The sequence below is a fragment of the Pseudoalteromonas sp. MMG012 genome, assembly GCF_018100875.1.
GTDB classification, from domain to species: domain Bacteria; phylum Pseudomonadota; class Gammaproteobacteria; order Enterobacterales; family Alteromonadaceae; genus Pseudoalteromonas; species Pseudoalteromonas aurantia.
The window spans coordinates 57672-115342 of sequence record NZ_JAGJEF010000005.1 but is presented as its reverse complement, the minus strand read 5'-3'; the positions used below and the strand labels follow the sequence as shown (position 1 = coordinate 115342).

The 57671-nt window shown below is 40.2% G+C and carries 53 protein-coding genes and 1 tRNA gene (2 of these 54 cut by a window edge); 20 read left to right on the top strand and 34 right to left on the bottom strand.

The genetic code is table 11. The features are described from left to right. From J8L97_RS03195 to J8L97_RS03175, 5 genes are all read right to left on the bottom strand, one after another. A protein-coding gene (locus tag J8L97_RS03195; protein WP_192508513.1) for a PleD family two-component system response regulator crosses the window boundary here: on the bottom strand, positions 1-36 show its beginning. Its footprint begins 348 nt before the window's first position; only the first 36 of its 384 coding nucleotides appear in the window; the start codon lies at positions 34-36; the stop codon falls past the left edge of the window. Positions 37-125: 89 nt separating this feature from the next. Beyond that, positions 126-4010, bottom strand: a complete 3885-nt coding sequence (gene hrpA / locus J8L97_RS03190; protein ID WP_211047826.1) for an ATP-dependent RNA helicase HrpA — start codon at positions 4008-4010, stop codon at positions 126-128. A gap of 96 nt (positions 4011-4106) precedes the next feature. Continuing rightward, positions 4107-4535, bottom strand: coding sequence for a CBS domain-containing protein (locus tag J8L97_RS03185; RefSeq protein ID WP_192506926.1), 429 nt, complete (start codon positions 4533-4535; stop codon positions 4107-4109). Between the two features lie 70 nt (positions 4536-4605). Beyond that, on the bottom strand, positions 4606-5643 hold the full coding sequence (locus J8L97_RS03180) for an isoaspartyl peptidase/L-asparaginase (RefSeq protein WP_211047825.1): 1038 nt from the start codon (positions 5641-5643) through the stop codon (positions 4606-4608). A 127-nt stretch (positions 5644-5770) separates the two neighbouring features. After that, the gene (locus J8L97_RS03175) at positions 5771-6481 is read right to left on the bottom strand and encodes a SapC family protein (RefSeq protein ID WP_192508512.1); all 711 of its coding nucleotides are present in this window, start codon (positions 6479-6481) and stop codon (positions 5771-5773) included. 382 nt (positions 6482-6863) lie between these two features. Here J8L97_RS03175 and J8L97_RS03170 point away from each other — a divergent pair, with 382 nt between their 5' ends. Next, a complete protein-coding gene (locus J8L97_RS03170) occupies positions 6864-7538 on the top strand; it encodes a DUF6445 family protein (protein ID WP_211047824.1) in 675 nt (224 codons plus the stop codon). Here the strand turns inward: J8L97_RS03170 and J8L97_RS03165 are convergent. From J8L97_RS03165 to pgi, 5 genes are all read right to left on the bottom strand, one after another. Continuing rightward, positions 7535-9097, bottom strand: coding sequence for a tryptophan halogenase family protein (locus tag J8L97_RS03165; protein ID WP_211047823.1), 1563 nt, complete (start codon positions 9095-9097; stop codon positions 7535-7537). The genes J8L97_RS03170 and J8L97_RS03165 overlap by 4 nt on opposite strands. A gap of 204 nt (positions 9098-9301) precedes the next feature. Beyond that, positions 9302-11923 carry a TonB-dependent receptor gene (locus J8L97_RS03160; RefSeq protein ID WP_192506922.1) on the bottom strand — a complete coding sequence of 874 codons (2622 nt, stop codon included), beginning with the start codon at positions 11921-11923 and terminating at the stop codon, positions 9302-9304. Positions 11924-12707: 784 nt separating this feature from the next. Further along, the gene (pgl, locus tag J8L97_RS03155) at positions 12708-13415 is read right to left on the bottom strand and encodes a 6-phosphogluconolactonase (protein ID WP_211047822.1); all 708 of its coding nucleotides are present in this window, start codon (positions 13413-13415) and stop codon (positions 12708-12710) included. Next, a complete protein-coding gene (gene zwf / locus J8L97_RS03150; protein ID WP_211047821.1) occupies positions 13415-14887 on the bottom strand; it encodes a glucose-6-phosphate dehydrogenase in 1473 nt (490 codons plus the stop codon). Before zwf ends, pgl begins: the two co-directional genes overlap by 1 nt. Positions 14888-15206: 319 nt before the next feature. Then, positions 15207-16847, bottom strand: a complete 1641-nt coding sequence (pgi, locus tag J8L97_RS03145) for a glucose-6-phosphate isomerase (protein ID WP_211047820.1) — start codon at positions 16845-16847, stop codon at positions 15207-15209. 297 nt (positions 16848-17144) lie between these two features. Between pgi and J8L97_RS03140 the strand changes: the two genes are divergently transcribed. After that, positions 17145-18185: a LacI family DNA-binding transcriptional regulator gene (locus tag J8L97_RS03140; RefSeq protein WP_192506918.1), complete on the top strand. Its 1041-nt coding sequence runs from the start codon at positions 17145-17147 to the stop codon at positions 18183-18185. 202 nt (positions 18186-18387) lie between these two features. Here the strand turns inward: J8L97_RS03140 and J8L97_RS03135 are convergent, their stop codons facing one another. After that, entirely contained in the window at positions 18388-19470 is a 1083-nt protein-coding gene (locus tag J8L97_RS03135; protein WP_211047819.1) for an AI-2E family transporter, read from the bottom strand. Positions 19471-19841: 371 nt separating this feature from the next. Between J8L97_RS03135 and J8L97_RS03130 the strand changes: the two genes are divergently transcribed. From J8L97_RS03130 to J8L97_RS03110, 5 genes are read left to right on the top strand one after another with little or no spacing between them, the layout of a single operon-like run. Continuing rightward, on the top strand, positions 19842-20507 hold the full coding sequence (locus tag J8L97_RS03130) for a hypothetical protein (RefSeq protein ID WP_211047818.1): 666 nt from the start codon (positions 19842-19844) through the stop codon (positions 20505-20507). A 1-nt stretch (position 20508) separates the two neighbouring features. Continuing rightward, positions 20509-21960, top strand: a complete 1452-nt coding sequence (locus J8L97_RS03125) for a M48 family metalloprotease (protein WP_210996193.1) — start codon at positions 20509-20511, stop codon at positions 21958-21960. 48 nt (positions 21961-22008) lie between these two features. Beyond that, a complete protein-coding gene (gene arsC, locus J8L97_RS03120) occupies positions 22009-22356 on the top strand; it encodes an arsenate reductase (glutaredoxin) (RefSeq protein WP_192506913.1) in 348 nt (115 codons plus the stop codon). Then, positions 22357-22908 (top strand): NAD(P)H:quinone oxidoreductase, encoded by a 552-nt coding sequence (gene wrbA, locus J8L97_RS03115; RefSeq protein WP_192506912.1) that lies wholly within the window; start codon positions 22357-22359, stop codon positions 22906-22908. It begins immediately after the preceding gene. Continuing rightward, complete coding sequence (locus J8L97_RS03110) at positions 22905-23342, top strand: DUF2069 domain-containing protein (RefSeq protein WP_192506911.1); 438 nt, start codon at positions 22905-22907, stop codon at positions 23340-23342. The genes wrbA and J8L97_RS03110 overlap by 4 nt, the downstream gene beginning before the upstream one ends. 50 nt (positions 23343-23392) lie before the next feature. Here J8L97_RS03110 and J8L97_RS03105 read toward each other — a convergent pair whose 3' ends face one another. Beyond that, the gene (locus tag J8L97_RS03105) at positions 23393-24721 is read right to left on the bottom strand and encodes an ankyrin repeat domain-containing protein (protein ID WP_211047817.1); all 1329 of its coding nucleotides are present in this window, start codon (positions 24719-24721) and stop codon (positions 23393-23395) included. A gap of 216 nt (positions 24722-24937) precedes the next feature. Here J8L97_RS03105 and J8L97_RS03100 point away from each other — a divergent pair, with 216 nt between their 5' ends. Continuing rightward, positions 24938-25099 carry a DUF2897 family protein gene (locus J8L97_RS03100; protein WP_192506909.1) on the top strand — a complete coding sequence of 54 codons (162 nt, stop codon included), beginning with the start codon at positions 24938-24940 and terminating at the stop codon, positions 25097-25099. Positions 25100-25123: 24 nt separating this feature from the next. Here the strand turns inward: J8L97_RS03100 and J8L97_RS03095 are convergent, their stop codons facing one another. Next, entirely contained in the window at positions 25124-26497 is a 1374-nt protein-coding gene (locus J8L97_RS03095; protein ID WP_211047816.1) for a YjiH family protein, read from the bottom strand. 64 nt (positions 26498-26561) lie between these two features. Next, positions 26562-27623 carry an outer membrane protein assembly factor BamC gene (gene bamC, locus J8L97_RS03090; protein WP_211047815.1) on the bottom strand — a complete coding sequence of 354 codons (1062 nt, stop codon included), beginning with the start codon at positions 27621-27623 and terminating at the stop codon, positions 26562-26564. A 350-nt stretch (positions 27624-27973) separates the two neighbouring features. On the opposite strand from bamC, the gene J8L97_RS03085 reads away from it, so the two are divergent. Continuing rightward, positions 27974-28507, top strand: a complete 534-nt coding sequence (locus J8L97_RS03085) for a glycine cleavage system protein R (RefSeq protein WP_210996197.1) — start codon at positions 27974-27976, stop codon at positions 28505-28507. A gap of 11 nt (positions 28508-28518) precedes the next feature. Then, entirely contained in the window at positions 28519-28992 is a 474-nt protein-coding gene (gene bcp / locus J8L97_RS03080) for a thioredoxin-dependent thiol peroxidase (protein WP_211047814.1), read from the top strand. Between the two features lie 80 nt (positions 28993-29072). Here the strand turns inward: bcp and queE are convergent, their stop codons facing one another. After that, positions 29073-29738: a 7-carboxy-7-deazaguanine synthase QueE gene (gene queE / locus J8L97_RS03075; protein WP_211047813.1), complete on the bottom strand. Its 666-nt coding sequence runs from the start codon at positions 29736-29738 to the stop codon at positions 29073-29075. Positions 29739-29860: 122 nt separating this feature from the next. On the opposite strand from queE, the gene queC reads away from it, so the two are divergent. After that, positions 29861-30520, top strand: coding sequence for a 7-cyano-7-deazaguanine synthase QueC (queC, locus tag J8L97_RS03070; RefSeq protein WP_210996200.1), 660 nt, complete (start codon positions 29861-29863; stop codon positions 30518-30520). Between the two features lie 59 nt (positions 30521-30579). Here the strand turns inward: queC and J8L97_RS03065 are convergent, their stop codons facing one another. From J8L97_RS03065 to rlmE, 11 genes are all read right to left on the bottom strand, one after another. Continuing rightward, entirely contained in the window at positions 30580-30810 is a 231-nt protein-coding gene (locus J8L97_RS03065) for a hypothetical protein (protein WP_192506902.1), read from the bottom strand. Positions 30811-30912: 102 nt separating this feature from the next. After that, a complete protein-coding gene (locus J8L97_RS03060) occupies positions 30913-32811 on the bottom strand; it encodes a bifunctional diguanylate cyclase/phosphodiesterase (protein WP_211047812.1) in 1899 nt (632 codons plus the stop codon). Between the two features lies 1 nt (position 32812). After that, positions 32813-33931 carry an FIST signal transduction protein gene (locus J8L97_RS03055; RefSeq protein ID WP_211047811.1) on the bottom strand — a complete coding sequence of 373 codons (1119 nt, stop codon included), beginning with the start codon at positions 33929-33931 and terminating at the stop codon, positions 32813-32815. 97 nt (positions 33932-34028) lie between these two features. Continuing rightward, complete coding sequence (locus tag J8L97_RS03050; protein WP_211047810.1) at positions 34029-35942, bottom strand: UvrD-helicase domain-containing protein; 1914 nt, start codon at positions 35940-35942, stop codon at positions 34029-34031. Positions 35943-36187: 245 nt separating this feature from the next. After that, positions 36188-36272: transfer RNA gene (locus tag J8L97_RS03045), tRNA-Leu, on the bottom strand. Between the two features lie 68 nt (positions 36273-36340). Continuing rightward, on the bottom strand, positions 36341-36691 hold the full coding sequence (gene secG, locus J8L97_RS03040) for a preprotein translocase subunit SecG (protein WP_211047809.1): 351 nt from the start codon (positions 36689-36691) through the stop codon (positions 36341-36343). Position 36692: 1 nt separating this feature from the next. Further along, positions 36693-37442: a triose-phosphate isomerase gene (tpiA, locus tag J8L97_RS03035; RefSeq protein ID WP_211047808.1), complete on the bottom strand. Its 750-nt coding sequence runs from the start codon at positions 37440-37442 to the stop codon at positions 36693-36695. Positions 37443-37521: 79 nt separating this feature from the next. Continuing rightward, positions 37522-38862 carry a phosphoglucosamine mutase gene (glmM, locus tag J8L97_RS03030; RefSeq protein ID WP_211047807.1) on the bottom strand — a complete coding sequence of 447 codons (1341 nt, stop codon included), beginning with the start codon at positions 38860-38862 and terminating at the stop codon, positions 37522-37524. Next, a complete protein-coding gene (gene folP / locus J8L97_RS03025) occupies positions 38859-39704 on the bottom strand; it encodes a dihydropteroate synthase (RefSeq protein ID WP_210996206.1) in 846 nt (281 codons plus the stop codon). Before folP ends, glmM begins: the two co-directional genes overlap by 4 nt. 143 nt (positions 39705-39847) lie before the next feature. Next, positions 39848-41782, bottom strand: coding sequence for an ATP-dependent zinc metalloprotease FtsH (gene ftsH / locus J8L97_RS03020; protein WP_210996207.1), 1935 nt, complete (start codon positions 41780-41782; stop codon positions 39848-39850). Between the two features lie 67 nt (positions 41783-41849). Continuing rightward, on the bottom strand, positions 41850-42479 hold the full coding sequence (gene rlmE, locus J8L97_RS03015; protein ID WP_192506893.1) for a 23S rRNA (uridine(2552)-2'-O)-methyltransferase RlmE: 630 nt from the start codon (positions 42477-42479) through the stop codon (positions 41850-41852). 85 nt (positions 42480-42564) lie between these two features. Here rlmE and yhbY point away from each other — a divergent pair, with 85 nt between their 5' ends. Then, positions 42565-42861: a ribosome assembly RNA-binding protein YhbY gene (gene yhbY / locus J8L97_RS03010; protein WP_192506892.1), complete on the top strand. Its 297-nt coding sequence runs from the start codon at positions 42565-42567 to the stop codon at positions 42859-42861. A gap of 18 nt (positions 42862-42879) precedes the next feature. On the opposite strand, the gene J8L97_RS03005 is transcribed toward yhbY, so the two are convergent. Further along, a complete protein-coding gene (locus J8L97_RS03005) occupies positions 42880-44019 on the bottom strand; it encodes a serine hydrolase (protein WP_211047806.1) in 1140 nt (379 codons plus the stop codon). Between the two features lie 95 nt (positions 44020-44114). Between J8L97_RS03005 and J8L97_RS03000 the strand changes: the two genes are divergently transcribed. The 6 genes from J8L97_RS03000 to J8L97_RS02975 all read left to right on the top strand — a co-directional run bounded on the left by J8L97_RS03000 (position 44115) and on the right by J8L97_RS02975 (position 49787). Next, positions 44115-44918 carry a hypothetical protein gene (locus J8L97_RS03000; RefSeq protein ID WP_192506890.1) on the top strand — a complete coding sequence of 268 codons (804 nt, stop codon included), beginning with the start codon at positions 44115-44117 and terminating at the stop codon, positions 44916-44918. 74 nt (positions 44919-44992) lie between these two features. After that, positions 44993-45832 (top strand): MipA/OmpV family protein, encoded by an 840-nt coding sequence (locus tag J8L97_RS02995; RefSeq protein ID WP_192506889.1) that lies wholly within the window; start codon positions 44993-44995, stop codon positions 45830-45832. Continuing rightward, positions 45822-46202, top strand: coding sequence for a DUF3019 domain-containing protein (locus J8L97_RS02990; protein ID WP_211047805.1), 381 nt, complete (start codon positions 45822-45824; stop codon positions 46200-46202). The genes J8L97_RS02995 and J8L97_RS02990 overlap by 11 nt, the downstream gene beginning before the upstream one ends. Further along, entirely contained in the window at positions 46202-46909 is a 708-nt protein-coding gene (locus J8L97_RS02985) for a response regulator transcription factor (protein ID WP_210996209.1), read from the top strand. The genes J8L97_RS02990 and J8L97_RS02985 overlap by 1 nt, the downstream gene beginning before the upstream one ends. Before the next feature lie 9 nt (positions 46910-46918). After that, entirely contained in the window at positions 46919-48217 is a 1299-nt protein-coding gene (locus J8L97_RS02980) for an ATP-binding protein (RefSeq protein ID WP_211047804.1), read from the top strand. Between the two features lie 223 nt (positions 48218-48440). Next, positions 48441-49787: a sodium-dependent transporter gene (locus J8L97_RS02975; RefSeq protein WP_211047803.1), complete on the top strand. Its 1347-nt coding sequence runs from the start codon at positions 48441-48443 to the stop codon at positions 49785-49787. A gap of 67 nt (positions 49788-49854) precedes the next feature. On the opposite strand, the gene J8L97_RS02970 is transcribed toward J8L97_RS02975, so the two are convergent. Both J8L97_RS02970 and J8L97_RS02965 read right to left on the bottom strand, forming a co-directional pair. Continuing rightward, the gene (locus tag J8L97_RS02970) at positions 49855-50301 is read right to left on the bottom strand and encodes a GNAT family N-acetyltransferase (RefSeq protein WP_211047802.1); all 447 of its coding nucleotides are present in this window, start codon (positions 50299-50301) and stop codon (positions 49855-49857) included. A 65-nt stretch (positions 50302-50366) separates the two neighbouring features. After that, complete coding sequence (locus tag J8L97_RS02965) at positions 50367-51110, bottom strand: sporulation protein (protein ID WP_211047801.1); 744 nt, start codon at positions 51108-51110, stop codon at positions 50367-50369. 208 nt (positions 51111-51318) lie between these two features. Here J8L97_RS02965 and J8L97_RS02960 point away from each other — a divergent pair, with 208 nt between their 5' ends. After that, a complete protein-coding gene (locus J8L97_RS02960) occupies positions 51319-52890 on the top strand; it encodes a cation:proton antiporter family protein (protein ID WP_211047800.1) in 1572 nt (523 codons plus the stop codon). Positions 52891-53178: 288 nt separating this feature from the next. After that, the gene (locus tag J8L97_RS02955; RefSeq protein ID WP_192506881.1) at positions 53179-53463 is read left to right on the top strand and encodes a hypothetical protein; all 285 of its coding nucleotides are present in this window, start codon (positions 53179-53181) and stop codon (positions 53461-53463) included. 87 nt (positions 53464-53550) lie between these two features. Here the strand turns inward: J8L97_RS02955 and J8L97_RS02950 are convergent, their stop codons facing one another. The 5 genes in view from J8L97_RS02950 to J8L97_RS02930 are tightly spaced (at most 8 nt apart) and all read right to left on the bottom strand, a layout consistent with a single transcriptional unit that may run on beyond the window. Next, a complete protein-coding gene (locus J8L97_RS02950; RefSeq protein ID WP_192506880.1) occupies positions 53551-54285 on the bottom strand; it encodes a VacJ family lipoprotein in 735 nt (244 codons plus the stop codon). Then, positions 54286-55548, bottom strand: coding sequence for a c-type cytochrome biogenesis protein CcmI (gene ccmI / locus J8L97_RS02945; protein ID WP_211047839.1), 1263 nt, complete (start codon positions 55546-55548; stop codon positions 54286-54288). 8 nt (positions 55549-55556) lie between these two features. Further along, positions 55557-56018, bottom strand: a complete 462-nt coding sequence (locus J8L97_RS02940; RefSeq protein WP_211047799.1) for a cytochrome c-type biogenesis protein — start codon at positions 56016-56018, stop codon at positions 55557-55559. Then, positions 56015-56587 carry a redoxin family protein gene (locus J8L97_RS02935; protein ID WP_210996212.1) on the bottom strand — a complete coding sequence of 191 codons (573 nt, stop codon included), beginning with the start codon at positions 56585-56587 and terminating at the stop codon, positions 56015-56017. The genes J8L97_RS02940 and J8L97_RS02935 overlap by 4 nt, the downstream gene beginning before the upstream one ends. Further along, a protein-coding gene (locus tag J8L97_RS02930) for a heme lyase CcmF/NrfE family subunit (protein ID WP_211047798.1) crosses the window boundary here: on the bottom strand, positions 56584-57671 show its 3' portion. Its footprint extends 877 nt past the window's final position; 1088 of the gene's 1965 nt are visible here — the last part of the coding sequence; its start codon lies off the right edge, out of view; its stop codon occupies positions 56584-56586. The genes J8L97_RS02935 and J8L97_RS02930 overlap by 4 nt, the downstream gene beginning before the upstream one ends.

The following is a 57671-nucleotide window of genomic DNA, read 5'->3' as shown; positions in this document are numbered from 1 at the left end:
ATGAGGCGTGGTATTCCTTGTTTGCTCTGCGGACATGGTTAGTGTCACTTCCTTTTCAAGATCCAAAAATTGATTCCTCTTATTAAAATAATGGGCTTGACCCAAAAAGCAAGCTTCAAGTTAAATTATTCACACTCTTTGAGCGCATTCATAATCCTTTTGGCTGAAATTGGATAAGGTGTTCCTAATGTTTGAGCAAACAATGACACCCTTAGTTCCTCTTGCATCCAAAAAATATGTACTAATTCCTCGGGAATCGGTAGCCCTTTAGGTACCCTTGACTGCGCCTTATTATATACTTGCGCTACTTTTTCTAACTCCAATACACACAATCTATCGCGATTTGGATCTACAGGTAGCTTTTCCAATCGTTTTTCTATTGCTTTCATATAACGTAACAAATCATCGAGTTTCTCACTGCCATGACTGGTTACAAAGCCTTTAAATACTAATCTTTGCAATTGCGACTTAACGTCTCCATGAGCCGTTATCATCGTTAAATCAATAGACCCTTTCATGCGCTTATTAATTGCATGCGCAACACTTAATACTTGCTCAACTTGAGTCGCAATATGAACAACACAATCACCTAGTTCACCACGAATTGCCTCTTTTGCATGCTCAAACGCCTGCTCATTACGAATATCTCCATACTTAAGCAACAGTTTATCTACCCCAGCCGCGATGCAATCATCAATCAGGTCTTGTACTTTACCGAATGGATTAAAATACAAACCAAGTTTGGCTTTGTTTGGGAGCTTCTGTTGCAAATATTTTATTGGTGATGGTACATTTAACAAGACTAAACGACGTAAACCTTGTTGATGTGCTGATAGTGCTTTTATTTGACTATCAAACAACTCAATTGCTGCACTGCTTTTTTTATCCACAAGCGCTGGAAACGCTTTTATCTCATAACTACCCTGCTTTTTTGTATATTCACTGGGTAAATCTCCAAATTGCCACTCTATGATCTGTTGCTGCTCTATGCCTTTTTCAGCGACTTGAGACAGTGTATCTGCAACTTTTCCCTGCAACTGTGTTTTGATTGCATGCAAGTCAAACCCATGAGCAAGCACAACATCTTTATCACCAAGTACCTGAAATTGCATTTTGAGGTGTGCATCTAGAAGGGTTAAATCCCAAGCATCAGCGTCCACCTTGACACCTGTCATACGTAACAGCCTAGTACTCAATGCATCGATCAAATTACCTTGTAAAGGTTCAACCGTAGCCAAAACCGCGTCTGCATAATTAGGTGCAGGTACAAAGTTACGCCTAATCGCCTTTGGTAAACTTTTAATTAAACCACAGATCAGCTCATGCCTAAGAGCGGGAATATGCCAATCAAAACCACTCTCTGAGACTTGATTAAGCAGTGCCAATGGAATATTAACGGTGACACCATCCACGGCTTTCCCTGGCTCGAAGTGGTAACTCAACGGCAAAATAATATTACCTTGCTGCCAAGTGTCAGGATAGTCAAACTCCGTAACCTGCTCTGCACCGTGGCGCATCAACTGTGCTTTATTCATATGTAAATAGCGTTTATCTTGGTGCTTTTTATCTTTCCACCAATGTGAAAACGCTGCACGAGTATTTACTTCTTGAGGGATCTTTTGGTCATAAAACTCAAACAACTGTTGCTCATCAACTAAAATATCGCGACGTCGTGCCTTCTGCTCTAAGATCTGAATATCATCAATCAAATCTTGGTTGTATTGCAAGAACCCTTCATTCTGACCCAGCTGTTGACCTATTAAAGCTTCTTTTAAGAATAATTCACGGCATAACTTAGGGTCAATTTGACTATACACACTGCGCTTTCTGCCAACAATGATCAGTCCATAAAGTGTTTGTTGTTCATACGCAATCACACACCCAGGTTTCTTTTCCCAATGTGGCTCACTATAACTGCGCTTAACCAAGTGCTGAGCCATCGAAGGTACCCAAGCAATATCTATTTTTGCATTAACTCGTGCGTAAAGCTTACTGGTTTCAACCAATTCAGCCGACATCAACCATTTCGGGCTTTTCTTAAATAAAGTTGAACCTGGAAACACGTGAAACTGGCTATTCCTAGCCCCTTTATAATGCTGCTTTTCATCTTTACAACCAATATGGCTGAGCATCCCACTCAAAAGTGCCTGATGGACATTATCCAATTCAGCCTCGTTGTCTGTTAACTTCAAACCCATTTCTTCAACAACTGAGGTTAACTGATAAACAATATCTTGCCATTCACGAATACGCATATATGCCAAAAAGTCTTTCTGACATAATTTTCGAAATTGGCCTCGGGAAAGTTCTGCTTGCTGTTGCTCTAAATAATACCAAAGGTTTAAAAATGCAATGAAATCCGAATCTGGGTGCTCAAAGCGTGCATGTTTCTCATCTGCCGCTCCTCGACGTTCTGAAGGACGTTCCCGAGGGTCTTGAATCGATAAAGCAGCAACAATAACAATGACTTCTCGTAATGCCCCTAACTTATCCGCACTCAATACCATTTTAGCTAAACGCGGGTCAATAGGTAATCGGCTCAATAACCGTCCAGATTGTGTCAACTTGGTCGCTTGATGACGTTTACTAGGGTAAACTGCTTCAAGTTCTTCCAGTAACGATACACCATCATTGATATTACGATTGTCTGGTACCTGAACAAAAGGAAACTCACTGATATCACCGAGTCCGAGTCCGAGCATTTGTAAAATAACCGAGGCCAAATTAGTTCTTAATATTTCTGGATCCGTAAATTCAGGACGAGATAAAAAATCATCCTCAGAATACAGACGAATACATACTCCTGAAGCAACTCGTCCACAGCGACCTTTACGCTGATTCGCACTGGCTTGCGATACAGCTTCAATTGGTAAACGCTGTACCTTGGTTCTATAGCTATAACGACTGATCCGTGCTGTCCCTGGGTCAATAACATAGCGAATACCCGGCACTGTTAAAGACGTTTCAGCCACGTTCGTCGATAGTACTATACGTCGTTGGCTATGAGCGGCAAAAATTCGGTTCTGCTCTGCGTTAGATAATCGTGCATATAAAGGGAGGACTTCTACCCCTCGTAAATTACGCTTTGCCAATGCATCAGCGGTATCACGAATTTCACGTTCACCATTCATAAAGATTAGAATATCGCCAGGACCTTCATCACACAGCTCATCTACCGCATCAAAAATACCCTGTAATTGATCATTTTGTGCTTCGATATCATTATTTGCAGTTTCAGCCGCAGGTCTATAGCGTACTTCTACTGGATAAGTTCTTCCTGATACTTCAATGATTGGGGCATCATTAAAGTGCTTAGAAAAGCGCTGAGGGTCTATAGTTGCAGAGGTAATTATAACTTTTAAATCTGGCCGTTTAAGCAACAAGTTCTTCAAGTAACCTAATATAAAGTCAATATTTAGACTACGTTCATGGGCCTCATCAATAATAATTGTATCATATTGATTTAAAAAACGATCTTGTTGTATTTCTGCCAATAAAATACCGTCAGTCATCAATTTAACATAGGTGTTATCTGATACTTGATCGCTAAAACGAATTTTAAAGCCAACTTCATTGCCCAATTCACAGCCGACTTCTTCGGCAATACGATTTGCAACAGTACGTGCTGCAAGGCGTCTAGGCTGTGTATGTCCAATGTAGCCATCAATACCGCGTCCAAGCTCCAAACATATCTTTGGTAGCTGAGTGGTTTTTCCTGAACCTGTTTCACCCGCAACAATAACAACTTGATGTGCAGCTATCGCGGCCTTAATTTCATCTTTTTTCTGACTTACCGGAAGCTGCTCTGGATAAGTCACCTCTGGTAATTGCTCTATACGAGCTAGTTTCAATGCTTGGCTACGTGCAATCGCTTGGGCAATAGATTGAACTGCTTTAGTTTGCTTCATTTCATCTGTAATTTTTTTTGTGCCGTGAAGGCGTTTTTTTAAAATGAATTGATCTTTCTTTAGGCAAGATTTTAGTTCAGAAAACAGCGGTCCAACACTCACTTCGCGATACCTTTATATAATACAAATCGCGAAGTAGTGTATCAAAAACATCTAACTGAGCCCATAATTATGCCCAGTTATTATATAAAATGATGGTTACACGTATCGATTCCCCGACTCATATGTATCATGTAAGTGCTTATCAAGCGCCAAAAGTACATTCGCTCGACTAATTACTCCCTTTAACCGCCCATCCTCATCACAAACTGGATAAAGCTTAGGGGCATTTACTGTCATACGATCTGCCATCTGTACGATACTGTCAGTTGGGGCTACGCAGATAGGATCACTATTCATAACATCACTAACAACGCTATGGGACTCATTTTGGTAAGTCGCCTCTAGCATTTTCTTAAGACAGTCTTGTTCAGACAAGAACCCTAGGACGTGTTTGTTACTATCAATAACAGGGCCACCTGACTGGCCACTTTGTAATAATTTCTCAACTGCCGCTTCTATGCGCATATCGGCAGAAAAAGTGACAGGGCGATGATTTAAATAGTCTGCTACTTGAATTGATTGCATGGTATCGGCTCCATTAAAAAACGCCAGCATTCATAACTATAGCTGGCGTCAACCAATTTGCCTGTAATTTTTAGTCGTGTTTAAAAATACCGACCTTTGTTGGCTGGGTATTCGTTTTACTCGCTCGATACATTCCTCTGGTATTAAACGGCATACTTATGTTGCCTTGGGTATCAACAATTATCACCCCACCAGTCCCCCCCACTGGTAGCAATACGTCATGAATGACAGTTTTACCGGCTTCAGCTATAGTTTTCCCTTGATATTGTACTCGCGCGCAAATATCAGCAGCCACATTATAACGAATAAAATACTCTCCATGACCTGTTGCAGATACTGCACAAGACGCATTATCTGCAAATGTCCCAGCACCAATAACTGGCGAGTCGCCAATTCGGCCATAGCGCTTGTTGGTCATACCACCAGTGGATGTAGCTGCTGCAATATTACCACTTTTATCTAATGCCACAGCGCCTACTGTCCCTACTTTATACTCAACGTCTAACGATTGGTGTGCAGCTTGATACTCTTTATTCTGTTGTTTTGCTTTTTCCATTTTATCTTTAGCACGCTCTAGCGCTTTATATCTATGCGGTGTATCAAAAACCTTATTATCCACTAACTGAACACCCTGCTGTTGAGCAAACACTTCAGCCCCTTGGCCACTAAGCATGACATGCACAGATTCTTCCATTACTAACCGAGCAAGATGAATTGGGTTTTCGATATGCTTAACACCCGCAACCGCACCAGCTTCTCGTGTTTTACCAAACATAATTGAAGCATCAAGCTCATGCTCTTCATCATGAGTATACACTGCGCCTTTGCCTGCATTAAAATACGGTGAATTTTCAAGAATAGTCACTGCCTGGGTAATGGCATCCAAACTGCTTCCCCCCTTATCCAGTACAGTGTATCCAGCTTCCACTGCCTCTTGCAGCTTCGCTCTATATGCTTGTTCTTTTTCGGGTGTAAATTTGCTCTTTTCTATGGTACCAGCGCCGCCATGTATTGCGATTGCAATAGGCATCTCAGCTGCACTAGCGGATTTCCCAATAAACATAAGCGATGCAAATAAAGCACAAAAACTGAGTGACTTCTTATTCATATTATAAAACTCATTGCTAAAATATCGACCATGCGTCTTATCGGATCTTAATGCAAGCTATACACGACCAATTTTCTTAAGGCATAAAAAAAGCACCTTACGGTGCTTTTTAAATTCAATCGAATTTTTAATCAGCTTGTTGCTGTGCTTTTAAACGCGCTAAACGTGCAACCTGGTGTGTTGACGTTAAAAAAGCGAAAATTGGGGCTAAATAACCACGCTTGCGCAGCTCTAGGTGCTCTTCATCACTTAGTTCATTAAGCTTACGCTCATCAACTAAATAGATACCATTAATATCTTTCTTCTCACCTTTAATGTCTACTGTCAGCGTTTGCTGTACAAGAAGCTCTTTATCAGCAAGGTACTGTGTAAACGCTTCTGTAACACGTGAAAACTCAATGAAGTTAACCAATGCTTCTTTACGTGCTTTTAAATAATCCGTTTCCTCGCCGTCTTTAAACAACGCGTTACCTTGCTCTTCACCAACCAGTGAACTCGCTTCATCAATCACAATACCGTATTGATCTTCTTCTGGGTGCTTAACAAGCCCAAATGGGTAACGAGTTGCAGCTAACGGAGCGAAACCAGATGTCCACTTGCCATTTTCAACAAACAAATTTTCGCCCGGCTCCAAGCCAAACATAGCCACTGGCTGAAATTGACCTGATTCTGTATTTTTTACAAAGGCCATTGGAAATTCAGTGGCTACACGCGCAAACTCATGCGCAACAACTGGCATTAAGTGCTGAGATTTTAAGAAATCAACATTGATGCCATTTTGTACTTTCGTGTTGGCATGTTTTTCGTTGTGTAAAGGCTGCACTTGTTGCTCTGCCATAATATTACTCCATTCAATTTTCATATTTATTACTTTTTGTTGGCATAAGGCTAAAGGTTTTAAAAAGAAAAGGAAAGCCCTAACTTAGGGAATATCGTTAATTATTTATTATTAGCGATAACAACGAAAAGAGCATGAATCAACTTACCTTTCTATACTCGTCACAAACCCGATTAAAAACATAAAACTAGGTTTCACTTAAAGCAATTTAGTTATAAGTTTCTTACTGCTCCACTCGAAAAAATATCGTATACTGGGCGGCATAAATTCAACTATTCATTCCGCTTATTTAAAGTGATAACAGAGTTGTTTTGCATGGTATTTATACAAACTTGAACGATACCAACCTGCTAATAAACCGAACGATTAAAAGGAGCATATTTTGCAATATCAAAACAACTCAACGAGTCATACTTTGGTCAAAACAATAGATGCCTCAACTGACAGCAAAAAGTGGTTAAAAACAGCCTCAAATTATCGCCCTGATTGGGTGTTACCAACCAACAGTTACCCAGGGTTATGGGCTAAAGTGCACAATGACTATTTCGCCTTTATCAAAAACGTAATTGAAGCGTTTTCAACACCGTTTAACTATTCAGCAAATAATGTAAAACGCGTCAGTTGCAATTATGCATTGGTTACACAAGAGCCGAGTAGTTTACAACCATTTCAAACAATCCCACATTTCGATTCACCAAAGGATAATCAAATCGCACTCGTTCATTATCTGTGTGACGCGCAATTTGGTGGTACAGGGTTTTACAGTCATAAATCAACGGGGATCAATAGAGTCTCAAGACACAATCATGATGACTATATTCACTCCATTAAAAAAGAAATAGACCCACACACTGCACAATCCCCAGAATACATCACACACACTCATCCTTTATTCGTGCGCGAGCATTATGAAGCGGCACAATTTGGAAAGATAGTTGCTTACCCTGGTAACTTACTCCATTCTGCATGTATCCCACAGCAGCTTCCTAAAGCGAACGATTTACGCTCTGGGCGATTAACCATTACAACATTTGCCACCTTAGGAGAAGATATCTAACTCTTCGCCATACCATGGCGACAAATATGCTCTAATAAAGTGCGGTGTGGCTGCAAATGCTTTTTGCAAAACAATACGCCCTGATCTATTTCATATTTTAAATTGTTTAGCTTATCTACATCCGCATATTTACTTGCTTCATGAGATAAGTTCGTTGGAAAGTTCATTCCATAAAGTACATATAAAAAGTTGTCTAACCTAAATGAATCAATTGTATATCTGAAGTCGAATTGTGATGGTATTTTATACTTCCACACCTCTAGCTTTTCTTTTAATTCATCTGATAATGACGCACTATTTCTATTATCTTTCCAAAACTCTGAGTCGTCTCGCTTCGATAGGTAATAATGCAATTTAATAAAGTCACAGGTTGATTCCCACATTTGGCAAATGTCTCGATTGAATCGCTTTGCACTCAGTGCCATACTCTCAGTATGAGCTGGTAACATATTCGCGAACACCCTTGCAGTCACATCAAACATCAATAACCCGGTGGCTTCTAATGGCTCGACAAACCCTTGAGACAACCCCATCGCGACACAATTATTGATCCATGCACGCTTTTGATAGCCAACTTTCATCTTTATTTTACGTACATCAGAATACGTCAGCGGCCGCTTTAAATAATCTGACAACGTCTGTAATGCATCATCATCAGATTGGTGCTTACTTGAAAAAACATACCCTACCCCTCTGCGGCTTTGTAAACCAATATCCCAGATCCAGCCATTTTCTTGTGCTGTAGATATTGTAAACGGAGGAATTGTTTGTTCTGGGTGATCATAAGGTACTTGAATCGCAAAGGCGGTGTCTGTCAATAAAACCTCTTTTTTACTTAAAAACTCACCTCCCAATGCCTGTTCAATCAATAACGCCTTAAACCCGGTACAATCAACAAATATGTCAGCAGTCAATGTTGAAGGAAGATCCGTAGTGAGATGAGAAATAAAGTTCTGCTTATTTGTGTGAACATCCACAACATTTGCTTTAACATTCTTCACTCCCAGACTTTCTATCGCATGCTGTGACAACAGTTGTGTGAACTTTCCCGCGTCTAAGTGGTAGGCATAATTAAAAATCCCTGTGTACTCTTTATCATTAGGTCTCTTAGGACCAACTCCAAGCGCACATGCATGAGACTGCACCGATACAAGATCTGCAAAATGCGTTTGGCCCAACGTCTTATCTAACAACCAATAAGGTGTAACATCAACAGGTGTAAGCTTAGGAAAGTCAAAAATATGATGATAAAATGATGACTGACCTTTATTAGGCGCAACCTCCCAATCAACAAACTTAATACTTTGCTTAAAAGAAACATCGCATTTTTGCACAAACTCTGTTTCACTAATTCCAAAATAGCGCAGTGTATCTTTCATTACTGGCACTGTACCTTCACCTACACCAATGGTCGGTATATCTGGCGAGTCTACCAGAGTAATTGAAATTGTACTGTCTTTAAAAGGCTCTAACTTTTTTGCTAAGTGACAAGCCGCTAACCAACCGGCCGTCCCACCCCCAACAATTACAATGCGCTTAATGTTTTGTTTATCTGTCATCGTTATCACTACCTACTTCAAATAATACACTACCGTTTATAATATTGGCGCTCTAATACGCTAGCTGCATCAAGTAACCCTGACCAAGAACTCACCATATCATATTAAAATCAATCCCTGATACTGAAAGAAAATACCATTATTTTTCATCAGCTATAAAAAAACCCTGACCAAAGATCAGGGTTTTTATTATTAAGTTACGACCTAGAAACGGAAGTCAACAGCTACAGAGTAACGGGTATCTGCAGAATATGACCATGCTGCATAGCCATCACGTAAAGATGCTTTTGAACCAGCTGGAGATTGTGCATCACCAAACTGTACGCTATCTTCACCCGTTAAGTTTGTACCAGCAAAGCGAACAGTGATCATTTCTGATACTGTATAACTCGCTGTCAGGTCAAGTGAACCATAGTCATCATGACGACGGTTTCCGTAGAAGCCTGTTTCACGGATCATGTACTCTGAACGCCAGTTATAAGCTAGACGAAGTGATACGTCATCATTTTCATAATAACCAACAGCGTTGATCGTCGTCTTAGAGCTATCTGAAAACTCACCAATCGCATCAACAAAGTTTGACTCTTCTACAGAGCCATCAGCATATGTCAGGTTAAACATAGTACCAAACCCACCACCTAACTCATGTTGTGATTGGAATTCAACACCAAAGATATCGCCACCAGTACCATCAACACGCGTATTAACCTGCCAGTTGTCTTCACCTGTTACAGGGTCAACAATACCCACATTTTGATTCAATAATGTATCAGTTGTGGTGAAGTTACTAACGTCTTTATAGAATAAAGTCACGGCAATCATGTCTGCATCACCGTAATAATATTCAATACCTAAATCAGACTGTGTCGCTTTATATGGCTTAAGGTTAGGGTTACCCTTAGTTAACTCTTCATTACCACGTTGCGTATCACCGTAACCAGAGATAGCAGTAGCCGCAAACATATCATCATAGTTCGGACGAGAAATTACTTGTGCAATTGAGAAACGTGCAATCGTATCTTCATTCACGTCATAGGCTAAGTTGAAACTTGGTAAAAACTCACTGTAATCACCTTCGTCTTTAATGATGTTGGTGCCAAGACCATTATTCTGAGCAATTCCGTTTGGATCTTCACTGCCCGGTGTTGGTGCATAATAGCTTGAAGATGCATCGGTAGAAACATAACGTACACCAAAGTTACCACGGTAGTTTTCACCACTGTAGTTTGCCATTACATAAATTGCTAAGTTTTCTTCATCGACTGTCGAGAAACCTGAGCGGTCTTCATACCACTGGTCAAATGACGCAGTTGCATTTTGACGCATCGCATTGATATCTGGCGTAGGAATGCCAATATCTTGCGTACCTGCAGAGTCTGACCCTGTCCAATATTGAGTCGGGTCTATAATGTTGTGATCTTTATGCGTTGGACGGTAAGATTTTTTCTCTACTGAGTGGTCAGTCCAGCGAATACCTGCTTTCACACTTGATACATATTCGTGATCTAACTCAAACGTAGCATCAACTTGGAAATAGGTTTCTTCATCTTTATTAGGAGCACGTTGTGATGCCCAAGACTGTAAGCCTCGACCATCCCAGTCATCTGCATACTCAGAAATATTCCAGCCACCTTTTGGTAGGTTAACCGTTGAAGCTTTGCCCGAGTTATCTAACACTAACCCATTAACATCAGCACCAGTACCAATAAAAGTTGCATGGTTAATAGTAAGGTCTGTACCACCTTCAGCTGTTGTATTACCAATGCGAGTTTCTACTTTAAAGCCATCGCCTTCAAAGTTGTATGCTAAATCAATAACTTCTGATTCCATTGAAGCGAAACGAGCAAACGTTTGAAGGAATGTTCTACCTGCAGAGTCATCACGTGTATTTGAACGAACTGTACATACACCACTTGCTAATGTTTGTTGACAGTTTTCAGTATCAGAGAATAAGAACAAGCTGTTATTGTGGTTGTTCGCATCGAGCTCTAATGTCATATAATGTAATACAAGCTCAGATGTGTCATCAATTGCATATTGTGCAGTCAAATCAACAGCCGTTCTTTCGCGTGCTTGTTCGAAGTAGTTTACAGACTCAGCACCTGACCAACCGTATGACGCTTCATTACCGCGACGTGCATAGGTTGTATCTTCAAATGCAACAGCGGCTAAAATACCAAAATTCTCGTCCGCATTTTTCCAACTATAAAGCCCTGACACACCAGGATCTGTTTCGTCTGACTCAGATGAGTACTCAGCTTCTACTGATAAAAATGCAGTTCCTGAGTCTAAATCTAACGGTTTACGCGTCTCTACATTAACCGTACCACCCACACCGCCTTCAACAATGTCAGCTTGTGAAGATTTGTATACTTCGATACCCGAAATCATTTGAGGTGGTAAAAGAGAGTAGTTAAAACTTCTGTCAATCGCTTGCTGATCGTACCAACCCGTTGATGCAACTGCTTGGCCATTCAAAGTTGTTAATGTTAACTGGTTCGAAGCACCACGAATAGACACTTGTTGGCCTTGACCAAACTGTCTGTTTACTGCCACACCTGGGATGCGCCCTAGCGCTTCGCCAACATCACTGTCAGGGAACTTACCGATATCTTCAGCAGATACAGCGTCAACGACACCGTTCGCAAAACGTTTAGTATTAACAGACTCTTTTAAAGAACGTCGAATACCACGAACTTCAATTACTTCAACGTCTTCTTGAACTTTATTTTCATCAGCAGCATAAGCTATGCCTGATACGCCTGCACTAAGTACAAGACCGACATTAACTGCTAGTAAGCTTTTTTTAAAATTATTAGCTAACACAGGATTCCCCTTGAATCATATTGTTGGTTTTTTAAATCACTTCTGCCCAGTGATGATGACAACGCTGTCATCTAATAACAAACATACACCGTAAATTACAAATTCGCTACATCTTTTTTGTCATATTAGACAAAAAACAGTCACAAATGGCAATAAGCCTTTGATTTTTATGAAAACTGTAATTTTCGTATGATTTTTTGTTACAAAATATCGATGGGAATATAGCATAAAAAACCAATATGCAGTAATAAATTACTCAAATTGGGGACCTTTATAACCAAGAGTTATATGAAGGAGCTGCTTTATTGTGGTTTTTACTATCAATTGAGATGAGAATACTTTGGCAGAAGTGTTCAAGGGTGATAACCATTCTCAATGACAACGCTGTCATTATAGATTCTCATACTCTTTCTGTCTAGTCCTTTGCTGTAAAATACTCATAACTTTTTCAGCCTACCTCCTTTAATTACGGTACATACCAGCCAATTCATATTCAATGATCATTCATCAAAAGTGTCAAAATATAATAATAGACGATTCAAAGTAACAGCCATAATGATATCTTCGCTAACAAGGCAACTATAAATAATATTCGGATAATTTGCTTTTTTTGGATTAACGGGAGACCAAACGAAAAGTAAGATGTTGATTTAATGATTAAAGGTATGTAAGTACAACTACGTGGGATTGTATCGCTTCTAGTCCTTACAGCGTTTAAATTGGCGCTAAGTACATAACAAACGAAATGTGAGCACACAAAGTGTGTACTCACATAAAATCGTTACTACGGACACCAAAAAACACTGAGGTTTATATCAGGATGATTTAATACCGCGCGCAAAGGGATCTCAAGTTCGGAACCCTGCACTTTTGCCTGTTCATACATCGCTCGCTTTTCGTCACCACTAATTAACAGTACAACCTCTCGCGATCGCGCAATACCAAATAAGGTCAAACTCATCCGCTCGGTAATACTGCCTGTCACCTCACTTTCAATCGCGTCGATTGCACAAACAATCTCTGTCGTTTGCAGAGCATGCGGCAAACCTTGTGAATTCGGGAACAATGATGCCGTGTGACCATCTGGGCCCATACCTAAAATAGTAACATCTGGAACCTTTAATGCCTGATAAGCTTGCTCGCACTCTACTTGCCCGATACTCGCAGACTGAGCAGAGTTTTTCATAGTAATAAACGCCGCGCCTGAAGCTTTATTTTGCAGTAAAGTCTCATGAATGAAGGCTTCATTTGATTTGTCATGATTGGCATCAACCCAACGCTCGTCTACCATTGCAATTGAGATTTTTTGCCACTCTAATGGTAAGTTAGATAAATGCTTATAAGCAGGTGCTGGGGAAGACCCTCCTGAAACCATAACCAACGCATTGCCATCACGTTGAATACCACCATCAATACCATGTTCTAACAAAGCGGCTAATGCTTCTGTCATTTGTGCCTTAGAGTCAAATAAACGTTCGTTAATTATTGCCATTATATTTTCTCTCCAGCGTTAAACCACACATGACCATTCTCCTGTAATAACTCATCAGCACCTTCAGGGCCCCATGAACCTGCGCGATAAAGTGCCGGGGCACCTTTTTCTTGCCAACGAGCTACAATTGGGTCAATCCATTGCCACGCTTGCCTTACTTCATGACGGTGAATAAATAAAGCTGGGTTATTTGCTGCCGCATCCAACATTAGACGTTTATATGCATCTGAGTGGAAACCATTTTTGTATTGTTCGCTCAGCTCAATGTTTAATGTAACTGGCTCTAATTGCATATCCAAATTATCTAACCGCTTAGACATCAGAGTCAGTTGAATGCTTTCTTCGGGTTGTAGGCGGATCACAAGGCGATTTGGTTGAATTGGACCGACAGAGTCATCGTACACATTGTGGGAAACCGGCTTATATTCAACAACAATTTCCGCACAACGTTTATGCATTCGCTTGCCCGTTCTTAAATAAAACGGCACACCTGACCAACGCCAGTTATCAATATGAGCACGAATAGCCACAAAAGTTTCGGTAATACTAGACCCTTCACCGAGTTCCTCTAAATACCCAGGAACTAACTTCCCTTGTAAATCACCAGGGACGTATTGGCCACGGATGATGTTATCATCAACGTCTGTGCCAACAAGAGGACGCAACGCTTCTAATACCTTAAGCTTTTCGGTGCGAATACTATTTGCATTTAACTTATGCGGCGACTCCATCGCAACAAGGCACAACAACTGCAAAAGATGATTTTGCACCATATCTCGTAAAGCGCCGGCTTTATCATAAAACCCAGCTCGAGCTTCTAACCCAACGGTTTCAGAAATACTAATTTGAATATTATCTATAGACTTCGCATCCCAGAGGTTTTCAAATAATGCATTTGAAAAACGCAGCGCCATTAAGTTTTGTACAGTCTCTTTTCCCAGGTAATGGTCAATACGGAAAATTTGTTCTTCCGTAAAAAACTCCGCAATTTTACCATTAATCTCTTCCGCAGACTTTCCACAGTAACCAATTGGTTTTTCCACAACAACGCGAGACGTTTCAGTTATAAGAGACTTCAGTGATAAGATCTCACAGCATTTACCATAAACAGCGGGCGGTAACGATAAGTAAAAAACGCGAGATTTATCAGCTGCACCTTGATCTAAAATAGTTTTTAGCTTATCCCAGTTGTCATCAATGTCAGTAACATTAACCACAACGGGTACTAAAAATTCAGAGAACGCGAGCCAATCTTTCTCATTAAATTCATCAGCCCCCAAAAACGATTGAAGTGCTTGATGTGCCGTTTCGATGTATTCTTGTTGTTTACTTTCTTCTCGAACAGTCGGCAGAATACGAGAGCCTTCGGGCAGGTTCCCTTCTTGATATGCACGATACATCGCTGGTAATAATTTACGTAAGGCTAAATCACCCCCACCACCAAAAATTACGATATCAAAAGGATTAAACATAATTTACTCTCTACAGGTTAGGCGCGTCGAAACAAACCATGTTAAAAGGCGCGCAATATTTCATTATAATATTTGACAGTTAAGCTACCGCCCAGTCTACCAAAACCGCCGTTTTATACAGCATTGAATTCGATTGCAAAGTACTTTAACAGGAATAAGCTGGAGGTGGATATTTTGCGATAAATGAGTCTTAGGGGCCCTGTAATTCCTCTCACAAAAATACAGGCCCTAAGAACTCCAGCGCTACCCGTTCAAAGGTAATCTTTTCACATTGCGTGATTCAGTTGTCTCATATAGTGAGACCAATTTGTTACAATAGTTAGCGACGTTGCTTATAGTAAGCGATAAGACCACTTGTTGAGCTATCGTGTTCATGATGCACATTATCTTGGGTCAATTCAGCTTCAATGGCTGACGCTAACCCTTTTCCTAGCTCAACACCCCATTGATCAAATGAACAAATTTCTAACAGGATACCTTGGCAGAATATTTTATGTTCATATAACGCAATCAATCGCCCAACCGCCTTTGCATCAACCGTATCAAGTATCATAGAGGTTGTCGGCCTATTTCCTTGATGAATTTTATGTGCAATTAGCTGCTCTACTTTTTCTTGAGCGATGCCCTTCTCAGCCAAATCTTTGCGAACTTGTTGCTCATCTACACCTGCCATCATTGCCTCAGTTTGAGCAAAAAAGTTTGATAACAAAATATCATGATGCTTATCAACCACTTTTTGTGGTTTTACTGAAGCGATAAAATCTGCCGGTACAATATTATTGCCTTGGTGCAGATATTGATAAAATGCGTGTTGGCCATTGATCCCTGTCATTCCCCAAATTAATGGTACGGTTGTATATTCAACCGTTCGTCCATCAAATGCAACTGACTTGCCATTGCTCTCCATCTCACCCTGTTGTAAATAAGCCGGTAACATATGAAGTGCCTGATCATAAGGTAATATTGCTTGTGCCTTATACCCCAAAAAGCTGGTATTCCAAACACTCAAAAGTGCCATGATTATGGGTATATTTTGTGATGACGGTGCATTTTTAAAATGCTCGTCTATCTCATAGGCACCAGCTAATATATCAGAAAACACCTCAAAACCGAGATATAACGATATCGGTAAGCCAATGGCACTCCACAGAGAAAACCGACCACCGACCCAGTCCCACATAGTAAATACATTCTCATCAGCAATACCGAATGCACGGGTTTTTTGTAAGTTCGTACTGACAGCAACAAAGTGCTTTTCAATTGCAGCTTCGCTTTTTGCGCTATTTAAAAACCATTTAACCGCAGAATTTGCATTAGTCATTGTTTCTGATGTTGTGAACGTTTTTGAAGAAATCACAAACAAGCTTGTTTCTGGGTCAACTTTATTTAGTACATCCGCTAACTGTACACCATCTACATTCGAAACGTAGTGCACATTTAGCTTATCATCTGTATGCGCTTTAAGCGCCTCAGTTGCCATTTGCGGACCTAGGTTAGAACCTCCCACACCAATAGCGATAATGTCTTTTACTGCTTTACAGGTATATCCAGTCCACTCACCCGAGCGCACTTTCTCAGTAAAATGCTTAATTTTATCCAATTCTGTTTGAACCGCAGGCATAACATCTTCACCGTCAACCATGACCGATGAACCAGAACGATTACGCAATGCCGTGTGAAGAACCGCTCTATCTTCAGTAAAGTTTATTTTCTCACCACAGAACATTTTTTTACGCCAAGCATCTAGGTTTACTTCTTCAACTAAAGAAATTAAATGAGAAAAAGCATCTTCATCTATCAGTTGCTTGGAATAGTCAAAAAGTAAACCAGGGATTTGGCACGAAAATTTATTAAACCGCTGACCGTCCTGAGCAAACAGGCTTTTTAGTTTTTGTTGTTTTAAATTTGCTGCAGACTGCTCTAGCGCTTGCCAACTACTAAGGTTGCTTCGGCAACTCATACTATTCCCCTAAACACGAATAACTTATTGAAAAATGAAGTAATACAATATTTCAACGAGTAAAATAACACTTGTTCAGTTAACCTTAAGTTAAAATGACAACGCTGTCAATCATCTACTTTTTGATTTTACTACGGAGATAATAACTCAATTTTGATGTTTTGACACCGGTATCATTAATTTATTTATGATCTTTATGCTGCTATTTTATGTTTGGATTAGATAGACTAAGCTACAAATATTATCATTTAATGAATTTTGAGCTCGTTGCGCTCTCTCAAATAAAAGAACAACAAAATGAAAGTCACCATAAATGATGTCGCTAAGTTAGCCGGTGTTTCAATGAAAACCGTCTCTCGTGTGATCAATAAAGAACCGTCAGTTCGAAAGAAAACGTATGATATTGTAATGAATGCGGTTAAAGAGTTGAACTATCAGCCCAATATTGCAGCTAGAAACCTCGCAGGTACTTCATCATTTGCGGTTGGTTTAGTTTATGACAACCCCAATGCTTACTATGTAATTGATATGCAAAACGGGGTTTTGTCACGCTGTAAAGAAGAGGGATATGAACTGGTTATTCATCCTTGCAGCTACTCTGACGATAACATGCAAGAAGAATTTGTGACCATGATTAAACGTTCACGATTAGCTGGTTTAGTACTCACACCACCACTATCTGAGCAACAGGCGATCATTGATATGTTAGACGAAATTGGTATTCAATATGTCCGGCTTTTATCAGGTCGAGCACAAGAAACTGAGAATAGTAGCAATTGTATTTTTGTGGATGATTTCGCCGCATCTCATGAAATAACAGAGCACCTTATTTCATTAGGCCATAAAAAAATAGGCTTTGTATTAGGAGACAAAGAACATAAATCAACCTCAGAGCGCTTGGCTGGTTATCGTCAAGCACTACAAGATCACAATGTTGCGTATAATGAGCAACTAATTTATGAAGGAAGTTACTCGTTCGAATCGGGTGTACTTGGCGCACAAAGTTTACTCAAAGATAACAACCAAAATAATATTACGGCGATTCTTGGTGGGAATGACGAGGTTGCTGCAGGTGCATTGTTTGCCGCTCGATTAATGAATATAGACATACCTGCCCAACTTTCAATCACAGGGTTCGAAGATTCTCCCTTCTCTCGCCAAACATGGCCTAAATTAACCACTGCACATCAAGCTAATAATGTTATTTCAGAGCATGCAGCAAGGTTACTTTTCACAAAAACACGAGGTTCAAGGTCACAAGATAGAGATATCATAACGACTTTTACACCATCACTTGTTATTCGTCAAAGTACTGGTGCCGCAGCAGATAATAGTTAACTTTTGCTACAATGCTTATTAATAAGGCAACTTATATTAGCTGCCTTTATTAAATACTTTTCACAAAAACACGTCAGCTTAAGAAGCTTAATAGGAATATCAGAGCGGCTTTCATCCCAGTACTTGTTATTCTTCAAAGCATTGGGGAAAAAGCGCGTAATAGCTAATTTTTGCTACGATACTCACAAAAAAATAACTTATATTAGCTTTCTTTCAGTAAAGGCTTTTCCGGTTCTTGCCATTGAGTTGACCAAGCATTGAACAGTGCTTTAACTAAAGAAGCGAGAGGAATTGCAAAAAACACCCCCCAAAAACCCCATATCCCACCAAAAAATAGCACAGCAACAATAATGTATACTGGATTGAGGTCAACCGCTTCTGAAAACAAAAGTGGTACTAATACATTACCGTCTAACGCTTGAATTACACCATAGACAATGAGCACAGTCCAAAACTGCGTATCAACACCAAATTGAAATAAAGCAACCGCCGCAACTGGAATTGTGACAAGTGCCGCACCAATAAATGGAATTAATACTGATAAACCAACAAGCGCACCAAGCAATGCTGCATAACGTAAATCTAAAATATAAAAAGCAATAAATGTAGTACTACCAATAATGATGATCTCGAATACTTTCCCACGGATATAATTCATGATTTGGTGATCCATTTCATGCCAAACCTGAATGATCAAACGTCTATCTTTCGGGACCAAGCGAGCAATACCATCTGTTAACGTGACTTTATCTTTTAGCATGAAAAATACTAATAATGGTACAAGGACTAAATAAATTAGCCAGGCTACGACGTCCTTTAAAGATGTCAATGATGCAGAGACAACGACTTGCCCTAGTTCAAGCACTTTAGACTCAAATGTCGTTACAAACGACTGCACTTGTTGAGTTGTTATCAAGTTGGGGTAATCATCTGGCAAATGAAGTAAAAAATACTTGCCCTTTTCAATCATATGCGGGCTTTCTTGTAATAAATTGCTCAGTTGCTGCCACAGCACAGGAACAATACCCAGCAACAAAGCAAGTACCACACCAACAAACAATAACATGATTAAAGTTGTCGCCAGTACCCTATTATGAACTACTGCTTGAACATGCGCAGTCGGCCAATCTAGCAAATACGCGATCACTAAGGCTACGAGTACAGGTACAACAAACGGACCAAAGAAGTAAAGTAGCATTGCTAATGTAATAAGCATCAGTAACAGTGTTACTGAATGTGGATCTGAAAATTTGTTTTGATACCACTGTTTTACTATTTCAAACATGTTTAATACTCACCTCAATGAAAGGTTGGGAGGTAACCTGACTATAATAATGATAGTTATGTAGTGTTAAATATCGCACAATATCACTAATATCTTGTTCGCCTAAATGATGAAACCGGATTGTACCCTCGGCTTTGTCAGCCTGTAACAAGTGCCATTTAAATTGCACAAAAAACTGTGGACACTTAAACTCCGATAGGTCAATGTCTAACATATACGTGGACTCTCAGCAATTTTCTATGAAGCCTGTATCAAATAACAGACAATTAGTGTAACACTGTGATGTACAAACTAAAAAGGTTAGTTCTATAGCTTGGTACACCGCAATGGTTTATCCTTATAGATATAAGTAGAATTTGTAAGGTTTTTTTATGCCTAAACCCAGCGGTAAAGCCCAACTACCCGATAACCCAACGTTAAAAGAAATTAATTGGTATAAAAAACAAATTAATTGGGGCGAACTTCCTCCGTTTTACCACCTTGTCGCTTCATCAGTCAGCGAGAGTGAAGGAATTCTACAGCATGGCTTTGATAATGCTGTAAAACAACTATTAGACAAACGCAATTGGAACCTCGCGCTATTAGATGGCTATGAAGATGATAATGGGATCATACACACTCATGAAAAACCTCGGATTGCATTGCATCAAGCGTTTACTGACAGAGGATTTGAACTTTGGGCATACCCTTATGCGAAAGATATGAAAGTCGATAATTATATCAAAGACAACCGATTTATGGAGTTTCAGATTTGGGACCCCCATACAATGAAAAACCTTATTCGTATAAATCAACTCCATAAATTTATTGGATTTTACTTCGAGCGAGGTGATATAGCAGATAAAGCAATTATCTTACACGCTCATAAAGTAGTTCATAAGATAATTACTTTTTTAAAAAAAGAATTGAACGTCAAAACTGTTGACGGTGTCTCAATAAAAGATTTTTACCAGCTCTGCGAAAAAGACAGCCGAGCATGTAGTGATGAAATAGATCTGGCAAAACTGATGCTTGGTGACGATATAAAGAAGGACTAGTATGACATTTAACACGCTTCTAAGGTATATAATAGGCGCTGGGTTGTTGATATCGAGTTGCCAAGCAGCTGCACAAAGCCCATTTAAGCTGCCTGATTTAGGCACTTCAGCATTGCAAGCGTTGCCTATCGAAAAAGAACAAGCGCTTGGTAATGTAATGATGATGCAAATTCGTTCAGGTTCTCCATTATTGCAAGACCCTGTTTTAGACGAATACTTAACATCACTTGGAAATCGTTTAGTTGCGAATGCCAATGACGTACGATTCCCTTTTACTTTCTTCTGGATCAATAACCCAGCAATTAACGCCTTTGCATTTTACGGGGGGCACGTCGGTGTTCATTCTGGCCTGATTGCGCAATCAGACAATGAAAGCCAATTTGCATCCGTTTTAGGCCATGAAATTGCCCATGTAACACAACGCCATCTTGCACGAAGAATACAAAAAGCACAGGACAATAGCGCTTTAACAATTGCAGGTATGATTGCGGGAGTTTTAGCCACTGTCGTTGCGCCAGATGCAGGTATGGCTATTATCGCGGCAAACTCGACTCAAGCAGCACTTAGTCAACTGACGCATAGCCGAAAAGCCGAGCAAGAAGCAGATAGATTTGGTATGCAAACTCTTCATGCGGCTGGCTTTGATGCAACTCAATCGGCTGAGTTTTTAAGTAAACTTGCCGCGCAAACTCGTTTTAAAAACAAGCCTCCAGTGTTTTTGTTAACCCACCCACTACCAGATTCACGTATATCCGATGTCAGGCTAAGAGCACAGCAATACAGTCCAGTTAGGCTTATGGAAAGCACTAAGTTTCAGTTAGCAAAAAGCCGTGTACTTGCCAGAAATCAGTATAAAAGCGAGGACGCCCAAGCCTTTTTTGAACGTGAACTCAAGCTCTCCTCAAAGCTGGATAACCGAGCACTCCAGTATGGGCTAGCACTATCACTACTCGATCAGGACAAGTATCTTTTAGCCGAAAATATTATCTTAAAGCTACTCAGTAATGAACCTGATAACTTGTTCTACTTAGATGCTTATACAGATATATTAATAGGGCAAGAAAAAGCAGCTGAAGCCGTCAAATTACTCCAAGAAAAACATGAGTTCAGACCAAATAATCAAGTGATAACTCTTAACTTCGCGAATGCCGCTATTGAGGCAAAACAATACAACAAAGCGGCTCAATTGTTAAAGATATTCCTATTAGATAAGCCGGAACATTCTCTGGCAATTGACTTATTAAGTAAAGTTTACAAAGAGCAAGACAATAAATCAGCATATCACGAAACTAAAGCAAGTTTGCTGGCCCAGTACGGCGCGTATATTCAAGCAGCCGATGAAATACAACGTGCATTGAACAATGTTAAAAAGCAAGAAACAGTCAAAGCAAGTCGCCTCAAAGCTCTTTTAAGTCAATATAGGCAAATGCAAAAAGAGCTAGCAAAGCTTTAAGAATCCATATAGATACAGTAAAATATACAAAACTTATTCGGAGCTATTATGTCTGTCACCATCTACCATAACCCTCGTTGTTCAAAGTCTCGTGAGACATTGGCCCTTTTAGAAACGCAAGGCGTAACACCTACAATTGTCGAATATTTAAAAACACCAATCAACTTAGAACAATTAGAGACGCTACTTACACAACTCAGTTATCGTTCTGCACACCAGCTTGTGCGTAACAAAGAAGCGCTTTACAAAGAACTTGCATTAACGCCTGAAACGCCTGAAAGTACACTTAAAAATGCGATGATTGACAACCCAAAGCTGATTGAGCGCCCTATCGTTGTAAGTAATAATCAAGCCGCAATTGGTAGACCTCCTGAGTCTGTATTGGCAATACTATAAATGGTAAATATTGTTGTCTTGTATCATTCAAGTCACGGGTCAGTTGCAAACATGGCCCATGAAATTAGTGACACGCTTGAATATTTAGGCGCATCTGTGAAACTGAGGACTTTTGAGAAGAAGTTATCACACGATACTGTCGTAACGAAACAAGACCTTATAGAGTGTGATGCGCTCGCCTTTGGTACACCCACCCGGTTTGGGATGATGGCCGCTCAAGCGAAACTCTTTTGGGAAACCACCAGTGACATTTGGTTAAAGGGGCAATTGATAGATAAACCGGCCTGTGTATTCTCATCATCAAGTAGCATGCATGGTGGCAATGAAGCTACGCTTTTGAACTTATCATTACCTTTGCTTCATCATGGGATGATGTTATTAGGCGTACCCTATGACGTCCCTGAACTCATTGATACCACAACAGGAGGCACGCCATATGGTGCAACACATGTTGCTGGGGCAGATAACACAACAAAGTTATCAAATACGGAAATTAAAATATGCCAATCAGTCGGCAAACGATTATTTACTATAGCAAGTAAACTTAAATGAAGAAAATTGCAAAAAACCAAGTAACCCTCAATTATCAACGCTTAGCCTTAACTGGGTATATCGGCTTACTTTTATTAATGCCTATTTGGATGTTTGTACTTGTACCTAAAGAGAATTACAGTACAGGATTTATTTTTACCATCTATATACTCCCACTATTACTGCCTTTAAAAGGTATAATTCAAGATAAGCCTTACACATATGCTTGGGCAAATTTTATTGTTATGATCTACTTTATGCATAGTTTGACGATGATATGGATTGCACCAGAACAACGAATTATTGCATTACTTGAGCTATTACTGGCAACCGCAATGTTTGTTGGCTGCACATATTATGCAAGGCATAGAGGACAAGAGTTAGGCTTAAAGATCAGGAAGCTAAAAGAAGACTTAGCGGACGAGAAACAAGCCCACCAAGCACCCAAAGAGTAGTTAGAAACACTTATATTTTGTAGCACAAGTACCCTCGGTGTCTAATGTAGTTAGACACCGAGCAATGTGATCAGCACCAGCAATGAAAACATACCCTGTAAGCTAATGCTCAACCAACTTAATGCACTGAGCCCTTTAAGTGACCAAGGATGTACCCGAGAAGGATAAAGAGGCCCTCCCCTAATTCCCCTAGCTAAAACGAACACGCTTACCCCTAACAGGGCCAAGCCCCATACAAATTCTTGTTTTGTACTTAAATTGTCATGGAAGAAAAAGAATAACTGTAATGGTAATAGTAAAATAGCCAAAGCATATAAGGCATGAACTTGCTTAATTTTATTATACTGTGCTTGCTCTGACAGCTCGATAACACCAAACTCTTCAAGCACTTTTCTCGCAGCTAATGCACCATTTTTCATTGCTAATCGATACGCGGTAAGCTCTGACACATCCCTTTGATGTGGGTCACACCCTGCATTTAATATCACTTTAACCATGCTTGGTAAATTTGAGCGAACAGCATAATGCAAACACGTTTGCCCCATATCATCTATACATTTAATATCCTGATATGGTAACAATTGCTCCACCACATTCACAAAACCTTTTTCAATCGCCCACATAAATGCAGAGCAACCTAACTCATCTTTTGCGTGTCCTTGAGCACCTTGGCTAATAAATGCGATCAATACCGATTGCTTTGCTTGATCTTGCATCACATGTGCTAACAACGCCTGCTCTAATAAACTTGTTAACTCCTCATCGTCACATAACTCTTTAAGTAAAGAGTAATACTCATCTCCCTTTAATAAGTTCTGTGTCGCGCGCTTTGTGGTTGCAGGAATATCGATAATACAGTTAGGTAAAGCGTGAATAATTGCTTCTCGTAAATCTTCGTGCACCCATGCGTTACACACATCTACAGCTTCCATTTTTAAACCTTGCTTCACTCCCCATTTGATGACTTGAAAATAGCGGCGATGTAATAACAGTTCAAAAAAACTGGGGTTGGCCACACTATCAATCTGCAGCTGCAAGTCGCTATACTCTAACAACCTTCCTAATAAAGTCGCCGTAAGCGACTGCCTAGTCATACCAGTAGAATCAAGATGCTCGAATAATTGTTGAGAATATGCTTGCTGTTGCTCATCGTATTCGTCTATATGTTGAAAATAACATGATTCAAACGGTTCTAATGGCTTTAACCACAGCAGGTAAAATATAGGCGGTAATATGGTTGCTTCAACGCCCTGTTCATCGATTGACGTTTCGCAAGTTGGCCACGATTCCAAAGCGTCTAAAATAAAGGCCCCATTTTGCTCTGCTAGCCCTCTTAACAACAATGGATATTGTGCTGGCCAGATTAATACATGTTCCATTGATTGACTACTCACTCCATCCTAAAAAATAATACACCTTAGCCTAAAATAATAAGCCTGACCGAGATGTGAATAGTATCAAGTTAATATATAAATTGCTTCGTAAAAGCTACAATTTTCAGTACATTTTAAAAATATACTCAAGGTTACTGTGCTTAATTCCATTTTACTATTTTGAGCAGTACAATAAAGGTTGTTGACTATCTGGAGAGCACTATGGAACAGTTAGAAACTTGGCAAGTCACCTTAATTATTATCGGGGTACTGGGGATAATTTGGAGTAATATTGCTTTACTCAAATATGCAACTAAATTTGAAGTAAAACAGAAATTAGAAAAACAGACACATAAAGAGACAACAAAAAAAAGCGCTGATTAAGCGCTTTTTTCATATTTCAAAACGCTAACCCACCAGCCAATGTGCCATCACTGCAATAATGGGTAACGTCACAAGTGTCCTCAAAATAAAAATAGCAAATAGCTCAAAAATGTTCACTGGAATTTTACTACCCAACAACAATGCTCCCACCTCTGACATGTAGATAAGCTGTGTAACACTCATCGCTGCAACAATGAAGCGAGTCACATCACTTTCAATATTACTGGCGGCAAGAATTGATGGAATAAACATATCTGCAAAGCCTACGACTATTGTTTGCGCAGCCTGCGCTGCTTCAGGAACTTGTAGCAACTCTAAATAAGGTACAAACGGAGTACCTAATATCTGGAATATCGTCGTATGTTCAGCAATAATTAATGCCATTGTTCCCACCGCCATTACGACTGGTAAAACTGCAAACACCATATCCAAAGCATTACTCAGCCCTTCTTGAATCGTCCCTTTGACGCCAGGGACTTTCTTTGCTTTGGTTAAAGCGACATCTAATGCATGTGACAATAAAGTCTTCCCTTTTGGTACAGCTTCTGCATCCGTATCAACAGCACTGCCATCAATATATACATCTTGCTTGAAGCGAAGTGGAGGTAACCTAGGTACAATGATTGCCGCAACGAAGCCTGCTAAGCATACCGTTAGGTAAAATGGAGCAAATAGATGTTCTAATTTAACTTGCCCAATTACCACTAAACAAAACGTAATAGACACCGCTGAGAAGGTCGTGCCAATAATTGCGGCTTCTCTTTGCGTATAGTATTTGTCTTCATATTGTCGTGCTGTCATCAAAATACCAACACTGCCATCACCAAGCCAAGATGCAACGCAATTCACCGCGCTTCTTCCTGGAACCCCAAATAACGGACGCATTACACGTGTTAATAAAGTACCTACTAACTCCAATAAGCCAAAATTGAGCAATAAAGGTAAGAGTAAACCAGCGAGTACAAACACGGAGAATAAAACAGGGAGTAAGTCATTTAGCACCAGAGAACCGGTATGTTCGGAGTGAATGATGCTTGGCCCTACTTGAAAGAATGTCATGATGATAAAGGTCATACCAAGTAAACGCGTAATTAGCCAAATCCAACTGACATCAAATAGATGTTTTAAGATTGGTAACTTTTCCACCCACACAGGTTTAACCAGCTTCACCAATAAACTCATCACTCCGGTAACTGTGATAATGGCTAAAATAACCTCACTAATAAATGGTGCTACAAATGTTTGCAAAGCCTTGGCCATTACTGCAATGGGTATGGTCATTGCCTCACCAATTGCAACGGGTGTCATAAATAAGAAAACACCTATTAATGAAGGAACAATAAAAGCGAATAAAGTGCGTAAATCTATCGACTTTGCGCGGCTAGAGTGTGTTGTCATTATAATTTGCCTACAAAAACAAAGAAAAGAGCCTAAGCTCTTTTCTTTTTCAAAAATAAGGTGATTAAATTGTTAACCCTTTATCACGCAATACAGAAAGTAGTGTTTCCTGTAGCAACGTCATTGTACTAGCACCTAGTACTTCGTCGTTACTATCTCGCCATGTCAGCGATGTACTATTTTCTTTAGTTGCTGCCACAGTTATCACATAATCCCCGCTCTCAATTGGCAGCTCAAGTACATCATCTCCCCAAATTGAATCCCATACGCTGTCTTCTGGTTTCTCATAGCGTACTGAGACTGCACCTGTATCTCTATCAATACGGATCACAGTAAAATTCACGCGCTCTAGAAAGTTAGCAAACCGATCTATTATTTTTTCATGATTTTGCTCGGTGATAAATGCCGCATTACCGTCATCATCAAATCCGATTCTCAGTGACAAAATACCTTGCAGCTTCCTCAATTCAACTTCTAACAAACGATATAAGTAATCAAACTCAGCAACCACCTCGTTTAGGGCTCTCACTTCTAATTGTTGCTGTAACAGGTCAGTCAAAGGTCGAGTGTCACTGCGGTAATCTATCAATTCAGCTTTTAACGAAGCTGTTCGCTGATGCTCTTTACGTTCAATCACAAATTTAATACGTTGCTCTGAAACAGCCTCTGAATCTTCCCAAAACCAACCTTCTGTTGGCTTTATCAACGAGTACCAATCTAATTCAACAACACCATCATTGCGTTGGTCTGAGATAATACGGCTTTGGTGACTTGCTACGACGTTATCGACTGAACGCCAAATAAACTGATTTAAATCTTCAATTCCATCATTTTTATCAAAATAGACACGTGCAACAGTTTCATTTTCCTCTACCCAGCTTCCCGCAGCTAGCGTCAATACTTGCTGAGGAGGACGGAAACTCTTTGCCTCGGGATCATTTTTGAACTGAGCTACGTCCATTTTATACGTATCATCTTGAAACGGCTGCTCTAATTGCGCCGGAACTTTAACGGCCTCGCTAACACGATAATTTCGCTTATTGTGCGCGTCGTTTATAAATACACTACACCCAGATAAACCAAGAACCACGCCAACTGTCAACGCTTTTGGGATCCAATACTGCACTGATTATTCTCCTTAGCAAACCCTTTATTTTTTAATTCAATACTATGAGTGGGGAATGCTGATTTGGTTCACTGTAAAAATATAAAATTATGTCTTAATTAAACAGATAAAACATAAATAAAAGCGCTTCACTAGTTGCAAACGCAAAAACGACACTATGGTACTTTCCAAAGCTACTAAACACAAGAAAGCCGTTCATTTATTGCATATTTAACCTACTTATTACAAAATCAACCATGCCTTGATAGCGTATCTATGTTACTATTTTTGGTTAAATATCAATTATTCGTCGTATTACTGCAGCGTTTGAAGCTTCGTGAGTAATCCTGACCCAATTTTAGGCACCTTGAATGACTGCTTTTGAAAACCAACAATTGGTACTAACAGCCATCGGTGAAGATCGCTCCGGTATTGTCAGTGAACTGACGCAATTAGTCAGTGATTGTCATTGTAATATTACTGACAGCCGTATCGCCATTTTAGGCAATGAATTTACCTTCATAATGTTACTAAGTGGTGACATGTCGGCCATAAGTCGTGTTGAGCACACTTTGCCTGTCAAAGGTATGGAGCTAGGCTTACTTACCATGATGAAACGCACAAGTACGCATTACCACTCAGATTTCAGCGCCGGATATACACTGGAATATAACGGTATCGATACTCCGGGTACCCTAAGTAAAGTTACACGTTTCTTTGCTGAACAAAGCATTAATATATGCTCTTTAAAATCAGATACCTACCAAAAAAGCACCGATACACATATGCGCTGCGAACTAGAAATAAATATACCTACTAATGTTGACGTCGATACTTTTAAGATCAAATTTGAAGATCTTTCCAGTACTTTAGACGTAGATTATATACTAAGACGCATTCGCTAAGGATTACTTGAATGAATACACTCAAAGCGGGTGATAACGCCCCACTTTTTACCTTACATAATCAAAATGGTGAAGCCATAGAGCTTGCATCGCTATTAAACAGCACGCAAGTTCTGGTGTACTTTTACCCAAAAGCGCTCACTCCGGGTTGTACCGTACAAGCTGAGCAACTGAGGGATCACAAACAACAGTTAGCACAGTTAAATACGGTTGCTGTGGGCATAAGTCCCGATCCGGTCAAAAAGTTGAAAAATTTCGAAACTAAAAAAGAACTGAATTTTGATTTGCTCTCTGACGAAGATCATGCAATTGCTGATGCATTTGGTGTATGGGGACTCAAAAAATTTATGGGGAAAGAATATGATGGTATTCATAGACTAAGCTTTTTAGTCAGTCAAGACGGTACAATTAAGCATGTATTTAATAAGTTCAAAACAAAAGAACATCATCAAGTAGTTATTGATTACATTAGCGAAAATAGCTAATCTTTAAGGCACAGCCAAATACGTTGTGCCCGTCCCTTTCCATGATTTCGTAGCATTCACACACCAAATATCAACAGGCTTTAGTTTATGCCAATGTATTTATGGACCTGTATCGATAAACGCCAATTCTTCTTCATACATGTGTCTATCGCTAACTTTGTCGCTTTAGCCTTTTGGCTAATTGGCTGTAAATAGACCAATTTCGGTGTAACACCCGTTTCTATAAATAAAGCTTCTAGTTCTTCAACATGCTTTTGCATTGCAACTGGGTGTTTAATCTCATCGGCACGTTGCATCGCGTCAGCCAGAACTTTATAACCCCCTCGCATATTAATTTTGGGAGACACAGTGACCCAGGTACTCTTAGGTACTTTAATGTCAAACGTACCACTGGTTTCAATTTGCGTTGAAAACCCAGCGTCATGTAGTTGCTCACATAATGGCACTAAGTCATACATGCAAGGTTCGCCACCAGTGATCACAACATGCTTAGCTAAGTAACCTCTTTCTTTAAACAAACTGACAACTTGCTCTGCTGAAGCTTCGGCCCAAAGCTCTGAATCTGCTTTTTTCTCAACCGTTTTATCAAGTGATACCAAATATGTCGTGTTTATATCCCATGTTTGCTTAGTATCACACCATGAACAGCCTACTGGACAGCCCTGTAACCTCAAAAAGATAGATGGGACGCCCGTATAACTCGCTTCACCCTGAATAGTTTCAAAAACTTCGTTGATTTTGTACAAAACAGCTCCGATACAACTTTCTAAACTCAAAAAAATGCCGATGAAAATTGTTATTTTTTCGCCGGCCGTGTAGTATATCGCGCCCTGAAGTAAACCTCTATCAAAATCGAGGCAAAAGAGTTATGAGCGAAAAAGTTGTTGTGATTTATTCTGGCGGTATGGATTCATACACAGTTTTAAATAAAGCTGTCCGTTCAGGACATGAAGTGTATGCATTATCGTTTAATTATGGCCAACGCCACGTTAAAGAACTAGAAGTTGCGGCTGAGGTATGTGAGCAACTTAACATCGCTCATAAAATTGTTGATATTTCAGCTATCAACCAGCTTATTGGTGGTTCATCGCTGACTGATGATATTGAGGTACCTGAGGGCCACTATGAAGAAGAGAGTATGAAAAGTACCATTGTACCGAATCGAAATATGATCTTACTTTCTCTGGCAGTTGGTTACGCCGTATCAATCAAAGCCTGTAAGGTTTTCTACGGAGCACACTCGGGAGACCATGCAATTTACCCTGATTGTCGACCTGAGTTTGTAAAAAAAATGGACGATGTGTGTCGCATTGCCAATTATGATGCAGTCGAGATTGTTAGTCCGTATTTAAACAATACTAAAATCGATATACTAACTGACGGCTTAAAAATGGGTCTAGATTATAGCCATACATGGACATGCTATAATGGTCGAAAGCATGCCTGCGGAAAGTGTGGAGCGTGTCAAGAGCGCTTAGAAGCCTTTTCACTCAACAATGCTCAAGACCCCATTTCATACGAAGTGTAATGTAAATAAGTTAAGATAAGGGAGGCTTTGCGCCTTCCTACCGATTCTATTGTTATTAGTTATAATCGGTTAATATCTTTCGCGACCTGATAACCATCATCAGTCACTAACTTTTCAAGCACCTCGACTCGCTCTCGTAAAGTCGAAATTTCAGACTTTAGTTCATCAACATCTTTGCCACCTTTACTACTTTGCTTTTTTAACTCCAGTTTAGTCATATATATTTCTCTAAATGCGCCAAAACCTACAGATACAAGCACAATTAAAAATATCATTGTTGTTCCACTCATACTTCTCTCCTTCTGTGTTTTTATCAACAATAACAAAACAATCCTAAATACCAAAGTAACAAACGTCAGAAACCTCAAGTGCAGCTCGTTATGGTGCAAATACTAAGTGCACTTCCTCTGACCACTTATGAATTTAATCAGCTCTGACAGCGGTAATGGTCGACAAATATAATACCCTTGTGCTTGGTCGCAGCCCATTGCATCTAATCTTGCTAAATGATCTGCTTGCTCTACTCCCTCTGCAATTAATCCCAGTCCTAAGTTTTTCCCTACATCAATAATACTCTGTACAATGGCTTCCGCTTTAGGCTCTGTAAGTAACGCCGCCACAAATTGTCTATCTATTTTTAAGTAATGAATATCTAAAGCTTGCAAATATGCCAATGAAGAGTAACCGGTACCAAAGTCATCAATTGCCACCTTAATACCTAAATTTTTTAAATGCATCAGCGTATCTTTTACATTGGCTAGATTGCTAATCAATGCACTTTCTGTCAGCTCTAATTCTAGTAAACTAGGCTCAAATTTATACTTCTTGAGCAGCCCAGCCAGTTTTTCAAAGAAATTATCAACGCTAATATCTTTGCCTGAAATATTGATTGCGATAGATAGGTTTTTTAAATGCGCTAATCCGTGCCACTGGCTCAGCGTTTCGCAAGCCATCTCTAAAACACAGTCGGTTATTTTCCCAATCAACCCTTTGTCTTCCGCAATAGGTATGAACTCATCTGGAAATATCATGTGACCATTTACATTCCATCGTATAAGCGCCTCAAGTGATACAACTTCTCTCGAGGAAATATCTATTTTAGGCTGAAAATAGAGCTCAAATTGCTTTAATAAAATCGCTTGACGTAACCGTTCTTCGATGTAAATCGCTTTCTGAACGCGTTCCTCTAACGCAGCGTCAAATAATTTATACTGATTCTTACCCTGCTTTTTTGCTTGATACATTGCAATATCTGCTTTTCCAAGTATCTCAGATACTTGGTCGCCATGAGCAGGGTAAGTTGCAACACCAACACTCAGTGATAACTGGTAACAATTGCCTTCGATTTTAATAGGGTCATGAAAAGCGCTGAGAATATGCGCCAGACGCAAGTGGATCTCTTGTAAGTCTTGCGTGGTTAATACCACTAAAAACTCATCCCCTCCGAGTCGCGCGAGTAAATCTGGTTTAACGACTCTTCTTTCTAACCGCTTAGCGCTAATTTTAAGTGCATCATCACCGGCCAAATGGCCCAAACTATCATTAATTTTCTTAAAATCATCTAAGTCTATCAATACAAGTGCAAATGGTTGAGAGTTTTCTTTTTTTATCATCCGGTTGACGGTTTCTATAATATTAAACCTATTAGCAAGGCCTGTAAGCGAATCACGATTTGCTTGTTGTGATAACAAGACTTTTTGGGCCCTAAGGTCGCTAATATCTCGGCAGCACCATACTCGTCCGATATACTCCCCCTGAATCAATTCAGGGACACTATAATATTCATAAAATTGACCATGAATTGTTTCGAAATTACCAGTAAGTTGTGCTTTTTTAGATACAAACATCGCTTGAATTTGCTCAATAAAAATATCGGGAGCAGTCAGCAAGGATAGAATTGTGTGAAGTACTTGCGTTGCATCGAGCGCCAATGCTGTATGTTCGTCACAGCCGATAAATTTACACCCATTTTGATTTATATGTGTGATCTCACCACTAATGTTAAACTCTACAACAACCTCTGGACTTGCATCCAGTATGGCTTTTTGCCTTGTCAGTGCCAATTCTAAACTACGTTGATACTTATCAATATCAACCAGTCTTGTCCGTAACTCTAAATTGTTTTCAGTTAACTCTTTACTGGTTAAATTCAAGCTATGTTCGAGCATCCAGCGATCTTCATCTGCATGTTCAAATGCTTCTGACAATAAGCCAATAAGTCGCGCGTATTGCGGTGAATCTACACCAGAAAAGCCACTTTTTTTAAGTAATCTAGCCAATAAATGATGCATATTATTCAGAAATTAATGTGACAGTCATTGTTTGATTATGCAATAGGCACCGCCCACCCGGCTGAATTGGCGCAATTTCACCATAAGAGTAAAATCCCATTGTTTGAAACCCATCAGTTAATTGACTAAACACCACCTCTAACTCCTCTTCCACCCGCGGTCCCAACACTAACTTTCTCCCGACACAACTGATCAATAATGCTACACCGGTTGTATTGTGAGGTGTTTCTAAAGCCGAGGTCACGGCCCTATTCGCACCGTCAATAAGCCTATCAAAATTTGCTTTCATCAGCTGGGCCTGGCCACCTTGCGGCATATCTCCAGCAAACACCATACTATTGTCTTCATAATCAATACCCAGTATAGTTCTTATGACTGGTTGATTACTGGACGAGCTTCTAACTTGTAAAGGAAACCTTAAAGCTGATGCCGGTAAATCATTCGCATAAGGGCCCAAATAGTTACGATACAATGTAATTGCGGGCTCATTATCGAGCTGATACAAACGATTTCCTTCTGCCCGTGTTATTTCTCGACTTGGGCCAAAAGAATCCCACCCGCCAACACTGGCATAGCTTACATTCAGTGAGTCAGAATAAAAGCCGCATAAAATGATAGACCCTTCTGCTAACGGTTTCATATGCCACAAGGCTGTGTTTGAAAAGCGCTCTCCATCGCCAGCTAACCCTCCTGTAATTACCACATTATTACCAAACGCGGCTCCTAAGCACTCAGCCACTTCACTGCCATTAAGAACATGCCCGTCGCTCAACACCATCAACCACTTAAGGTTCGGCTCCTTTAACATCTCAACCGCTCTTTGGCACAAGTTAGGCAATGAACTATCGCTAATTGAACAATTAAATACTCGAATACAGGTTTTTGAAAATGTAAAGGTGGTTATAACAATCGCATCATCATATAACTGCGCTGCAGCGATATCTCCCGCACTGCTACAGCCCACAATCTCCGCGTTAGGATAGTATTTGGCTAAAGAACTCAATATCGTTGTCTTTCTATCATAAATACTAAAAAAAACTGTAACAAGCTGCACATTTTCATCAACAATTGGCGCAGATTCCCATTGCTGATTTTGGTAAATAAACTGTCTTGTTTCCATCTCTAGATTTCATAATATATAGGGAATGTTATAAATTTAGCAGTGGTTCACTAAATACGACAATATTTGCCCACCTAAATTACTAATTAATTAATAACTAACTATCTAGCTCTTGCACAAACTCACTACGGCTTCCTGGCGGTATGATCAGGTATATCTGTTGCTTAGCACGAGTTAATGCCACATAGAATAAACGTCGCTCTTCTGCGTAAGGAAACAGCTCTTTCTCCGGAAGTAATGCATCTAAAAATGCCACCGCTGTATCCTGTGCGGGGAACCCATTGGCACCACCGGCTAAACCAAGTATCACGGCATAATCAGCTTCCATACCTTTTGCAGCATGAAATGTCATCACCCGCAGGTGTAGGTGTTGATAACGATGATTCATCTCATCTATTTGCTGTTTACTTGGTAGCACCTTATGGTAGCGTGCCAACAACAGTACACTCACTGAACATTCTGCCTGCGCATTTAGATTTTCTAAAGTGAGCGACAATGACTGCTCCTCTGTAGGTTCTTCAACATATACAAGTGGCGTACAGTGTTGAACATTATGTGCTGTGATACGTTTCATAATTTGTGCTGGATTAGCACACACAAACCGACTCGTTACGTCTAAAAGCCCTTGAGGATATCTGAAGGTTTTATCTAGCTGAGTAACAGTGCCATCACCAAAGTGATGCGTAAAGTCCGTGGTAAGCCCAATATCAGCGCCACTGAATCTATATATTGATTGCCAATCATCACCAACTGCAAATAAATAATGCCGCTCTGATTGTTCAATTAAGGACTTTAGCAGTTTCGCCCGAATCGGAGAAATATCCTGAAACTCATCGACAAGTAAATGTGTCCAAGGAGACATAAACTTTTTACTTTGTACATAATCAATAGATTGAATGATCATATCTTCAAAATCAATGGCTCCTTCATTACTTAAATATAAAGTATACTCTGCTAAAATAGGTCTAACACAAGCCAATGATTCGTTGAACTGACTCTCTAGTTTTGCAAGACTAGTAGTAGCATGTCTACATTTAAGTAAACCAAGTGATGTACTAAAGTCACTAATGAGTCGCTTACCCTTCGAACTATCTAAATAATCATGAATATCAACGATATCAGCATGCTGAACTTGTTTAACATACCTTATTAAATGGAGCCTATATTGCTCCTCTTGACACAAGAGTAAAATGGTTTCCCTAACAAACGCCCGTTTACTTATCTCATCTTGAGCAAGCTCTGACACTTTAGGCATCACCCCTTCTACACTTTCAATAATATGTAAACCTAGTTTATGGAAAGTCATACAGTCAGGGAAGGTTGGATAATGACTTGCTCTGTTTAACATTTCTTGTGCTGCTTGCTTACCATAAGCCAATAATAATACTTGTTTTGCATATGCTTGTCGGGTGTAAAACAAATACTGAGCTTTAGCCACCATCACACTGGTTTTTCCGGTGCCAGCTCCGGCCAGTAATAATTGCCGCTCATCTTGAATTACGCAGGCACGTCGCTGAGCAGCGGTCAAAGGCTGGCTTTCAACTGTGTCAAAAAACGCCTCATGCTCAGATAATTTATAATTGACATATGCTTCTTTAAATTCACTCAGATCTTGCTCAGACCAAGAGTCCAATTCCGTTAAAGTCATAATCGCATCTGTTAAATTGTGGTCAAACGTTAACTGAGCCGCCCAAGGTAACCATTGCTCACTAAACGGCGCAACGGCTGATTTAACCATATTGTATAGACCGTGTGACAAATATCTGACTTTTAGTAGTGTTTCTAGTTTTCTGATCCGGTCACATAATTCACCTCGGTGTGCAACAGCCCAAGCTTTTTGTAGAAAACACTTAAGTTCATCTGGTTTTTCTATTTTTAAAGGAATTTTTGTTGTTGTCTGACCATGTCGGATCACTAAATAGTAAACAAGCCGCTTATATTCAATCATGGGAGGGGTGTTCAAACGAGCCCATTGGTATGATTCAGACTGACCTGTTTGGCTATCTAACACTATCCCTGTATCGCTAATGGTGGTACAGATGTAAGGCGTGAAATACTTAAATATTAATGGCGTTATAAATATCACGATCGGTAACAGCTAGAGGAATATTGCTATAGCATAATTGAAGTATATGAAATCATAAAGAAAAAACTGTGTTTCACCGGTAAAGTAAACAGTTATTACAAACTACTGAAAACAAAAAACCCGATAAGTATATCGGGTTTTTTGAATGAGTTGTTAAAAAACTCTAATTTTGGTGCGGATGGGGGGACTTGAACCCCCACGCCCGAAAGCACTACCCCCTCAAGGTAGCGTGTCTACCAATTCCACCACATCCGCATATTTTCCGGCTCTAATGTTTAACTGAGGAGTTAAACAACCGAGTAACTATAGGCTACCAATCTTTATTAATTCGGTACGTCCGAAGTATTATTACCTTCAGTAGATGTCGGTACATCTGACGCTGCTGGAGCTACAATAGCTTCTACAGGTGCTTCAAGATTTTCCCACTCATCCGTCTTTTTAATTTGACCCGCAGTCAAATTACCTAAAACAATACTCAGTACAAAAAACACAGTTGCAAGAGCTGTGGTTGTTTTTGTCATAAAGTTACCCGCACCAGATGATCCAAAAACAGTTGCTGACGCACCTGCTCCAAATGATGATCCCATGTCGGCACCTTTACCTTGCTGCACTAACACCATACCAATAAGTGCTAATGCCACAATTAAATAAATTACCAATAATATTTCGTACATGCTATACGTTCCCTAATGCACTATTGCAAATGCTCACAAATGCATCTGCTTTAAGACTTGCGCCGCCAATAAGGCCACCGTCTATATCTGGTTGTATAAATAAGCTTTTACTGTTTTTATCGTTAACACTGCCACCGTAAAGAATTTGCAGCGTATCTCCAACATGCTCACTTTGCTTGCTTAGCATATCGCGAATAAACTTGTGTACAGCCTGTGCTTGTTCTGGTGTCGCCGTTTTACCGGTTCCAATCGCCCAAACGGGTTCGTATGCTAGCACAGAATTTAAGAGCGCTGCTATACCTAATTTGGAAATTACTGCATTAATTTGCTCTGCAACAACCATTTCAGTTTCTTCAGCATCTCTTTGCTGTTCTGTTTCACCAACACACAGAATAGGAATTAGCCCATTCTCTTGTGCTTTAGCAAACTTATCAGCAACTGATTCATTGCTTTCGCCGAAAATAATGCGTCTTTCAGAATGACCAACCAACGTATGCGTAGCCCCAAGTTGTTTAGCTAGTTCTGCACTCAATTCGCCGGTAAAAGCGCCTGAGTTGAACTCAGAAACCGTTTGAGTGCCAACACTTATTCCTGACTCAACCACTTTCAATAATAAAGGTGCTGGTGGAAATATAATTATGTCAACTTGTTCGTTTTTGCATTCGTTTATTGCTGTGCTGATTTCAGATACAAGCTCTACTGAGCCGTTCATTTTCCAGTTACCAGCAACTATTGGCTTACGCTGCGCCATTCGATACTCCGCATTCTAAAGCGGGTGAGATACTAACTCGACTCACCCTAAGTTACAAGATATAAAATAAAATAATTGGTTAATTGCTCACAGTTTCAACAACTTCAGCAATTTTTTGAGCAAAATCGATTACTTGCTTCTCTTGCTCGGCTTCAACCATGACTCTTATGACAGGTTCTGTTCCTGACTTTCGTAATAAAACACGACCTTTACCTGCTAGTTCATTTTCGACACTTTCAACCACAGCCAATACTTTTGGGTCTAAGGTAGGGTCCGTCGCCACAGAATACCTAACATTAATCATTTTCATAGGGTATTTAACAAACCCCAGCCCTAAATCTTGTAATGTTTTATTTTGTGAAACCATCGCGGCCAAGACTTGCAGACTTGAGGCAATACCGTCGCCTGTACTGATTAAGTCGAGATTCAATACATGCCCAGAGCTTTCTCCGCCAATTTTCCAACCGTTTTTAACCAATAATTCCATCACATAGCGGTCACCAACCTTACTACGAGCAAAATCAATGCCTTTAGCCTTAAGCGCGTTCTCTAATCCCATATTAGACATAACAGTACCAACAACGCCCCCACCTAAGGTGCCCTGTTCAAAAGCTTGGCATGCGATAATATACACAATATCATCGCCGTCAAACACTCGACCATTATGGTCAACCATCATCACTCTATCGCCATCACCATCATAGGCAATACCGACATCAGCACCATGTTCAAGTACCTGACGCTTTAAACTATCAACATGTGTCGCACCACAATTGAGGTTTATATTAACACCATCAGGCTCGCATGCGTGGCAGATCACCGATGCACCTAATTCTCGCATAACAGCTGGTGCAATATGATAAGTCGCCCCATTTGCGCAGTCGAGTACTATTTTAATCCCTTCCAAAGACAAGTCATTTGGGAATTGACCTTTACAAAATTCAATATAACGTCCATCAGCATTATCTAGTCGGTGTGCTTTTCCGAGTTGCTCCGATGGCACACAAGTCATTTTATCATCCAACATTGCTTCAATTTCAAGCTCAACTGAATCCGCAAGTTTGAGTCCATTGCCACTAAAAAATTTAATCCCATTGTCATGATATGGATTATGCGACGCACTGATCACAATACCCGCTTCTGCACGAAAAGTTTGCGTTAAGTAAGCCACTGCAGGTGTAGGCATCGGCCCTAATAAAACCACATCTATTCCAGCTGCGATAAGCCCTGCTTCCAACGAAGTTTCTAATAAATAGCCCGAGATCCGCGTGTCTTTACCTATAATGACTTTTTTCGTTCCAGATTTAGATAATACTTTTCCTGCAGCCCAGCCCAATTTCAATGCAAATTCAGGCGTAATTGGATATTCACCGACTAAACCTCTTACACCATCAGTACCAAAATATTTTCTTGTTGTCATAAAGTTACTCCATTTCTAGCTGCATGCCATACATTTAAAACATCAGCGGTTTCCTGAACATCGTGAACCCTGATAATGTTCGCGCCTTGCTGTGCACAGAGTAAAGCACCAGCCAAACTCGCAGCAATACGCGCGTCAGTTTCTCGATTTAATAATTGACCAAACATAGACTTGCGTGATAAACCCGCCAGTAAGGGTAGTTTAAGCTGAGTAAATTGTTCAAATTCACCGAGCAAACTAAAATTATGTGCCAAACTTTTGCCAAAACCAAACCCTGGATCAAGGATCAACCGCTCCTTAGCTATTCCGACTTGCTCACAAGCCGCAATACGTTGCTCAAAAAACGCTTTTACTTCTCCAAATAAGTCAACGTAAGATGGATTTGCTTGCATGGTTCTTGGTTTACCCTGCATATGCATTAAACAAATGGGGACATCTGAATATTTTGCAGCTACCTGTAATGCATTTGGTTCCTGTAATGCACGTACATCATTGATAATATCTGCACCAGATTCAATTGCAGCTTCCATTACCTGCGCTTTACTCGTATCAATTGAAATCACGCAATCAGAAACATCTCTAATCGCAGTAATCACGGGGATAACCCTTTTTAATTCCTCTTCACAGGTAACATCTGGTGCGCCGGGCCGCGTAGATTCACCACCAATATCTAAAATAGTTGCACCTTGCTTTAGTAATACTTTGGCTTGTTCTACGGCATGTCCAGTAGTGAGGTAAGCACCGCCATCAGAAAATGAATCGGGTGTTACGTTAATTATCCCCATCACTTGAGGCACAGTCAGATGTAAGGCTCGATCCCGAGGTAAAGTTAACGTAGTCATGATGTACCCTAGCTTAATAACAACCCCACCAGTAAAGTAGTTAGTATAATAATCACTTTACTCGAAATTCAGGCTTCTATATTTATTTAATATTAAAAAGCCCCGAATATACGGGGCTTTTTCATTGCTGGGTATTTTAACCGTTATTCCGGACTATCATCAAGCTCTGTACTTGATTCAGAATCAGAAGTTGGCTTTTTTTCTGTATCTTTCGCATCACCATCAGATTTAGACGGTTTTGCTTTCGGCTTAATGTCATGTGCATCACGTGGAGGTCTCACCTCTATGCGAGCCATTAAGTCATCAATCTGAAGCGCATCAATTGTTTCATACTTCATAAGTGCGTCTTTCATGCTATGAAGCACATCCATATTATCTTTTAAAATCTGCTCTGCTCTATCATAGTTACGCGTCACAAAACCTTTAATCTCAGAGTCAATCAATTTGGCCGTCTCATCCGACATGCCAGACATACGTTGTGAGCCACCACCCATGTACATTTCATTCTGATCTTCCATGTACATTTGTGGACCAAGCTTGTTACTTAACCCCCACTGAGTGACCATTTTTTTCGCAATATCTGTTGCACGTTCAATATCATTACTTGCTCCAGTTGTTACTTTATCATCACCGTAGATAAGAGCTTCTGCGATACGACCACCATAGAGGCTAGATAGCATCGACTCCAAATGCTCTTTAGAATGACTCACTCTATCTTGTTCTGGTAAGTACATAGTGACACCTAATGCACGACCTCGGGGAATTATGGATACTTTATATACTGGGTCATGCTCAGGCACTAATCGACCAACAATTGCATGTCCAGCTTCATGGTAAGCGGTCATCTCTTTCTCATGCTCGCTCATTACCATGGACTTACGTTCAGCACCCATCATTATTTTATCTTTTGCAGCATCAAACTCCGCCATACTTACCTTGCGCTTATTTCCACGCGCTGCAAATAAAGCGGCTTCATTAACTAAATTAGCTAAGTCTGCACCAGAAAAACCTGGGGTACCACGTGCGATTACCGAAGACTCAACATTGTCATCTAACGGCACTTTACGCATATGAACATTCAAAATTTGCTCACGACCACGGATATCAGGTAATCCAACAACAACTTGTCTATCAAATCGGCCAGGTCTTAGCAACGCTGGGTCAAGTACATCTGGTCGGTTAGTCGCAGCAATAACAATTATGCCTTCATTGCCTTCAAAACCATCCATTTCCACCAGCATTTGGTTAAGTGTTTGTTCACGCTCATCGTGACCTCCACCCATACCAGCGCCACGTTTTCGGCCAACAGCATCAATCTCATCAATAAAGATAATACAAGGTGCTGCTTTTTTAGCTTGCTCGAACATATCTCTTACGCGAGACGCACCCACACCAACAAACATCTCAACAAAATCAGAGCCCGATATTGTAAAGAAAGGCACTTTAGCTTCTCCAGCAACAGCCTTTGCTAACAATGTTTTACCCGTTCCAGGAGGGCCAACCATCAGTACGCCTTTAGGAATACTGCCGCCTAATTTTTGGAACTTTGATGGATCTCGTAAAAAATCGACCAATTCAGTAACATCTTCTTTAGCTTCATCACATCCGGCAACATCTGCGAACGTCGTTTTCACTTGATCTTCGCTCATTAAGCGCGCTTTACTTTTACCAAAAGACATTGCGCCCTTGCCACCGCCACCTTGCATTTGACGCATAAAGAAAATCCATACGCCGATCAGCAATAACATCGGGAACCAAGAAATAAAGATGTTTGCCAAAAAAGATTGCTCTTCTGGCTTTACGCCTTTAACGTTCACATCATTTTTAAGTAAGTCATTAATGAGATCTGAATCTTGCATAGGTATAATCGTTTGAAAACGTTCGCCATTTCCCTTTATACCAGTAATAGTACCTGTATAACGGTCAACGTTAACATCTCGAATTGCACCGCTGCGCACTTCTTTCACAAATTGTGTATAACTCGTTTGACGATCAATTTGATCGCCGCCATTGAAGCCCTGAAACACGGTCATTAGCACCACTGCTATAACCAACCAGAGTATTAAATTCTTTGCCATATCGCTCAAGGGGTTAACCTCTTGTATTCAAAATTGTTTAAATTCAACTTAATGCTGTCCAACTGTACTACAGTTTGTAGCCTGTCGCCACTATATATACTTCTCTAGAACGGGGTCTAGACGCTTTTGGTTTACGTATCTTTACCACATTGAAGCATTTTCGTACTTCTTGAACAAACTGATCAAAACTCTCACCTTGAAACACTTTCACTGCAAATGCCCCATTTTTCCTTAAAACTTGATGACACATATCAAGTGCAAGTTCTACCAAATACATGCTACCTGCCTGATCCGTCGACATGTTACCACTCATATTAGGTGCCATGTCAGAGAATACCACATCAACATTTTTCCCGCCTATACGATTTAGTAAAGCGTCCAAAACTGCCTCTTCACGAAAATCACCTTGTAAAAAATCAACACCGGGTAATGAATCCATAGGCAAAATATCACATGCGATGACTTGCCCTTTGGACCCAACTTGCTCGGCTAGATATTGTGACCAACTCCCGGGAGCAGCTCCAAGGTCGACAACACTCATGCCAGGCTTTATTAATTTATCCCTTTGTTGCACTTCTTCTAACTTAAAGACGGCACGAGAACGAAAGCCTCGTTTTTGTGCCTCTTGAACATAAGGGTCATCAACATGCTCTTTTAACCAGCGCTGAGAACTCGCTGAGTGTTTTTTATTTGTCATTATTCGCTGCAACTCATTAGTAATATTGTCTAGATGGCGGTAGAATACCAATAATTCAAGCCTACATTTAGTAAATTGTACCAATATGACTTTATCAAATAAACAAAAGCAGTACTTAAAAGGACTAGCACACCCGTTAAAACCCGTTGTTTTACTTGGCGCAAACGGTTTAACTGAAGGTGTTGTCATGGAAATTGACCACTCACTAAGCATTCATGAACTAATCAAAGTAAAAGTACCAACTAACGATCGTGAAACGAAACAACTGATTTTCGACGCTATCGTAAGAGAAACTAAAGCTTATAAAGTGCAAACTATTGGTCATGTCATTATTTTGTATCGCCAAAGTGAAGAAAAAAAGATTCAGTTACCTCGCACATAATTCGGTAAACGCCACGGCTCATTCCTGTGGCGTAGTCTGCGCCACTTCAATGGCCTGCCTAATAAAACCGGTTGTAAGTTCGTTAATAACACCACTTTCAGCGTTTAACAGTAAACTAAATCCGATGTCATACTCAGGAATGACCACAACATCCGTTCTATAGCCTTGTACCCAACCACTGTGGTAATAAAGAGTAACGCCTTCAAATTCATAAATACGCCACCCTAACCCATAATATGCTTGCGTAATATAATCTCGCCAAATTCTTCGCCTTAACTCCCGCTTTGTACGTGTATACGGGCGACTTTGGATCATCAATGCATCTAAAGATAGAACATCAGGGTAATAACCAAGCTGTAGCTTAAGCCACTGAATCATATCAGCAGCACTGGCATTGATACCCGCAGCAGGTGTCACTTTGTAATAGTTTGTTTTTAACTTTGCGGTATGCCAACGCTTGCGCCCTAAAACATGAGGCAATGCGTAATTCTGGTCTTGAGTCATATTATCTAAACCAACCCCACCATCATTCATATTTAACGGTGCAAATATAAACTCTTCAAGCCATTGCTCGTAAGTGATCCCCGTCGCTCTATAAATGACGTCAGATATCACACTAAACATAACGTTCTGATATCCATAACATTGCCCCGGATTGCAAATTTTATCCACAGAGACTAAACGCTCGACAATTTTCTCATATCGCATTCTAGATTCAATTAAATTATCGTACGCATTGGGCACTAATCCACTTGAGTGGCTGAGCAAATGATACAGCTTTAGATGTTTATACTCAGACAACGCAAACAAAGGTAAATACTCACTTACTTTGTCATCTAGAGAAATTCGATTTTCACTGACCAATTTAGCACTTAAAGAACCAGCAAAGGTTTTTGACACTGAAGCCAATCTAAAGCGTGTGTGAATATTCACTTTCTGCCCGTTTTTTACTCTAGTACGGCCATACCCTTGTGCTTTACCACCAAATTTTCCGTGAACAATACTTAATGCAGCCCCAGGAATTGATTTTTCTTTGAGTTTACGCTCGACTTGCTTAGAATAGCTGTTCAAAAATTGGTTCCACTGTTTTTTTGCCACATCCGTTGCAAAGGAAGGCGCAGTGAATAGCCAAAGTATGGCAAGAACTAGAAACTTCATATTGACCCATTCTTTTTTTAGTGATGGGAGTGTACACGAAGTTCTACCTTGTTTGTAAGGCTGTATAACTATATTAACGCGATTGAGGTATTTGGATGCGGTTATTTTTCTGTTTTATTATTTTGTCTTTTACATTTGGCTGCGCGTCAACAAAAAAGCTGGCACCAAAGCTCAATATCCCAGCAAAACCATTACTGACAAAAGAGGTTTACCAACTAAGTTACACAACGGAGTTAGACTCCGCGCGTATTAAGTCAGTACAACTACCTGCTCATCCAATAGAAAAAAACAACACAGTTCGTATCGTCTCAGATAAGGTTGGCATGACTGATACTTTAAAAGCTCACCTCATAGCTGCACTCAATAAGAAAAATTTAAAAATAGTAACCACGAGTAAAGCTGATTACATACTAACAATTCACCAATTAGATTTAGAGTTTGGGTCAGAAAAAACCTACACACTTAACCAACCTCGCAAACCACACGCTTTTTTTACACAACTAGCCCAGCAAGTGCCCAGTTACCAATGTACAAACATCATCGCGTCAGTCAGCATGCGATTAACCCATCAGGCGTCGTCTGACGTTGTATGGTTCGCCAAATCATCCATTGATAGCGCAAGCTTCCAAGCGATACCACTGCAGCTTAATTATACTAAGACAGAAAAAATCACCAATGAACACGCCGTTATTGCATTCATTGTAAAACACAATACCGAAACCGCTCGTAAAGCCCGTTTTAACCAAAATATCACGCCTCCTGCTTATGATGTTAAAACGGTAATTAGCCAACCTACTAAAATTGCTGGCGCTTGCACTGAAACAGAAGTCAGTGCCCTTAGTAGTGCCATGCAAACATCATTGACCAACTTACTTATCGATAAAATAAACATTCAGTAATACATACAATTTCTTACAGTTAATACTCCTGAAAACATCCTATAATGGTGACCAACATTAGTTTGGTGACCATTATGCAGCTGTTTTTCAAAACTTTAATTAGTTTACTTATGTTTAGCGCCTGTACCGTGTCTGCGTCAAGTCGATTATATTCGGATAATACTCTGCTTCCCTCTGATGGATTTGCGTGGGATTGGACTTTTGGTGCAAGCGCCTACATTGAGGACCCGTACTTAATTGGTATGCCCAGTAACAATAAGGGCTTTGAACTCGAACTTACACTTTCCCTATCCTATGACAATCTGTTTGTTGATATAGATAACAGCCAGCTAAGTGGTGGGTTTATCATTGGCTATACGCTACCAAGCATTAACACATGGCAATTAGATATTATCGGTACGCAAATTCAAAAAGGATTTAATGAAACAGGGTTAGAGCTTTATAAACTCGATGTGCTGCCCGAATTAGCTGGTATTAATGCACGAGCATATGACTATAATGCAGGGTTACGTTTGAGCAAACGATTTTCCGACTCATTATTTTCAATCGAACTACTCAATGACATTTCCAATGCCCATAATGGCTGGATACTGTCTTCATTTTTCAGTCATATTACACCTTGGAGAAACTGGGAGTTTCGAGCAGCTGTTGGTCTAAATGCATATTCTCCAGAATTCACCGACTATTATTTTGGCATTACGCCTAATGAAGTGACCCCCTTTAGGCCGAGTTATAGTGCGAATACTTCTTTTAGTCTTGTCACCGAACTTCATGCTGAATATCCACTCAATGAACATTGGATTTTCCTTGCAGGGTGGATGTCAACTCTGTATTCCGAAGATATCTATAACAGCCCTATAATCAGACAATATTACCACCACAAAGCCAAGGTTGGCGTAAGATATGTATTTTAATAGCTTGTCTGTCTTGTTCTTGATGCAACTCACACCAGAGGCCGCAATCCCAATACTGCCGACTCTTTTGGTACAACCTGAGCGCTGTATAGCGCTTAGAAAAGGCCGAAACTGCTATGCCCAACTAACTTTTAGTTGGGACTTGCCCATTGCAGCGAACTACTGTTTAAAAAGTAGCAATAGCGAAAGTGTGCTTTATTGTTGGCAGGCTGCAAAAAGTGGGCATGTCGAGCACGAATTTAGTCAACAGAAAACACACGAATATCAATTAATAAATAGTGACACCGGCGCCATACTTGGGCAAACTCAAGTACATGTGCAATGGGTTTATAAGAACCGTCAGAAAAAAAGACGTTGGAGATTATTTTAATGGACAATTACGGCACAATTTTATTAGTAGAAGATGATGCATCCCTTGCACAATGGGTTGCCGACTACTTAAATAACCAAGGTTATACGACACATGTTTGTGAGCGAGGAGACAAAGTTGTTGCAATGGTTAAGTCTCTAACACCTGATATTGTGCTACTCGATGTCATGCTACCTGGTCAAGATGGTATTAGCGTTTGTAGAGAATTACGACAATTCTACCACCAACCTATCATTATGCTAACAGCACGAGATGAAGAAATGGATGAAGTTATTGGCCTTGAAGTTGGCGCCAGTGACTACGTTATAAAACCAGTAAGGCCTCGTGCCCTGCTTGCTCGTATCAAAGCCATGTTACGCGCAGCACAAGAAACTAAGGTAATAGAAAATAATGATTCCAACGTTATCAACGTCGGTAATTTAAGTATAGATACTCAAGCCCGTAAAGTTTCATTGCAAGGTATTGAAGTCAACATTTCAAGTGCCGAGTATTTGTTATTACATTTCCTTGCTTCAAATGCGGGTGAGGTAGTATCTAGAGACTCAGTCTTTAAAGCGACCAAAGGTCGAGAATACGACGGTCTCGACCGCAGTGTCGATGTTTTAATTTCAGCACTTCGCAAGAAGTTCAATGACGATCCACAGCAACCTGAAAAAATAAAAACCATTTGGGGAAAAGGTTATTTGATGGTGCCCAGTGCATGGTAATTTAATTCGGTGAAGAAACTCTACTTATATTTATTAACAAGCGCACTTGTATCCATTGTTGTGTTGGGTTGGCTTATTGATACGCTCAATCAACAAACAGCGCCAACTGAAGATAGTTTTGGTTGGCAAAGCACTTTAACGGGTGGCTTTGCATTGCAAATAGCCAGGCAACCGGAGCATCAACGAGCCTCGTTTGCCAAAGGCCTAAGTGCTGATTTTGACGTAACTCTAACGTATAAACAAGGTGACACGCTCGCCTTACCTCATGAGCTAAAGCAGCAAATGGCCCTGAAAAAAGAGCTTGTTCTTGAGGATGAATTGGGCTTTTATTTATTGAAAACCCATGATAATTTACTCCCTGATTACCTTGAATTAAGACTACAAAAACCAGAACTCGAACAAAGTAACGATGTGTTACTTACCTTGCTTTTTTATGCTGGGGTATGTGGATTTATGTGGTTTATTCTGTCTCCCCTAGCTAAAAGGCTATCCGTACTCACAGAAGCCGCTAAGCAATTTGCCAGTGGTGACTTAAGTGCTCGCATAAAAGTAAACCACTTCACATATATTAAAGATGTAGAGCTTACCTTTAACCGAATGGCGAACCAAATTGACAAGCTGCTTGCTGAAAATAAGCTCATGGCATCAAGTTTATCCCACGATATACGTACGCCTGTGGCGTGTTTGCGTTTTGGATTAGACGCCGCCATAGAGGAACCGGATTTAAATCAAGTTCGTTCTATTTTAGTACGTATGGAAAACGATCTAGATCAAATGGAAGACATGCTGGCAAGCTATTTGTCGTTTGCAACACTTGAGCAAAAAGCACATTTGCTGACTTTTGAATCGACACAGGCACAAACCTACATAGCTGCACTCATAGACCAAATACAACCAAAGCTTACTAAAGCTGACCTCATCGGAAGCTACGATGTTGACCCGCAAGTATACTTATATGCCGACTTACATTGGCTCGCGCGTGCCATTACCAACCTACTCAGTAATGCGTGTGAGTTTGCATCGCGTAATATTTTGGTCAGAGTACAACAACATGAGCAATTAATATTAATCGACGTAGAAGATGACGGGCCTGGTATAGCCCCAAATAATTGGCACAAAGTATTTAGTCCATTTTTCCAAGAACAAAACCACCGTAACCGTGATGAGAAAGGATACGGATTAGGCCTTGCAATCGTTGCGAAAGTGGTTGACTGGCATCACGGTAAAGCATCAGTATCGCAATCTGAGACACTTGGTGGCGCAAAGTTCACATTAAGTATCGACTGTAAACCAAATAAAGCAGTGTAAATATACTTCAACACCCACTTCTCAGCAACAGCTCAAATCAATGATAGATAAACATTTTTATGTATTTTAGAACACAGATTTTCGCAGCTTAAACATTACAGTATGCGCTGCTATCTACTTTCGTTCTAGATCATGGTAGTTTCAATGTAATTAGCACTTTTTATTTACTATTAATTACAGTAAATTGTGGGCGCCGTTATAAAAATAGAGAAGTATAAACAATATGAGCAGTGTACGCGGAGAGTTTAGCTCTCGCTTTGGTTTCATTATGGCCGCAGCAGGTTCAGCTGTCGGTCTTGGCAATATTTGGGGCTTTCCAACACAAACAGCGAGCAACGGTGGTGCCGCATTCGTGCTCGTCTACTTAATTCTGGCTTTTTGTCTCGCATATCCAGCCTTAATGGCTGAACTCGTTATTGGCCGACACGGCCAAGCTAATGCGGTATCTTCATTGCAAAAATTATCGGATAGGCCCATTCATAAACGCTTCGCGTTTTTCGTCGGGTTCGGCGGTATTATTTGTGCAGGTCTAATTCTCAGCTTCTACGCAATCGTTGCTGGATGGATGTTCAGCGCAACACTTGAACCCTTGACTAAGCTTACCGGTACAACCAATGTGACCAGCTGGTTAAACACACAGTCGTTAAACCGAGATCTCATTTTTACGTCACTCTTTATCATTTTGACAATTTCTATTATTAGTAAAGGAGTCGAAAACGGTATTGAAAAGTGGTCAAAAAGGCTAATGCCTGCGCTGCTTAGTATTCTATTTCTGCTTATCGTTTACGTACTAATGCAAGATGGCGCGAGTGATGGTCTTAAAGCCTATTTGATCCCTGATTTCTCATCCATTTTAAACCCTGATTTATTAGTGAGCGCATTAGGGCAGGCCTTCTTTTCTCTATCTCTTGGCACCAGTGTCATGATCATTTACGGCTCTTACATTAGTAAAAAAGAAAATTTAGTATCTTTAGGCGCCTATGTAACACTCATCGATGTTCTCATTGCTTTTGTCGCGGGATTACTTATTATTCCAGCGATGTATGTAGCTCAGGCGCAAGGGGTTGAAATATTCGCTGCCGATGGTTCCCTACTCTCTGAAGATACCTTGGTATTTCAAGTTTTACCTGCGTTATTTAGCAGTATGGGACAAATGGGCCTATTTGTTGGATTTGCATTCTTTGCATTGATGAGTATTGCAGCGTTGACTTCCTCTATTTCAATGCTTGAAGCACCAGTGTCATACGCCGTCGAAAAATTTGCACTAAAACGCATTCAAGCAACATGGATTATTGGTGTACTGATCACCATTGTCAGCTTTACCATCATTTTTAACTTCAATACCTTATTTGGTTTAGTGGTCAGTGCTACGACACAGTTTGGTCAACCACTACTAGGCATGTTTTGTTGTGTATTCGTAGGCTGGCTCTGGAGCCGCAGTGCGTTACTTAAAGAAATTGAATCTGGTAGCCCTGACATTGCAGCAAGTTGGTTTTGGAAAGTTTGGCCTTGGTACATTAAGTTCATTTGCCCATTGGCCATCGCCTTAGTGTTCATTCATTCCTTATAGATTTGACAAACATTATAATTAAGGTGCTGAGCACAGCATCTTAATTATGAAAGACATAAACCATATTTCATTTATGTTTGAGCACCATATCTTGGTGTGCAATACCATCTTCTAAATATGACTCACCTATCGCATGAAAGCCTAAGCCTTGATAAAAACTCAGCAATTGAGTTTGCGCAGATAAAAAAATGTCTCTTGCTTCTTTATATGTACTTGCTAACTCGATAGTTCGACTCATTAATTGGCTTGCAAGTCCCACCCCTCTATGCTTTTCATGGACTAAAACACGCCCTATTGCACATGTACGTATGTCCTTACGGTAGGTACGGGCATACGCGGTTATCACGCCATCCTGCTGAGCATAAATATGATACGTATCTAAATGGTGGTCAATGTCATCTAATTCAGGATAAGGGCATGCTTGTTCAACAACAAACACATCCACCCTTGCTTTCATTATCTGAAACAGCGTTATCGTATCAAGTTCACTAAATCGTTTAATATGCCACTGCATCGATCATTCCCTAAGAAAAAAGCCCAGCATATTAGCTGGGCTCAAATTTATTTTATTAGCCCATATTATGCAAACAATCGCTCTAACTGATCGCAAATTGTGCTGAGATTAACTTGATCATGTTCGATAGTTAAATCCACATAACCATCTGAGCGAAACGCTCTATCCAGTTCAATCAAAACATGTGTTTTATGTGTTTCTGGCACAAAAGAAAGCTCAATTTCTTGTATCCCAAATATAGATTGGTTGTTCGGTCTATACTCTAACTCTTGATAACAACCAGAAAGAGACTGAAAATCGGACGCTTTCAAGTAACCTTGTTCAACATCGGCTTTAATTAAAGAAAAACCCAACTTCTCCATTGCTGCCATGCAAGTTTTAACGGCTTCGTTAGGGTAAATATGTAAAGTGTCTTTATCCGACGGATCCAATGCTAAATCAATGTCCAGCCCGGTTTCTAACCATACAAAACTATAGTTATAGCCAGCGTTGATTTCTGTAATTGGGGTTTCAGAGTGCAAACGTGCTTCAAATGGGATCACAACTTGCTCTTCTGGGCCTATATTAAACCGTTCACCGATATGCCACTTTTCAATAACATGATTAGTAAAATACTCTCCATCATCACTTTCATGTTTTATCCGCGTCATTAAAGCTAATTCTAGCCCTGAGACTTCTTGTACAACATCACCGCCATTAACAATAATTTGAGCTTGGAATTTTTGTCCAGGATTCAAATGCTCAGTTTCTAAAACAGTATCGACTTTCGCGGCACCGATACCCACTGATGCAAGGATTTTTTTAAACATTAAGTCTCCTGTTCGAGATTGCTCCTTTATTGGCATCTTAACCATAAATATTCACTCTTGTCAGCGAAAATTTACCTCATTAGACAGAATATCTTATTCTTAACCCAGTTAACCGCAATTACGTTACCCCTAGTTTTAAAAAAATTAATTTATAAATCAGTGAGTTTTGATACACTTTAATTACTCATTATCGACTGTTAGTTACCAAATGGAATTACTGTTTTTCGCCATAGCGTTTGTTTGTGGTTTTGCTGTATATCAGTTGAAATTGCCGCCACTTATTGGCTTTTTAATGGCTGGTTTCGTGCTCAATTTACTTGGCTACCATACTACAGCGTTATTAACCTCCCTTGCTGATTTAGGCGTAACATTATTATTATTTTCGATAGGCCTGAAACTTAAGCTCTCAAACTTAATCAAACCACAAGTATGGGCCCCAGCAACATTACATATCGTCGTTTGTACTGCATTTTTCACTAGCCTTTTACTTTTATTAGCCTATGCATCACTGCCGCTCTTTACAGAATTATCGTTGACAAGTGCTATGCTGGTCGGCTTCGCATTCAGCTTTTCAAGTACTGTTTTTGCTGTCAAAGTATTAGAAGAGCGTGGAGAAATGGCGACACTTCACGGCAAGATTTCTATCGGTATTCTCGTTATGCAAGATATTTTTGCTGTGGCCTTTTTGGCTATAAGCACCGGTAAAATACCCAACATGTGGGCTTTGGTATTACTTGTCAGTCTATTCGTATTCAAACCTATTATGTTTTGGGTCTTAAATCGCTCTAAGCATGGTGAATTACTGCCCCTGTTTGGCTTTTTCTTTGCCCTCATCATTGGATATCATGCATTTGAGTTTGCTGGCCTTAAGGGTGACCTAGGAGCGCTTATTATCGGCATGATGTTTGCTCCACATAAGAAAGCAGGTGAACTATCCAAATCATTACTTAATTTAAAAGATATCATGCTTGTTGGGTTCTTTTTAAACATCGGATTAAATGCGAACATATCAGCCTATGCGCTGTTCATAGCCTTGCTACTTGTCATTGTTTTACCATTAAAGGTTGGGTTGTACTACGCTTTTACTAATCTCTTTAGATTACGCGCAAGAACGTCTCTACTCAGTGCATTTACACTCTCTAATTACAGCGAATTTGGCTTAATTGTTTGTGCTGTCGCGGCGTCTAGCGGTGCAATTACCTCTGATTGGTTAGCTGTTGTCGCTATTGCGGTCTCACTCACATTTGTTCTCGCATCGCCGCTAAACAAAAGAGCTAATGAAATATATGTCAAAATCGAGCCTTTATTACTCAAGTTCGAAAGCGCCACACGCTTAGAAGAAGAGCTTCCGGTGAATTTAACCAATACACAAATCGTCATTTTTGGCATGGGCAGAATAGGAACTGGTGCATATGAAACCATCGAAACCTCCAACTCAGGTGTTATCGCTGGGATAGATATAAAACCTGAAGTCGTTGAACGACATGTTAAGCGTGGCCGAAGAGTATTGCTCGCCGATGCAACAGACCCTGACTTTTGGCAACGAGTTAATCATTCTAATGTCGAAATGGTGATGCTTGCTATGCCTAAACATATGCAAAATATATATGCACTAGAGCAGCTCAATGCATCTGGCTTCAGCGGACAAGTAACTGCAATAGCAAACTACCCAGATCAGCAAAAAGAACTCGAAGATATGGGCGTAGATTACACCTATAACTTCTATTTAGAAGCCGGTAGTGGTTTCGCAGAACACGTAAAGCAAAAATTGTTTTCTTAAATTCATTTAGTTTTCTCAGTACTATAAAAGGTACTGAGAACTATTTTTATTTTCGCATCAATATCTTACTTCTAGACGTCTAGATTATCGATACAAATTCTCCCCGATTATCCCCCCTTGCGATTTACAAAACTTTACATCTAAGTTAGTAATCTCAGCATAAAACAGAGTACACTGGCTTTATTCGAAAATACGTAAGTATCTATTTTTAACACAAAAATTATTTAATTCTTGGAGTATCTATGAATATCTCCCACAGTGTTAAAGTATTCCTAAGAGGGTAAAAAAATGCTTAAAACCAAACCAGTAAATCAATTCTCTGCTGTTGTTGATGATATCAAAGCCGGCCCTTTTTCTGATTTGCAAAACCGTTTAGATGCGCTTCAAGACAACGGAATGACAGCGTTGACAATACGCAGTATTTTATTTCATAAAATGTTAGATCTACACTCAGTTCCCGCTGAACATTTCTTAAGGGAGCAAGCAACCCCACAGCGCCTTGACGACCCTGCCTTAATTGAGAAATTGAATGCGCTTGGGTTTTATCGGAAGCAGCGTTGCGTCATGCACTAGACAGAATTATGGGAGCCTACATACTCCCGTATAGGCTGGCAATGCCCGTCGCCAGCCTATTTTTTATTATCTAAAAAATGAAAACCATTAAAGGTTTTCTAAAAAGTCCTCATCAAAGTCAGTTGGTTCTTCATTAACAGGTGGGTTTCCATCATGCAGCTCGTATAATTGACGTTGAAAGTATATGTCTTTCATAAATACATATGGGTCTAAAGACTCCTTTAGTAAACTCTCTTGCGCCATAAGCGACGCTCTCGCCTCCACTGCGCGTAACGCAAAAATTAGGAGAGTTTGCGGTGTAGTTAATGCAATTTCAGGTAAAACGACTTTATCGACCACATCGCCAACGACATTTCTTACCGTTGAAGGCCCCATTGCAGGTAACATCACGTACGCACCATCACCAACTCCCCAAACCCCTAACGTTTGACCAAAGTCCTCGTCTTTATGCTCTAGTCCAAAGTTACTGGCAACATCAAATATACCAAGCACGCCAACTGTTGAATTAATTAAAAACCTCGCAACATTAACCCCCATATCACCGGGCTTACCTTGTAAACCCGCATTGACTGCATCGATAGGCGCTGCAATATTAGTCGTAAAATTAACAAGGCCTGCTCTTACGGGGGTGGGTGTTACTGCTAAATACCCTTGCGCTGCTGGGCGAAGAATATATGTGTCTAGTACATCCATGTTAAAGTCATAAATTGGACGGTTTATAGACTGCAATGGATCTCGTTCGTCTTTTTTCTCTTCAGGAACGCTCGTACAGCCTGAAAGAATGGTTAGTGCGATCAGTGCACTATAAATAGGTTTAAACATTTAGCTTCCTGTACTCGTAATTACACGACTAATCTCTACGGTATGTTTTTGATTGCCTTCTGTAAGCCTTATGACCGAGGATTCTCCCTCAAGTTCACCTGGGCTTATCATAACGGAACCATCTACGGACACACGTGCCGTAATGATCACATTGTCAAAACTCGAAAGTTTTAATTCCGGCATCATTGCCATACTATCATCTAGAGTGACAGTTAAAGGCAAGTTAAAATCTGTAAGTTTTTCTACCGCAAGCGGCATTTTTGGCCCACCTGCTGCCTTTACAAACACAAATAAAGTTGCATTATTTGGCAATGAAGAACGTAACCCTTCCGCCAATGTGACTGTCACCGAAAGTATAGGAGTCCCTAACATTGGCTGTGGTTCAATCTCAATCAGTCGCGCTGTGATCTCTTCAATACGTTGAGAAATCATGCTATAACGCGGGTCTGACTCGTTTATTGTAGAGAGCAACACTTCAAATGCACTTTTCGCTTCATGCCAGTCCTGACGTTCATAAGCTATCAATGCGAGTAAAGAAATTGCATCAATATTTTTCGGATCCGACTGTAGCACTTGAGATAACATTTGAGCAGCACGGTTCATTCCTGTCTCGGAGCCTTCCACTAGCAATACTTGGCTATAATTGACCAAGATATTATTATTTTTTGGGTTCATGCTCAGTGCTTTTTCAAACGCTTGTTTTGCCATTTCATAGTCGTTAAGTGACATTGCAACACGGCCAAGTAGCATCCACGCAACAGCATCATCACCACTATTGGCTAACTTGGTACGAAGCCCTAATGCAAAAGCTTGCAACTCATTCTGAGTAAGAGGTTCACCTTGTTGCATGACGGCTCTCTCTCCGAACTCAGGCAGTTTTTCAATCGCATGATACCAGTTCTCTATTTGCGTCTGACTGCCTGTAAAGCTATAAAAAACACTGCTAACAGCTAATGTAAATGCCACCCCAGTCAGGGCGAAAATTCGATTATTACCTCGGCTATTGAGTTGTTTCTCTGGAGACAACTCGTGATAGAGCCTTTGTTTCAATTCAAGCACAGATTCATCATGAATAATTTGTTCTATTCGTTGACTAGTTAAGTCTTGTTTTAATTCATCAAGACGTTGATGATAAATCACTATCCGCTCAGCGTTCGCATCATGGTCTAACGTTAGTACATTCTCTTTTCGTAAAAAAGGCACTGCAACAAATAACAGCGCTAACACAGTGAGTAGCGCAAACATACCCCACATTTGCATCATTTCATTCATTATTGCTGCTCCTTATGCTGATACTGAGCAATCAATTTAGTCAACTTAGCTTCATCATTCGCATCCCACACTTGCTTCCTCGACGCCTTTTTTTGCCGAAATACGATAAAGCCAAAACCAACTACCACTATAAAAATGGGCAATACCCACAAAATAATTGTCGCTGGCGTGACCGGTGGCTGATAATGTACAAAGTAGCCATAACGATCGATCATATAATCAATCACTTCTTCCTTTGTTTTCCCTTCATGGACCAAAGTGACGACTTTATCTCGCAAATCTTTCGCTACAATTGCATCAGAATCAGCAATATTCTGGTTCTGACATTTCGGACAACGAAGTTCATGAGTCAACTCCTTAAAGGTTGCCGCACGCTCTTGTGATGAAAATTCATACTTATCTTCTACCGTATGTCCTGCGAAGCTCATTAGCATCGTCAATATCATCAATACATCTTTCATTGTGACAGCTCCTGAATAGCTGGTGCAAACTTCGCTCTCCACACTCGAGGATTGATATCACCTGTATGATGTAGCAATATCTTCCCTTCTTTATTAACTAAAAATGTCTCTGGTGCACCAGATACACCTAAATCTAGTGCTAATGTTCGTTCTAAATCTAAAATATTAAATTGATACGGATCTCCCGCTCTGTCTAACATTGACTTCACTTCTACTCTAAGCGCATTCATATCAAACTGGTCGCCAAAATCTGGGTCATAAGCTTGTTCATAATATAAACCAATAATACGAACACCTTGACTTCGAAGCTGCGCTAAGTAGCCTAACTCAGCAATACATGTTGGGCACCAAGTACCCCACACATTCAGTAAATACACTTCACCGAGTAAGTCAGTATTTTGCCACTGTTTTTCATCGTCCATTAAATCAGGCAACGTAAAGCTCGGCATTACCTGCCCTATACGGCCTGTTTGCAACTCACGAGGATTACCAAATAACCCTTGGTACAAAAACACACATAAAAACATGAATATCAAAAATGGTATGATTGCTATCAATTTCTTATTCATATTTTAGCCTCTGCCGTTTCAGTGTATTTAGGTCGTCTACGATAACGCTTATCTGCCACAACCAAGAAACCAGCTATAGAGATCAATAATCCGCCTAACCACATCCAACGTACATATGGCTTGTGATAAATCCGCAATGACCAGTTGCCATTACTTAATTGCTCACCCAGAGCTAGGTATAAATCGCGGAAAAAGCCATCATCGATTGCCGCCTCAGTCATAAATTGCATACCGACATCATACAAACGCTTTTCTGCATACAATTCAGTCACTATACTCCCTTCTTTTAGCACATTAACGACGCCTGCATGGCCACTGTAATTAGGGCCTCGAATTTCCTTCACGCCTTCAAACCGGTATGTGTATTCATTAAGTACCGCGGTATCACCAGCTTTCATACTCACTGAGCGCTCCACTGAATACGCAGATGTTAGTGCTACACCTGCAACCACAAACGCGATCCCTACATGACCTAAGATCATTGCCCAATAGCTCATGCTTTGTCGCTTAAAACCACTCAGGATATGTTTTTCTACCGTCACTTTCTCAAAAATATCTAACAGAGCACCCAATACAATCCAAACCCCTAGTGCCGTTGCCACAAAGGTAAGTATTGAGACGGTATCGTAGCTACTATATAACCAAGAAGCTGTTAACAGTAATGCTGCCGCGACTAAACCTAGCGCTTTCTTCGCCAGTGGTGTCAATTTATTCTGCTTCCATCTTAATAAAGGTGCAATTCCAAGTAATAATGCAAAAGGCACAATTAGCACTGAAAACATTTGATTGAAAAATGGCACACCAATAGAAATAGAACCAAGCCCCAGTTCTTTATGGATCATGGGTAACAATGTCCCCAACAACACAATTAGCGTCGCAACCACCAAAAATATATTATTGGCCCATAGTGAGACTTCCCTAGACAATAGTTTGTACCGCCCTTCACTTTTTACTTCAGACACTCGCATAGCATATAAAGCTAAACTGCCGCCGACAACCACGAGTAAAAAAGTCAAAATAAACAGCCCTCTATCTGGATCCGTTGCAAACGCATGAACTGATACAATAATGCCAGAACGAACTA

What these genes read in the sequence shown, in the direction of transcription:
- J8L97_RS02955 (WP_192506881.1), top strand. Translation starts at nt 53,179, where the DNA reads ATGCTTAAAACCAAACCAGTAAATCAATTCTCTGCTGTTGTTGATGAT.
- J8L97_RS02985 (WP_210996209.1), top strand. Translation starts at nt 46,202, where the DNA reads ATGGACAATTACGGCACAATTTTATTAGTAGAAGATGATGCATCCCTT.
- J8L97_RS02935 (WP_210996212.1), bottom strand. Translation starts at nt 56,587, where the DNA reads ATGAATAAGAAATTGATAGCAATCATACCATTTTTGATATTCATGTTT.
- J8L97_RS03105 (WP_211047817.1), bottom strand. Translation starts at nt 24,721, where the DNA reads ATGGAACATGTATTAATCTGGCCAGCACAATATCCATTGTTGTTAAGA.
- J8L97_RS03055 (WP_211047811.1), bottom strand. Translation starts at nt 33,931, where the DNA reads ATGGAAACAAGACAGTTTATTTACCAAAATCAGCAATGGGAATCTGCG.
- rlmE (WP_192506893.1), bottom strand. Translation starts at nt 42,479, where the DNA reads ATGACAAATAAAAAACACTCAGCGAGTTCTCAGCGCTGGTTAAAAGAG.
- J8L97_RS03185 (WP_192506926.1), bottom strand. Translation starts at nt 4,535, where the DNA reads ATGCAATCAATTCAAGTAGCAGACTATTTAAATCATCGCCCTGTCACT.
- J8L97_RS03130 (WP_211047818.1), top strand. Translation starts at nt 19,842, where the DNA reads ATGCCTAAACCCAGCGGTAAAGCCCAACTACCCGATAACCCAACGTTA.
- J8L97_RS03000 (WP_192506890.1), top strand. Translation starts at nt 44,115, where the DNA reads ATGCGGTTATTTTTCTGTTTTATTATTTTGTCTTTTACATTTGGCTGC.
- queC (WP_210996200.1), top strand. Translation starts at nt 29,861, where the DNA reads ATGAGCGAAAAAGTTGTTGTGATTTATTCTGGCGGTATGGATTCATAC.
- ccmI (WP_211047839.1), bottom strand. Translation starts at nt 55,548, where the DNA reads ATGATGCAAATGTGGGGTATGTTTGCGCTACTCACTGTGTTAGCGCTG.
- tpiA (WP_211047808.1), bottom strand. Translation starts at nt 37,442, where the DNA reads ATGGCGCAGCGTAAGCCAATAGTTGCTGGTAACTGGAAAATGAACGGC.
- folP (WP_210996206.1), bottom strand. Translation starts at nt 39,704, where the DNA reads ATGACTACGTTAACTTTACCTCGGGATCGAGCCTTACATCTGACTGTG.
- J8L97_RS03100 (WP_192506909.1), top strand. Translation starts at nt 24,938, where the DNA reads ATGGAACAGTTAGAAACTTGGCAAGTCACCTTAATTATTATCGGGGTA.
- J8L97_RS02950 (WP_192506880.1), bottom strand. Translation starts at nt 54,285, where the DNA reads ATGTTTAAACCTATTTATAGTGCACTGATCGCACTAACCATTCTTTCA.
- zwf (WP_211047821.1), bottom strand. Translation starts at nt 14,887, where the DNA reads ATGTTTAATCCTTTTGATATCGTAATTTTTGGTGGTGGGGGTGATTTA.
- J8L97_RS03135 (WP_211047819.1), bottom strand. Translation starts at nt 19,470, where the DNA reads ATGTTTGAAATAGTAAAACAGTGGTATCAAAACAAATTTTCAGATCCA.
- J8L97_RS03110 (WP_192506911.1), top strand. Translation starts at nt 22,905, where the DNA reads ATGAAGAAAATTGCAAAAAACCAAGTAACCCTCAATTATCAACGCTTA.
- arsC (WP_192506913.1), top strand. Translation starts at nt 22,009, where the DNA reads ATGTCTGTCACCATCTACCATAACCCTCGTTGTTCAAAGTCTCGTGAG.
- J8L97_RS02965 (WP_211047801.1), bottom strand. Translation starts at nt 51,110, where the DNA reads ATGTTTAAAAAAATCCTTGCATCAGTGGGTATCGGTGCCGCGAAAGTC.
- pgi (WP_211047820.1), bottom strand. Translation starts at nt 16,847, where the DNA reads ATGAGTTGCCGAAGCAACCTTAGTAGTTGGCAAGCGCTAGAGCAGTCT.
- bcp (WP_211047814.1), top strand. Translation starts at nt 28,519, where the DNA reads ATGAATACACTCAAAGCGGGTGATAACGCCCCACTTTTTACCTTACAT.
- J8L97_RS02995 (WP_192506889.1), top strand. Translation starts at nt 44,993, where the DNA reads ATGCAGCTGTTTTTCAAAACTTTAATTAGTTTACTTATGTTTAGCGCC.
- J8L97_RS03175 (WP_192508512.1), bottom strand. Translation starts at nt 6,481, where the DNA reads ATGGCAGAGCAACAAGTGCAGCCTTTACACAACGAAAAACATGCCAAC.
- J8L97_RS02960 (WP_211047800.1), top strand. Translation starts at nt 51,319, where the DNA reads ATGGAATTACTGTTTTTCGCCATAGCGTTTGTTTGTGGTTTTGCTGTA.
- J8L97_RS02990 (WP_211047805.1), top strand. Translation starts at nt 45,822, where the DNA reads ATGTATTTTAATAGCTTGTCTGTCTTGTTCTTGATGCAACTCACACCA.
- ftsH (WP_210996207.1), bottom strand. Translation starts at nt 41,782, where the DNA reads ATGGCAAAGAATTTAATACTCTGGTTGGTTATAGCAGTGGTGCTAATG.
- pgl (WP_211047822.1), bottom strand. Translation starts at nt 13,415, where the DNA reads ATGGCAATAATTAACGAACGTTTATTTGACTCTAAGGCACAAATGACA.
- J8L97_RS02975 (WP_211047803.1), top strand. Translation starts at nt 48,441, where the DNA reads ATGAGCAGTGTACGCGGAGAGTTTAGCTCTCGCTTTGGTTTCATTATG.
- J8L97_RS03065 (WP_192506902.1), bottom strand. Translation starts at nt 30,810, where the DNA reads ATGAGTGGAACAACAATGATATTTTTAATTGTGCTTGTATCTGTAGGT.
- J8L97_RS03060 (WP_211047812.1), bottom strand. Translation starts at nt 32,811, where the DNA reads ATGCATCATTTATTGGCTAGATTACTTAAAAAAAGTGGCTTTTCTGGT.
- J8L97_RS02970 (WP_211047802.1), bottom strand. Translation starts at nt 50,301, where the DNA reads ATGCAGTGGCATATTAAACGATTTAGTGAACTTGATACGATAACGCTG.
- J8L97_RS03180 (WP_211047825.1), bottom strand. Translation starts at nt 5,643, where the DNA reads ATGAATAAGAAGTCACTCAGTTTTTGTGCTTTATTTGCATCGCTTATG.
- J8L97_RS03085 (WP_210996197.1), top strand. Translation starts at nt 27,974, where the DNA reads ATGACTGCTTTTGAAAACCAACAATTGGTACTAACAGCCATCGGTGAA.
- J8L97_RS03125 (WP_210996193.1), top strand. Translation starts at nt 20,509, where the DNA reads ATGACATTTAACACGCTTCTAAGGTATATAATAGGCGCTGGGTTGTTG.
- glmM (WP_211047807.1), bottom strand. Translation starts at nt 38,862, where the DNA reads ATGACAACAAGAAAATATTTTGGTACTGATGGTGTAAGAGGTTTAGTC.
- J8L97_RS03095 (WP_211047816.1), bottom strand. Translation starts at nt 26,497, where the DNA reads ATGACAACACACTCTAGCCGCGCAAAGTCGATAGATTTACGCACTTTA.
- J8L97_RS02940 (WP_211047799.1), bottom strand. Translation starts at nt 56,018, where the DNA reads ATGAAAGATGTATTGATGATATTGACGATGCTAATGAGCTTCGCAGGA.
- wrbA (WP_192506912.1), top strand. Translation starts at nt 22,357, where the DNA reads ATGGTAAATATTGTTGTCTTGTATCATTCAAGTCACGGGTCAGTTGCA.
- yhbY (WP_192506892.1), top strand. Translation starts at nt 42,565, where the DNA reads ATGACTTTATCAAATAAACAAAAGCAGTACTTAAAAGGACTAGCACAC.
- secG (WP_211047809.1), bottom strand. Translation starts at nt 36,691, where the DNA reads ATGTACGAAATATTATTGGTAATTTATTTAATTGTGGCATTAGCACTT.
- J8L97_RS03005 (WP_211047806.1), bottom strand. Translation starts at nt 44,019, where the DNA reads ATGAAGTTTCTAGTTCTTGCCATACTTTGGCTATTCACTGCGCCTTCC.
- J8L97_RS03165 (WP_211047823.1), bottom strand. Translation starts at nt 9,097, where the DNA reads ATGACAGATAAACAAAACATTAAGCGCATTGTAATTGTTGGGGGTGGG.
- J8L97_RS03140 (WP_192506918.1), top strand. Translation starts at nt 17,145, where the DNA reads ATGAAAGTCACCATAAATGATGTCGCTAAGTTAGCCGGTGTTTCAATG.